Source organism: Pseudonocardia aurantiaca (assembly GCF_039526725.1).
Taxonomy (GTDB): domain Bacteria; phylum Actinomycetota; class Actinomycetes; order Mycobacteriales; family Pseudonocardiaceae; genus Pseudonocardia; species Pseudonocardia aurantiaca.
The window spans coordinates 399,572-447,411 of the sequence record NZ_BAAAJG010000008.1 but is presented as its reverse complement, the minus strand read 5'-3'; the positions used below and the strand labels follow the sequence as shown (position 1 = coordinate 447,411).

49 protein-coding genes and 1 pseudogene (1 of these 50 cut by a window edge) are annotated in these 47,840 nt (G+C 73.6%); 31 read left to right on the top strand and 19 right to left on the bottom strand.

The features are described from left to right. Nucleotides 1-588, top strand: a pseudogene (locus ABD143_RS12020) (hypothetical protein); the annotation flags it as partial. A 113-nt stretch (nt 589-701) separates the two neighbouring features. Here the strand turns inward: ABD143_RS12020 and ABD143_RS12015 are convergent. The 3 genes from ABD143_RS12015 to ABD143_RS12005 are packed head-to-tail and all read right to left on the bottom strand — an operon-like array spanning nt 702 to nt 3,401. Then, complete coding sequence (locus ABD143_RS12015; protein ID WP_343975800.1) at nt 702-1,289, bottom strand: SDR family NAD(P)-dependent oxidoreductase; 588 nt, start codon at nt 1,287-1,289, stop codon at nt 702-704. Nucleotides 1,290-1,300: 11 nt separating this feature from the next. Then, complete coding sequence (locus ABD143_RS12010; RefSeq protein ID WP_343977332.1) at nt 1,301-2,797, bottom strand: amidase; 1,497 nt, start codon at nt 2,795-2,797, stop codon at nt 1,301-1,303. A gap of 10 nt (nt 2,798-2,807) precedes the next feature. Beyond that, nucleotides 2,808-3,401, bottom strand: a complete 594-nt coding sequence (locus ABD143_RS12005; protein ID WP_343975797.1) for a Tn3 family transposase — start codon at nt 3,399-3,401, stop codon at nt 2,808-2,810. 59 nt (nt 3,402-3,460) lie between these two features. Between ABD143_RS12005 and ABD143_RS12000 the strand changes: the two genes are divergently transcribed. The 5 genes from ABD143_RS12000 (at nt 3,461) to ABD143_RS11980 (ending at nt 9,297) form a co-directional block, all read left to right on the top strand. Beyond that, entirely contained in the window at nt 3,461-4,759 is a 1,299-nt protein-coding gene (locus tag ABD143_RS12000; protein WP_343975794.1) for an MFS transporter, read from the top strand. Next, nucleotides 4,756-5,883 carry a M20/M25/M40 family metallo-hydrolase gene (locus ABD143_RS11995; protein ID WP_343975791.1) on the top strand — a complete coding sequence of 376 codons (1,128 nt, stop codon included), beginning with the start codon at nt 4,756-4,758 and terminating at the stop codon, nt 5,881-5,883. The genes ABD143_RS12000 and ABD143_RS11995 overlap by 4 nt, the downstream gene beginning before the upstream one ends. 123 nt (nt 5,884-6,006) lie before the next feature. Then, nucleotides 6,007-7,482, top strand: coding sequence for an alpha/beta hydrolase (locus tag ABD143_RS11990; RefSeq protein WP_343975788.1), 1,476 nt, complete (start codon nt 6,007-6,009; stop codon nt 7,480-7,482). A gap of 28 nt (nt 7,483-7,510) precedes the next feature. Continuing rightward, complete coding sequence (locus ABD143_RS11985; protein ID WP_343975785.1) at nt 7,511-8,638, top strand: sensor histidine kinase; 1,128 nt, start codon at nt 7,511-7,513, stop codon at nt 8,636-8,638. Further along, nucleotides 8,635-9,297, top strand: coding sequence for a response regulator (locus ABD143_RS11980; protein ID WP_343975782.1), 663 nt, complete (start codon nt 8,635-8,637; stop codon nt 9,295-9,297). The genes ABD143_RS11985 and ABD143_RS11980 overlap by 4 nt, the downstream gene beginning before the upstream one ends. Nucleotides 9,298-9,304: 7 nt before the next feature. Here the strand turns inward: ABD143_RS11980 and ABD143_RS11975 are convergent, their stop codons facing one another. Then, nucleotides 9,305-10,114 carry a hypothetical protein gene (locus ABD143_RS11975; RefSeq protein ID WP_343975779.1) on the bottom strand — a complete coding sequence of 270 codons (810 nt, stop codon included), beginning with the start codon at nt 10,112-10,114 and terminating at the stop codon, nt 9,305-9,307. Nucleotides 10,115-10,275: 161 nt separating this feature from the next. Here ABD143_RS11975 and ABD143_RS11970 point away from each other — a divergent pair, with 161 nt between their 5' ends. The 3 genes from ABD143_RS11970 (at nt 10,276) to ABD143_RS11960 (ending at nt 13,058) form a co-directional block, all read left to right on the top strand. Then, nucleotides 10,276-11,088 carry a DUF3097 domain-containing protein gene (locus ABD143_RS11970; RefSeq protein WP_379659730.1) on the top strand — a complete coding sequence of 271 codons (813 nt, stop codon included), beginning with the start codon at nt 10,276-10,278 and terminating at the stop codon, nt 11,086-11,088. A 45-nt stretch (nt 11,089-11,133) separates the two neighbouring features. Further along, nucleotides 11,134-11,568, top strand: coding sequence for an NfeD family protein (locus ABD143_RS11965; protein ID WP_343975776.1), 435 nt, complete (start codon nt 11,134-11,136; stop codon nt 11,566-11,568). Nucleotides 11,569-11,702: 134 nt separating this feature from the next. Further along, a complete protein-coding gene (locus tag ABD143_RS11960; protein ID WP_343977328.1) occupies nt 11,703-13,058 on the top strand; it encodes an SPFH domain-containing protein in 1,356 nt (451 codons plus the stop codon). Between the two features lie 40 nt (nt 13,059-13,098). Here the strand turns inward: ABD143_RS11960 and ABD143_RS11955 are convergent, their stop codons facing one another. From ABD143_RS11955 to ABD143_RS11935, 5 genes are all read right to left on the bottom strand, one after another. Next, nucleotides 13,099-13,890 (bottom strand): energy-coupling factor ABC transporter ATP-binding protein, encoded by a 792-nt coding sequence (locus ABD143_RS11955; protein WP_343975773.1) that lies wholly within the window; start codon nt 13,888-13,890, stop codon nt 13,099-13,101. Further along, a complete protein-coding gene (gene cbiQ, locus ABD143_RS11950) occupies nt 13,887-14,657 on the bottom strand; it encodes a cobalt ECF transporter T component CbiQ (RefSeq protein ID WP_343975770.1) in 771 nt (256 codons plus the stop codon). Before cbiQ ends, ABD143_RS11955 begins: the two co-directional genes overlap by 4 nt. Next, the gene (locus tag ABD143_RS11945; protein ID WP_343975767.1) at nt 14,658-15,086 is read right to left on the bottom strand and encodes a PDGLE domain-containing protein; all 429 of its coding nucleotides are present in this window, start codon (nt 15,084-15,086) and stop codon (nt 14,658-14,660) included. Next, nucleotides 15,083-15,784: an energy-coupling factor ABC transporter permease gene (locus ABD143_RS11940; protein WP_343975764.1), complete on the bottom strand. Its 702-nt coding sequence runs from the start codon at nt 15,782-15,784 to the stop codon at nt 15,083-15,085. The genes ABD143_RS11945 and ABD143_RS11940 overlap by 4 nt, the downstream gene beginning before the upstream one ends. A 137-nt stretch (nt 15,785-15,921) precedes the next feature. Then, nucleotides 15,922-16,779, bottom strand: a complete 858-nt coding sequence (locus tag ABD143_RS11935) for a glycosyltransferase family 2 protein (protein ID WP_343975761.1) — start codon at nt 16,777-16,779, stop codon at nt 15,922-15,924. Nucleotides 16,780-17,163: 384 nt separating this feature from the next. Between ABD143_RS11935 and ABD143_RS11930 the strand changes: the two genes are divergently transcribed. The 5 genes from ABD143_RS11930 to ABD143_RS11910 all read left to right on the top strand — a co-directional run bounded on the left by ABD143_RS11930 (nt 17,164) and on the right by ABD143_RS11910 (nt 22,704). Then, on the top strand, nt 17,164-18,267 hold the full coding sequence (locus tag ABD143_RS11930) for a glycosyltransferase family 2 protein (RefSeq protein ID WP_343975758.1): 1,104 nt from the start codon (nt 17,164-17,166) through the stop codon (nt 18,265-18,267). A gap of 119 nt (nt 18,268-18,386) precedes the next feature. Continuing rightward, a complete protein-coding gene (locus tag ABD143_RS11925; RefSeq protein WP_343975755.1) occupies nt 18,387-18,764 on the top strand; it encodes a hypothetical protein in 378 nt (125 codons plus the stop codon). Nucleotides 18,765-18,804: 40 nt separating this feature from the next. After that, on the top strand, nt 18,805-20,289 hold the full coding sequence (locus ABD143_RS11920) for a lipopolysaccharide biosynthesis protein (protein ID WP_343975752.1): 1,485 nt from the start codon (nt 18,805-18,807) through the stop codon (nt 20,287-20,289). Beyond that, nucleotides 20,286-22,295 (top strand): hypothetical protein, encoded by a 2,010-nt coding sequence (locus ABD143_RS11915; RefSeq protein ID WP_343975749.1) that lies wholly within the window; start codon nt 20,286-20,288, stop codon nt 22,293-22,295. The genes ABD143_RS11920 and ABD143_RS11915 overlap by 4 nt, the downstream gene beginning before the upstream one ends. Nucleotide 22,296: 1 nt before the next feature. Then, nucleotides 22,297-22,704: a hypothetical protein gene (locus ABD143_RS11910; RefSeq protein ID WP_343975746.1), complete on the top strand. Its 408-nt coding sequence runs from the start codon at nt 22,297-22,299 to the stop codon at nt 22,702-22,704. A gap of 12 nt (nt 22,705-22,716) precedes the next feature. Here ABD143_RS11910 and ABD143_RS11905 read toward each other — a convergent pair whose 3' ends face one another. Then, nucleotides 22,717-24,186 carry an NAD-dependent succinate-semialdehyde dehydrogenase gene (locus tag ABD143_RS11905; protein WP_343975743.1) on the bottom strand — a complete coding sequence of 490 codons (1,470 nt, stop codon included), beginning with the start codon at nt 24,184-24,186 and terminating at the stop codon, nt 22,717-22,719. Nucleotides 24,187-24,246: 60 nt separating this feature from the next. On the opposite strand from ABD143_RS11905, the gene ABD143_RS11900 reads away from it, so the two are divergent. Genes ABD143_RS11900 through ABD143_RS11890 form a run of 3 tightly spaced genes read left to right on the top strand, consistent with a single transcriptional unit; the run spans nt 24,247 to nt 28,021 of the window. Beyond that, on the top strand, nt 24,247-25,425 hold the full coding sequence (locus ABD143_RS11900; protein WP_343975740.1) for an acyl-CoA dehydrogenase family protein: 1,179 nt from the start codon (nt 24,247-24,249) through the stop codon (nt 25,423-25,425). Between the two features lie 11 nt (nt 25,426-25,436). After that, entirely contained in the window at nt 25,437-26,453 is a 1,017-nt protein-coding gene (locus tag ABD143_RS11895; protein WP_343975737.1) for an acyl-CoA dehydrogenase family protein, read from the top strand. A gap of 29 nt (nt 26,454-26,482) precedes the next feature. Continuing rightward, nucleotides 26,483-28,021: a protein kinase domain-containing protein gene (locus ABD143_RS11890; protein WP_343975734.1), complete on the top strand. Its 1,539-nt coding sequence runs from the start codon at nt 26,483-26,485 to the stop codon at nt 28,019-28,021. A 4-nt stretch (nt 28,022-28,025) separates the two neighbouring features. Here the strand turns inward: ABD143_RS11890 and ABD143_RS11885 are convergent, their stop codons facing one another. Next, nucleotides 28,026-28,484, bottom strand: coding sequence for a pyridoxamine 5'-phosphate oxidase family protein (locus ABD143_RS11885; protein WP_343975731.1), 459 nt, complete (start codon nt 28,482-28,484; stop codon nt 28,026-28,028). An 86-nt stretch (nt 28,485-28,570) separates the two neighbouring features. Here ABD143_RS11885 and ABD143_RS11880 point away from each other — a divergent pair, with 86 nt between their 5' ends. The 4 genes from ABD143_RS11880 to ABD143_RS11865 all read left to right on the top strand — a co-directional run bounded on the left by ABD143_RS11880 (nt 28,571) and on the right by ABD143_RS11865 (nt 32,341). Next, nucleotides 28,571-29,701, top strand: coding sequence for an NAD(P)/FAD-dependent oxidoreductase (locus ABD143_RS11880; protein ID WP_343975728.1), 1,131 nt, complete (start codon nt 28,571-28,573; stop codon nt 29,699-29,701). An 88-nt stretch (nt 29,702-29,789) separates the two neighbouring features. Further along, on the top strand, nt 29,790-30,125 hold the full coding sequence (locus ABD143_RS11875) for a YciI family protein (RefSeq protein ID WP_343975725.1): 336 nt from the start codon (nt 29,790-29,792) through the stop codon (nt 30,123-30,125). A gap of 2 nt (nt 30,126-30,127) precedes the next feature. Beyond that, nucleotides 30,128-31,366 carry an RNA polymerase sigma factor gene (locus ABD143_RS11870; RefSeq protein WP_343975723.1) on the top strand — a complete coding sequence of 413 codons (1,239 nt, stop codon included), beginning with the start codon at nt 30,128-30,130 and terminating at the stop codon, nt 31,364-31,366. A 129-nt stretch (nt 31,367-31,495) separates the two neighbouring features. Further along, complete coding sequence (locus ABD143_RS11865) at nt 31,496-32,341, top strand: SGNH/GDSL hydrolase family protein (RefSeq protein ID WP_343975720.1); 846 nt, start codon at nt 31,496-31,498, stop codon at nt 32,339-32,341. A gap of 5 nt (nt 32,342-32,346) precedes the next feature. On the opposite strand, the gene ABD143_RS11860 is transcribed toward ABD143_RS11865, so the two are convergent. From ABD143_RS11860 to ABD143_RS11850, 3 genes are all read right to left on the bottom strand, one after another. Beyond that, nucleotides 32,347-33,504: an FAD-dependent monooxygenase gene (locus ABD143_RS11860; RefSeq protein WP_343975717.1), complete on the bottom strand. Its 1,158-nt coding sequence runs from the start codon at nt 33,502-33,504 to the stop codon at nt 32,347-32,349. A 116-nt stretch (nt 33,505-33,620) separates the two neighbouring features. Further along, nucleotides 33,621-34,055, bottom strand: a complete 435-nt coding sequence (locus ABD143_RS11855; RefSeq protein WP_343975714.1) for an SRPBCC family protein — start codon at nt 34,053-34,055, stop codon at nt 33,621-33,623. Continuing rightward, complete coding sequence (locus ABD143_RS11850) at nt 34,052-34,381, bottom strand: ArsR/SmtB family transcription factor (protein WP_343975711.1); 330 nt, start codon at nt 34,379-34,381, stop codon at nt 34,052-34,054. The genes ABD143_RS11855 and ABD143_RS11850 overlap by 4 nt, the downstream gene beginning before the upstream one ends. Before the next feature lie 117 nt (nt 34,382-34,498). Here ABD143_RS11850 and ABD143_RS11845 point away from each other — a divergent pair, with 117 nt between their 5' ends. Genes ABD143_RS11845 through ABD143_RS11830 form a run of 4 tightly spaced genes read left to right on the top strand, consistent with a single transcriptional unit; the run spans nt 34,499 to nt 36,421 of the window. Continuing rightward, nucleotides 34,499-34,834, top strand: a complete 336-nt coding sequence (locus ABD143_RS11845) for an ArsR/SmtB family transcription factor (RefSeq protein ID WP_343975708.1) — start codon at nt 34,499-34,501, stop codon at nt 34,832-34,834. After that, nucleotides 34,831-35,313: an SRPBCC family protein gene (locus ABD143_RS11840; RefSeq protein ID WP_343975705.1), complete on the top strand. Its 483-nt coding sequence runs from the start codon at nt 34,831-34,833 to the stop codon at nt 35,311-35,313. The genes ABD143_RS11845 and ABD143_RS11840 overlap by 4 nt, the downstream gene beginning before the upstream one ends. Then, the gene (locus ABD143_RS11835; protein ID WP_343975703.1) at nt 35,310-35,993 is read left to right on the top strand and encodes a DUF899 family protein; all 684 of its coding nucleotides are present in this window, start codon (nt 35,310-35,312) and stop codon (nt 35,991-35,993) included. Before ABD143_RS11840 ends, ABD143_RS11835 begins: the two co-directional genes overlap by 4 nt. Further along, nucleotides 35,993-36,421, top strand: a complete 429-nt coding sequence (locus ABD143_RS11830) for a hypothetical protein (protein ID WP_343975700.1) — start codon at nt 35,993-35,995, stop codon at nt 36,419-36,421. The genes ABD143_RS11835 and ABD143_RS11830 overlap by 1 nt, the downstream gene beginning before the upstream one ends. A gap of 16 nt (nt 36,422-36,437) precedes the next feature. Here ABD143_RS11830 and ABD143_RS11825 read toward each other — a convergent pair whose 3' ends face one another. Together ABD143_RS11825 and ABD143_RS11820 are read right to left on the bottom strand one after the other, a co-directional pair. Continuing rightward, nucleotides 36,438-38,027: a bifunctional 3'-5' exonuclease/DNA polymerase gene (locus ABD143_RS11825; protein ID WP_379660073.1), complete on the bottom strand. Its 1,590-nt coding sequence runs from the start codon at nt 38,025-38,027 to the stop codon at nt 36,438-36,440. Nucleotides 38,028-38,113: 86 nt separating this feature from the next. Then, on the bottom strand, nt 38,114-39,658 hold the full coding sequence (locus ABD143_RS11820) for an FAD-dependent oxidoreductase (protein WP_343975694.1): 1,545 nt from the start codon (nt 39,656-39,658) through the stop codon (nt 38,114-38,116). 105 nt (nt 39,659-39,763) lie between these two features. On the opposite strand from ABD143_RS11820, the gene ABD143_RS11815 reads away from it, so the two are divergent. Both ABD143_RS11815 and ABD143_RS11810 read left to right on the top strand, forming a co-directional pair. Then, nucleotides 39,764-40,597 carry an LLM class F420-dependent oxidoreductase gene (locus ABD143_RS11815; protein WP_343975691.1) on the top strand — a complete coding sequence of 278 codons (834 nt, stop codon included), beginning with the start codon at nt 39,764-39,766 and terminating at the stop codon, nt 40,595-40,597. Nucleotides 40,598-40,646: 49 nt separating this feature from the next. Next, complete coding sequence (locus ABD143_RS11810; RefSeq protein WP_343975688.1) at nt 40,647-41,891, top strand: MFS transporter; 1,245 nt, start codon at nt 40,647-40,649, stop codon at nt 41,889-41,891. Between the two features lie 3 nt (nt 41,892-41,894). Here ABD143_RS11810 and ABD143_RS11805 read toward each other — a convergent pair whose 3' ends face one another. Beyond that, nucleotides 41,895-43,391 (bottom strand): MFS transporter, encoded by a 1,497-nt coding sequence (locus ABD143_RS11805; protein ID WP_343975684.1) that lies wholly within the window; start codon nt 43,389-43,391, stop codon nt 41,895-41,897. A gap of 165 nt (nt 43,392-43,556) precedes the next feature. On the opposite strand from ABD143_RS11805, the gene ABD143_RS11800 reads away from it, so the two are divergent. The 4 genes from ABD143_RS11800 (at nt 43,557) to ABD143_RS11785 (ending at nt 45,944) form a co-directional block, all read left to right on the top strand. Continuing rightward, a complete protein-coding gene (locus ABD143_RS11800) occupies nt 43,557-43,778 on the top strand; it encodes a hypothetical protein (RefSeq protein ID WP_343975681.1) in 222 nt (73 codons plus the stop codon). A 114-nt stretch (nt 43,779-43,892) separates the two neighbouring features. After that, entirely contained in the window at nt 43,893-44,636 is a 744-nt protein-coding gene (locus ABD143_RS11795) for a L,D-transpeptidase (RefSeq protein ID WP_343975678.1), read from the top strand. 42 nt (nt 44,637-44,678) lie between these two features. After that, entirely contained in the window at nt 44,679-45,020 is a 342-nt protein-coding gene (locus tag ABD143_RS11790) for a BlaI/MecI/CopY family transcriptional regulator (protein WP_343975675.1), read from the top strand. Nucleotides 45,021-45,041: 21 nt separating this feature from the next. Next, nucleotides 45,042-45,944, top strand: coding sequence for a M56 family metallopeptidase (locus tag ABD143_RS11785; RefSeq protein ID WP_343975672.1), 903 nt, complete (start codon nt 45,042-45,044; stop codon nt 45,942-45,944). Between the two features lie 18 nt (nt 45,945-45,962). Here ABD143_RS11785 and ABD143_RS11780 read toward each other — a convergent pair whose 3' ends face one another. Continuing rightward, entirely contained in the window at nt 45,963-46,880 is a 918-nt protein-coding gene (locus tag ABD143_RS11780; RefSeq protein WP_343975669.1) for a hypothetical protein, read from the bottom strand. A 59-nt stretch (nt 46,881-46,939) separates the two neighbouring features. Continuing rightward, nucleotides 46,940-47,840 carry the 3' portion of a fatty acid desaturase family protein gene (locus ABD143_RS11775; RefSeq protein ID WP_343975666.1) on the bottom strand. Its footprint extends 143 nt past the window's final position, so only the last 901 of its 1,044 coding nucleotides appear in the window; its start codon lies beyond the right edge, outside the window; it ends in the stop codon at nt 46,940-46,942.

The window sequence follows — 47,840 nt, the reverse complement described above, 5'->3', positions numbered from 1 at the left end:
CTTCTGGCGCGGGCCACGGCGGCGGCCCGGCAGGCGCTGGAGGCCACCGAGGCGCTCGGCGCCGCCCGGCAGCAGGCCGAGCAGGCGATCACCGCCGCCCAGGAGGCCAGGGAGCAGGCGGCAGCGGCGGGCCGGACGGCGCAGGAGGCGGCTGTGCTGGCCGGCCGCTCCGACGCCGAACGAGCAGCCGCCCATGCGCGCGCTGCGGAGTGGCGGGCGGAGAACGACCAGCTGCGTGCTGGGCTGGCGGGCCTGCGGGCGGAGCTGGCCGCGGCCACCGCCGCCCGCGACGACGCCCGCACGCAGGCCAGGGCCGATGCGGATGCCCTCGCAGGTGAGCGGGAGGCGCGGCTGCGTGCGGAGCACGCGCTGGCATCCGCTCGTGAGCGCGCCGACGCCGAGGCCGCGCTGCGCGTCCGGGCCGATGCGGAACGGGAGCGGCTGGCCGCGGAGGTCGCGCGGGCGCGCAGCGAGGTGGCGGAGCTGCGGGAGCGCGGGGTGGCGGAGCTGCGGGAGCTGGTGGCGGCGGCCGTGCGCCCACCCACGGACGCCGCTGCGCCGGACGACCGGCTACCTCCGCGGGAGTAGCAGGGATGTCGCCCCCACGTACGACGCGCCCCGCGGCCACCGGTGCCAGGGTGAACCGGTCCGTCACGACGGTGGAGCGGAAGGGGCTCCACCGTCGGCGCGGACCCCGGGGCCTACCAGGGAACGGGGCGGCCGTCGCGGGTGAAGGTGCTGGTGGGCCCGTCGTCGGGGAGGTCGACGGCGTACATGATGCTCGCCGCCCCGGCGTTAACCGGACGCCCGCCCGGACCGCCCATGTCGGTGGCCACCCAGCCGGGGCAGACCGCGTTCACGAGGATGCCGTCGCGGCGCAGGTCGCCGGCCATCGTCCTGGTCAGAGCGTTCAGCGCGGCCTTGCTGACGTGGTAGGCGGGCGCGCCACCACCACCCATGGACGCGAGCGAGCCGCCCTCGCTGCTCACCATCACGATCCGCGGGTGCGCGCTGCGGCGCAGCAGCGGCAGGAGCGCGAGGACGGTCTGCCAGGCGCCGAGCACGTTGGTCTCGAGCGCTTCGCGGACGACGCGGAGGTCCGCGGCGGCCGAGTCCTGCCAGGTGTCGTAGTGGATGGCGGCGTTGTTCACCAGAACGTCGACGTGCCCTTCGATGGCCTCGACGTCGGCGGCGAGCGCCGCGAGCCCGTCGGCGTCCGTGACGTCGAGCGGTACGGCCCGGATCAGGCCGGGAACCTCGGGCTGCAGGGGCGACCGGCTGCGCTCCAATCCCTATGCCCTTAACGCCCGTCCCTGCCGTGTCCCGGCCAGCTGGCCAGTGCGCCTTCCTTCGGGGCCTGGAAGCCGCCGGTCTTGTGCTCGAGCAGTTCGGCCAGCCGCAGCGGGGTGCGGTCCTCGAACATCGGACCGATGAGCTGCACTCCGACCGGCAGGCCCTCGGGGGACCGGCCCGCGGGTATAGCGGTGGCGGGTAGGCCGGGCATGGTGGCCAGGCCGGCCCAGACGAGCTGGTCGAAGTACGGGTACTCGACGCCGTCGATGTCGATGCGCCGTTCCAACGGATTGGGGTTGTGGTCGTGCGGGAACGCGGGCGTCGGCGTGATCGGACACACCACGGCGTCGAACTCGGCGAACAGCTGCCGCCAGCCGTGGCGGTGGAGTTCGCGACGGTTGTTCGCCTCAATCCAGTCGCGGTGGCTGAACACCATGGCGCGCAGCCGCGCCGCGTCAAGACTCTGGTCGTCCGCGCTCAGTCCGGCGGCGCGGGTCCGCAGCTGCTCGTGCGATTCGATGGGAAAACGCGCGACAGAGCCCGAAACCAGCAACTGCATGTAGAGGCGCGCGGCCTCGGCCAGGTCGGGCAGCAGCCGACTGTGCCGTTCGACTCGGGCTCCGCCGCCGGCAAGAGCCTCGGCCACCCGGTTCACGCCCGCCCGCACGGCGGAGCCGGTCGGAATGAGCGGATGCTCGTCGAGGACCAAGACCCGGAAGTCGCGGAGCCGCTCGTGGCGCGCGGCCGGCAGCGTCAAGTCGTACGCGACGCCGAGCGTCAGCGGATCCGGTCCGGCCATGACGTCGAGCAGGAGTGTGAGGTCGCGGGCGGTGCGAGCCATCGGACCGACGACGGCGAGGTCGAGGTCGGCCGGCAATGCCGGCGCCGGCGGCGGGACCATGCCGCGGTTGGCCGCCAGCCCGAGTGTCGGCTTGTGCGCGTAGACGCCGCAGAAATGCGCGGGGGTGCGCAGCGAGCCGGCGATGTCGGAGCCGATGGACAGCGCGCCAAACCCGGACGCCAAGGCAGCCGCTGACCCGCCGGAGGACCCGCCCGGCGTGCGACTGTGCTCCCACGGGTTGTTGGTGGTGCCGTAGATCTCGTTGAAGCTCTGTATATCTTGCAGCCCCAACGGCACATTGGTCTTGCCGAGCACCACCGCGCCCGCGGCCTTGAGTCGCGACACCTGTACCGCGTCCTCGGCCGGCATATAGTTCCGGTGCGGCGGCATGCCCCAGGTCGTGGGCAGCCCGGCGATGTTGTACGACTCCTTGACCGTCACCGGAATGCCGAGCAGCGGCCGGTCTTCGCCGCGGGCGCGTGCCTGGTCGGCACGGTGTGCAGCGGCCCGCGCACGGTCGAAGTCCGGCACGCAGATCGCGTTGATCACCTCGTCGTCGCGCTCGATACGGGCGATCGCCTCGTCGGTCAGTTCCACCGATGTCACCGCGCCGGCGCGCAACGCGGTAACGAGCTCTTCGGCCGTCTGAAAGCTCCACTCCATGAATCCGAAGCTATCGGCCAGCCACCGAGGACACGAAATTCCGGTTCGCGCAACAGGGAGGCGCGAGCGGGCCACCTTCACCGGCGAAGTCGCGCACTCGTTCTACCACCGAAGGTGGCCCACCGCAGGTCACAGCGCCGACAGTGGGCCAACTCCACCGGCGCAGGCCATGAAATGCCGCGTCGTGCAACAGGATGGATGTCTCAATTCTTGTCCGCTGACCGTTGATGTTCCCGATCGCCCATTGGGCCTTGCCCAACACATCGTTTGTCGACGGGCAATTGTCGTCATGTTTCTCAACGTCCGCTCTTGCCGCTGGGCGGTCGTTCGCGAGTGCGGCTACGCGGCCCTCACATCGAGGCCCAGGCGTTACCCGGACGATGGCCCGACGCAGGTTGTCACGGGTGACGTGGGAGGCGCGGGCGCGGCGCAGCGCGCCCTCGTCCTCCTCGTGCTCCTCGGTGGCGGCCATCTGCCGGATGCCCATGTTCGTGCCCAGCGCGAACAGGCACAGCAGCAGGCGGCGGCGCAGCACCCAAGCCGGGCGCATCACGCTGGGAGTCGCAGCTCGCTGCCGATCTTCCCCGTCACAGGTGTCGATCATCGGCCAGGTGGCCTAACCTCTGCTGATCTTCCGTCACCTCTGTCACCCCGGGGAGCGCCATGTCCGAACCGTCCGTGACGTCAGCAGAGCCCACTGAACGGCACCGGCTCCCCGTCCGGACCCTGGTCGCGGCGTCGATCGGCAACGCGATCGAGTGGTACGACTGGACGATCTACGCGACGTTCAGCATCTTCTTCGCCACCCAGATCTTCTCGGCAGAGAACGAGACGCTGGCGCTGATCAGCACGCTGGCGACGTACGCGGTCGCGTTCTTCTTCCGGCCTCTTGGCGGGTGGCTGCTGGGCCGCTTCGCCGATCTGCACGGCAGGCGGACGGCCATGCTCGTGACGATCCTGCTGATGGCGGGCGGGTCATTCGTGATCGGGATCCTGCCGACCTTCTCGATGGTCGGCTGGCTGGCGCCGATCCTGCTGCTGCTCGCGCGGATCGCGCAGGGGATGTCGCTCGGCGGGGAGGTCTCCAACGCCTCGGCGTACCTGGCCGAGATCGCCCCCGCCGACCGGCGCGGCCGCTACTCCTCGTTCTTCTACATCTCGACGGGCGCCGCGGTGCTCATCGCCTCGCTGCTGGGCGCGCTGCTCACCGCGGTCCTCACCAAGGACCAGCTGGCCGCCTTCGGCTGGCGCATCCCGTTCCTGCTCGGCGGCGTCCTCGGCCTCGTCGGGCTGTGGCTGCGGCGGGCGATGCCCGAGACCGACCAGTTCGAGCAGAACAAGGCCAAGGCCCAGGAGCTGCGCCACCCGCTGCTCACAACGGTGCGCGAGCACCCGAAGGCCGTCGGGCAGCTGATCGGGTTCACGCTGCTCTCCACGCTCTGCTACTACACGTTCTTCTCCGCGCTCACCCCGTTCGCCACCCGGACGCGCGGCGTCGACCCCAACGAGGTGTTCGTCGCGCTGTCCGTCGGCACCGCGCTGTTCGTGGCGCTGCAGTACCCGATGGGCGCCCTGTCGGACCGGTACGGGCGCAAGCCGCAGCTCCTGGTGTGGGCGGCCGCGATCGCAGTGCTCATCGTCCCGCTGTCGACGCTGATCCGGCCCGGGCTCGGTAACCTTCTCGTGGTGTTCTGCGTCGGGCTCGGGCTCTACACGCTGATGACCTCGATCGCGCCGGCGATCATGAGCGAGCTGTTCCCCACGGAGCTGCGCGGGCTGGGGATCGGCGCCTGGTACAACCTCACGGTCGCGACGTTCGGCGGCACCGCTCCGCTGGTGATCCAGGCGCTCGGCGAGGCAGGGCTGGGTGAGGCGTTCTTCTGGTACGTAGCCGCAGGCGCTGCCGTCGCGTTTCTGGTGATCCTCACGCTGCCTGAGACGAAGGGCACGGTGCTGCGTTGACCGCGAGGTCCCTCGACGTCCTGACCGACCTGGTCCGGCTGCGGACGGTGGGCGGTGGGGAGGGCACCGCCGCCCGGCACTGCGCTGCCCTCCTGGAGGAGGCGGGGCTGGGCACCCGGCTGCTCGACTGGTCGCCGGGGCGCGAGCAGCTCGTGGCCCGCGCCGGGGACGGCGAGGGGCCGCCGCTGACGTTCACCGGGCACCTCGACACGGTTCCGGTCGACGCGGACGCCTGGTCGGCCGACCCTTACGGGGCGGAACGCGACGGCGACAAGATGGTCGGGCGCGGCACGAGCGACATGAAGTCGGGCGTGGCCGCCGCGGTCGTCGCGACGGTGGAGCACATGGCCCGCCCGCACACCTGCCGGGGAGTGCAGGTCGTGCTCACCGCGGGTGAGGAGACCGGGTGCACCGGCCTGCTCGGGCTCGACGCCGCCGCCCGCGCCGCGCTCGCCACCGGCGGCCCGCTCGTCGTCGCCGAACCGACCGCGAACGAGCTGCTGCTCGGGCACAAGGGCGCCCACTGGATGCGGCTGACCGCCACCGGCCGCGCCGCTCACGGTTCGGCGCCCGAGCTGGGCGACAACGCCGCCGTCCGGCTGGCCCGCGCCGCGGTCGCGCTGCACGACCACCAGGGCTGGCCGCGCCACGACCGGTTCGGGCCGGTCACGGCGAACGTCGGCGTGCTGCGCGGTGGCGTGGCGCCCAACGTCGTGCCGGACACCGCCGAGCTGCTGCTCGACGTGCGCACGGTGCCGGGGGTGGCGGGGGCACAGCTGCGCGCGCAGGTGGGTGTGCTCGCGGGCGAGGGGGTGGAGGTGGCCGACCACGTCGTGCTGCCGCCGCTCGACACCTCCGCCGTCGACCCGTTCGTCGGGCTCGTGCGGTCGGCGCTGGCCGCCAGTGGCCTCGACGACCGGGCCGGGCCGCCCGCCCGGTTCTTCACCGACGCGTCGGTGCTCGCGGGCCTGCTGGGTGAGGGCCGCACCGCGGCTCCGTCAGTCGTCCTCGGACCCGGCGAGCCCGCGCAGTGTCACGTCGTGGACGAGTACTGCCTCGCGGGACGCGTGGAGCAGGCCACGGCTGTGTACCGGGAGCTGCTGGAACAGTGGTGCGCCGCTTAGTGTCCCGAGTCGAAAAGTCCGCCGAGATACGCACCGAACCTCCGACTCGGGACACTGGCAGGACGAGGAAACATCTGCCGGAAGGCAGACGACTCCGAACGCAGGCGCGGCCAGCCTGGGCGGGTGCAGAAGAGGAAGATCACGAGACGGGCGCGCGCCGTCGGTGTGCTGCTCGCCGGGCTCGCTGCGGCGAGCGCCTGTGCCGGCCCCCCGGACTCCCCGTCCTCCGTCACGGCCGCGGCGGTGACCGCGCAGGCGGTCGCCTGGCAGCCCTGCTTCGACGGGCTGGAATGCGGGTCGGTGACGGTCCCCGCGGACTGGCGCCGCCCCGACGACGCGGAGCGGATCACGATCGGTCTGGGCCGGCTCCCGGCGCAGGACCGGGCCCGGCGGATCGGGACGCTGCTGGTGAACCCCGGTGGCCCGAACCCGGTCCTTTTCGGGCTGCCGCGGCTGGCGGTCCAGCTCGCCGAGTTGCGGCAGTGGTTCGACGTCGTGGTGTTCGACCCGCGCGGGATGGGGGAGAGCAGCGGGGTCACCTGCTCCACGGACCCGCCCGGGCCGCTGGTGGCAGCGCCGCCGGACCGCGCTGCATTCGCGCAGTACGTCGCGGCGCAGCAGCGGTTCGCGCGGGACTGCGCCCTGGCACTCGGCGCCCTGGCGGGAACGCTCGACGCGTGGCAGGTGGCCCACGACATGGACGCCGTCCGCGCCGCCATGGGCGAGGAGCGGCTCGACTACTTCGGCAACTCCTACGGCACGGTGTACGGGCAGGCCTACGCCGAGCTGTTCCCGGGAAACGTCAGGCGGATGTACCTCGACAGCGTCGCCGACCACACCACGGCCGACCTTTACGAGATGGTGGCGCCGAAGGCCGAGGCGCTCGAGGCGAACCTGCACGGCTTCGCGGGCTGGTGCGGGCGGGAGCCGAGCTGCGCGCTGCACGGGCAGGACGCGCTGGCGGTGTGGGACCGGGTCGTCGCCGCTGCGGAGCGGGCACCGATCCCGGCGCCCGGGGCTGGCACGAGCGTGGACGCACCGGGGCTCCTCGGGTCGGTGGCGGCGAGGGTGCGCCGGGAGAGGGCGTGGCCGGAGCTGGCCACGGCACTCGCGGCGGCAGACCGGGGCGACGCCACCGCGTTCGCACCGACCCCGCCGCCCTCGACGCCCGACGTACCCGGCGGGGCGTTGATGGGCCTCGCGACCTGCGCCGATCTGCTCGAGTCGATCGACCACGACCGCGTGGAGCGGCTCGCGGAGCAGTTGCGGGCGGTCGCCCCGCGCCTGGGCTGGACGGAACCGTGGAACTTCCAGGCGCGGTGCGCAGGTCTGCCCACTGGGACGTTCCCGCCGCGCCCGATCAGCGCGCCGGGCCTCCCGCCGGTGCTGGTCGTGAACGGCGACGACGACTCCGCCACCCCGCCGGAGTTCGGGCGCCGGCTCGTCGACCAACTCCCCGGTGCCCGCTACCTCGATGCCGACGGCGGGCACGCGGTGTACCTGACCGGGAACCCGTGCGTCCGCGAGCACGCGCACCACTACCTCGTCACGGGCGAGCTGCCACCGCCGGAGGTGACCTGCGCGGCGTCGGGGTCGTGACGGTCGCCGGGTCGGGTAGGAACGAGGCGTGATCCGCACGCCCGGCCCGGTCAGCGCGTGGCTGCGGCTGGCGCCGCTCGCGCGGGACGCGGTGCTCGCCGTCGCCACCTCAGCGGCCCTGGTGGCCGCTGCCCTGCTGGAGGGTGCCTCCGCATCGACGGCCCTGCTCGCGCTGCTCAGCGCCGGCGCGGCGGCGCCGCTGGTGCTCGTCCGGCGGTTCCCCTTCCCGGCCGCCCTCGCGTCGGCTGCCGTCGTGCTCTGCGGGGCGGGCATCCCGGAGTGGTCGGGCCGCCTCGTCGCGATGGCGGCCTTCTGCGCCGCCGCATACCGGGTGGCCCGCCCGCTGCTGATGCTGGCGGCGTCGATCGGATGGCTGCTGGTGCTCCTGTTCGTGGCCACCCACCCCGACGGCGTGGCCGCGTTCGGCGAGGCCGTCGTCACCGGGATCGCGCCGGTGGCGGTGGGGACCGCCCTGCGCGTGAGCCGCGAACACGCCCGCCAGTCGGTCCGGCTGCAGCAGGTGGAGGCGGCCCGGGAGATCGCCGAGGAACACGCCCGGGTGGCCCGGGAGGTGCACGACGCCGTCGGCCACCACCTCACCGCGATCCGGATGCAGGCGGGCGCCGCGCGGCACGTGCTGCGAGCCGAGGACGTGCCGCCGGTCGCCGGCGCCGCCCTCGCCACCATCGACGGCCTCGCCGCCAGCGCGCTCGCGGACGTCCGGTCGCTGCTGGACGAGCTGCGCGAGGGGAGGGGGCCGACCCTGGCCGACCGCGCAGGCGTCCGCGCGCTGGTGCAGCGGCTCGGCACTGGCGCGTGCCCCGTCGCGCTCACCGACAACGACACGGATGTCCCGCTGCCGGCCGCCGTCGGGCGCGGGGGCTACCGCGTTCTCCAGGAGGCCGTCACCAACGCTGTCCGGCACGCCGGTGCCACCGAGGTCCGCGTGCGGATCGGGCGGGCGCCGTCGGCCCTGGCGATCGCTGTGGAGGACGACGGGCGCTCCTGCTCGCCGGACGCCGCGGCCGAGGGGCACGGGATCCGCGGCATGCGCGAGCGCGCGCACGCGCTCGGTGGCACCCTGCAGCTCACCGCGCGGGAACCGCACGGTTGGACGGTCGAGGCCGTCCTTCCGACCGGGTCGGCCGTCCCGTGACCGTCCGCGTGCTCGTGGTCGACGACCAGGCCGCGGTGCGGTCGGCGCTGCGGCTCGTCCTCGATGCCGAGCCAGGCTTCGAGGTGGTGGGCGAAGCAGCGAACGGAGCTGACGCCGTGCACGCGGCCCGCCTGCAGCGCCCGGACATCGTCGTCATCGACATCCGGATGCCCCGGAAGGACGGGATCGCCGCCATCCGAGAGCTCACTGACCCCGCGGCGCCGCACCGGCCCACCGTCGTCGCGATGACGACATTCGACCTGGACGAGTACGTGTTCGGGGCGCTGCAGGCCGGTGCGGTCGGGTTCGTGCTGAAGGACGCCGAGCCGCGGCTGCTCGTGGAAGCGGTGCGGGCGGCGGCGTCGGGCCACGGCGTCATCGACCCGAAGGTGGCGCCCCGGCTCGCGCGGCGGTTCGCGGCGCTCAGCCCCCGACCGGCCGGACCGGCGCTGGCCCGGCTCACGGCCCGCGAGCGCGAGGTCCTCACCGAGATCGCCAGGGGCCGCAGCAACGCCGAGATCGCCGAGGCGCTCTGGATCGAGGAGGGCACGGCCAAGACGCACGTGGCGCGGATCCTGGCCAAGCTCGGGCTGCGCACCCGTGTGCACGCTGTCATCTACGCCTACGAGCACGGGCTCGCGCCGCGCGAGGGCGGATGAGCCCCGGTCAGACCAGGGGGCTGCTCGCCAGTACCCGCACCGCCTCGGCCACCGCCGCGCGGCGCGCCACCCGGACGGCGGTCTCGATCGGGCGCAGGGCCTCGTGGCGCGCTGTGGCGGCCGACGCGGAGAGCGCGCCCCCAGGCTCGTCGACGCGGGCGGCGGCGAGGATGGCCTCGACCTCGTCGGCCTGCTGGAGCACGCGCAGCGCCTGCGGCGGCATCCCGTCGGGCCACAGCGACCGCGGGCGGGCGCGCAGCGCCGCCGCGATCTCCTCGCGCACACCGGGACGGTGCCGCGCGACCCCGAGCGAGGTGAGCACCGAGGTGGCCTGCCGCACCTGGTCGCGCAGGTCGCGCTCGGCCTGGCCGAGCGCCACGAACTCCGGCGGCGGGCCGGGGTCGGGCACGCGGTGCACGGTCCAGCGCAGGACGCCGTCGGCCACCTCTGAGGGGACGATGCCGAGTCCCGCGTCGGCGACGAGCACACCCTCGCCCGCGGTCATGGCCGCTCGGCTGAACGGCCCGGGCCCGGGTAGCCCGCGGACGTCGCCCGGCGCGGGTAGCACCAGCCGCGCGGGCGTCGCTTCCCCGCGCGCACCCGCGGCCCGGCGCAGGGCGGCGAGCAGGAAGGTCAGCGACGACACCGGAGCGCCCGGCGGGGGCAGGGTGGTCTGCCGGGCGGTGTCCGCGTCGGCCGCCTGGACGTCGTGCGCGTCGGCCCACGGGGCGAGGGCGTCGAGCACGTCGTCGGGCGCCGCCGCGCCCACGAGCCAGGCCGATGACCACACGGTGAAGGTGGCGGAGGGGCAGGGCACGCGGCCAGGCTAGCCACGTCCGGGGACGAGAGCACTGCCGCGTGGGGGTGAAACCGCATACGGTGCGTCGCGGCTGGTCGACGCTATGTCCTTCGCCGGGGCGGGAGCCGCACGGCGTGTCGCTCCCGAGCCCGCCTCCCGGGCCCGGGTAGAACGGCGGCGTGACGCGCGCGCACGACTACCGAGGAGCTTTCGGTGCCGACGGCACCCGCCACCGGGTGCACAAGCAGGTGCCGGAGGTGGCGGCCGAGCCCGGGCTGGTCGTGGAGGACCCCGCGAGCGGGTTCTGCGGGGCCGTGGTGGCGGTCGACAACCGCGCCGTGACCCTGGAGGACCGGCACGGGGCCCAGCGGGTCTTCCCGCTGCTGCCCGCGGCGTTCCTGTTCGAGGGCGCGCCCGCCACCCTGGTGGTCCCGACGCGCGCGCCGGCAGGCCCCGCGCGGTCGGCGTCGGGGTCGGTGCGGGTGCAGGGCCACACGGCCCGCACGGCACGGGCCGCGCGGATCTGGGTGGAGGGCCTGCACGACGCTGAGCTCGTCGAACGGGTGTGGGGCCACGACCTGCGGGTCGAGGGGGTCGTGGTCGAGCCGATGCACGGGATGGACGACTTGGTGGCCGCGGTCGCCGAGTTCGGCCCTGGCCCCCAGCGGCGGCTGGGTGTGCTCGTCGACCACCTCGTGGAGGGCACGAAGGAGACCCGCGCCGCCACGGCGGTGGCCGGGCCGCACGTGTGCGTCACCGGACACCCCTTCGTCGACGTGTGGCAGGCGGTCAAGCCGTCCGTCGTGGGCATCCGCGCCTGGCCGGAGGTGCCGCGCGGCACCGACTGGAAGACCGGTGTGTGCCGCGCGCTCGGCTGGGGGGAGCCTGCCGACGGCGCCCGTCGAGTGCTCGGGGCGGTGCGCAGTTTCCGGGATCTGGAGAGCCCGCTCATCGGGGCGGTCGAGGAGCTCATCGATTTCGTGACGACCTGATCTCCGTCCGATCCCGATGCGCGTGTTCGTGGCAGGATTCCACGTATGTCGGCCGCTGTGATCTGGCTCATTGCGGGCCTCGTCCTGATCGCCGCGGAGGTGCTCTCCGGCGAGTTCGTCCTGTTGATGCTCGGCGGGGGTGCGCTTGCCGCCGGCGTGGCGTCCTTCCTCGTCGGAGGGCCGATCGTCGGTGCCGTGGTGTTCGCGATCGCGTCGGTGCTCCTGCTGTTCGCCGTGCGGCCCGCGCTCCGCAGGCGGCTGGACCGGGGGATCGACCACTCCGTCATGCACCACAACGCGCTCGTCGGCACCACGGCGGTCGTCATCGCCCGGGTCGACGGTCGCGGTGGCCGGGTGAAGATCGGCGGCGACCTGTGGTCGGCCCGTTCGTCCGACGGTCACGAGGTGATCGAGGAGGGCAAGCGGGTCACGGTCCTGGCGATCTCCGGGGCAACGGCGCTCGTCGTGGCCCAGGAGTAGTCCCAGGAGTAGACCGGAGCCAGGCGCATCGGCCCGGTACCGCACGACGGCCACCCGAGGTGGTGCGCCATGATCCGCGCCGCTGGAACCTGGCGGTCGGGAACGAGGAGGGGATTGCGGTGGCCGAGAGCACGGTGCTGCTAGTCATCGTGGCGCTACTGGTGCTGCTGGTCGTGGTATCGCTGGTCAAGGCGGTGCAGGTCGTCCCGCAGGCCACGGCCGCGGTGATCGAGCGGCTGGGGCGGTTCAAGGGCACGGCGGACCCGGGACTGGTGTTCCTGGTGCCGTTCATCGACAAGGTGCGCGAGCGGATCGACCTGCGCGAGCAGGTGGTCTCGTTCCCGCCGCAGCCGGTGATCACGCAGGACAACCTGACGGTGAACATCGACACCGTCGTCTACTACCAGGTCACCGACCCGAAGGCGGCGGTCTACGAGATCTCCGACTACATCGTCGGTGTCGAGCAGATCACCACGACGACGCTCCGCAACGTGGTCGGCGGGATGAGCCTCGAGGGCACGTTGACCTCGCGCGATGAGATCAACACGGTGCTGCGCGGCGAGCTGGACGAGGCGACCGGCCGCTGGGGCATCCGGGTCGCCCGCGTGGAGATCAAGGCGATCGACCCGCCCGCCTCCATCCAGGAGTCCATGGAGCGGCAGATGAAGGCCGACCGGGAGAAGCGGGCCACGATCCTCACGGCCGAGGGCCAGCGGGAGTCGGCCATCCGCAGCGCTGAGGGCCAGAAGCAGGCGCAGATCCTCACGGCGGAGGGCGCCAAGCAGGCCGCCATCCTCACGGCGGAGGCCGAACGGCAGTCCCGCATCCTGCGTGCCCAGGGCGAGCGGGCGGCCAAGTACCTGCAGGCGCAGGGCCAGGCCAAGGCGATCGAGAAGGTGTTCGCGGCGATCAAGGCGGGTCGGCCAACGCCGGAGCTGCTGGCCTACCAGTACCTCCAGACGCTGCCGCAGATGGCGCAGGGCGAGGCCAACAAGGTCTGGATCGTGCCGAGCGACTTCGGCAAGGCGCTGGAGGGCTTCACGCGCATGCTGGGCGCGCCGGGCGAGGACGGCGTGTTCCGGTTCGAGCCTTCCCCCGTGGAGGAGGTCGTGGCCAAGCCGGAGGACGACGACGAGTCGATCAAGGGCTGGTTCGACACCGCAGGCGACCCGGAGATCGCGAAGGTCGTCGCCGACGCCGAGGCGCAGGCCCGTAAGGAGGTGCCCGCTCTCGGCGCCCCCTCCGTGGAGCCGGTGGCCCTGCCGCCGAGCCCGCACCCGGCACCGCAGCGACCGCAGCCACCGCTGCAGGACAACGGCGCCCCGGCGGCCCCGCCGCGCGCCTCGAACGGCCCGGCGTACCCGCCCGCACCGCAGGTGCGTCCGCAGCCGGAGAGCGCCATGCCCACGCCGCCGCGCGGTTTCCCGCAGGTCACGGGCGACCGACAGGACCCGCCGCGCCCCGGCTACCCGTCCCCGCCGCAGCAGTAGGCGTCCGGCACCCACTCGCCGCCTTGCGGGTGGGTGCCGCTCAGGGCGAGAGGCTGAACCCGTACGGCAGCTCCAGGCGGTGCCGGCCCAGCAGCTCGGGGTCGGACAGGAGCTCGCGGGTGGGCCCGTCGGCCACCACCACGCCGTCGTCGAGCACCACGCTGCGCGGGCACAGCTGCAGGGCGTAGGGCAGGTCGTGGGTGACCATCAGCATCGTGGTGTCCAGCCCGAGCAGCACCTCGGCGAGCTCGCGCCGCGCCACCGGATCGAGGTTGGACGACGGCTCGTCCAGCACGAGGATCTCCGGCTCGCACGCCAGCACGGTCGCGAGCGCCACCCGCCTGCGCTGCCCGCCGGACAGGTGCAGGGGGGAGCGGTCGCCGTGCTCGGCCATGCCGACGGCGGCCAGCGCCGCGTGCACGCGGGCCTGCAGCGCCTCCCCCGCGACGCCGAAGTTGGCGGGCCCGAAGGCGACGTCCTCGGCCACCGTGGGCAGGAAGAGCTGGTCGTCCGGGTCCTGGAAGACGATCCCGACCCGCCGCCGGATCTCCCGGAGGTGCCGGCCCGCGACGGGGAGACCGCCCACGACCACCGTGCCGTGGCCGGGCGTGAGGATCCCGTTGAGGTGCAGCACCAGGGTGGTCTTGCCGGCGCCGTTCGGGCCGAGCAGGGCCACCCGCTCGCCGCGCTCGATCCTGAGGTCGATCCCGTAGAGCGCCTGGTGGCCGTCCGGGTAGGCGAAGGCGAGCCCGCGGACATCGAGCGACGGCGGGGGTGCGGCGGGGCCTGCCCCCGACACCGGCACCGGCACCGGCTCCGGCGCGGCACTCATGTGATCACCCAGCCGGTCACGGCGAGCGCCGCCGCGACGGCGACGGGGGAGAGGCCGGTGAGCCAGTGGCGCCGGGTGGTCACGGCGTCGGAGAGGCGTGGCATCCGGCCGGTGAAGCCGCGCGACAGCATCGCCAGGTGCACCCGCTCGCCGCGCTCGTAGGAACGGACGAAGAGCGACCCCACGCCCTTCGCGGTGGCCCCTGCCTGCCACAGGAAGCGCGGGTCGTGCCCCCGGGAGATGCGCGCCAGGCGCATGCGCCGCGCCTCGGCGGCGATCACGTCGACATAACGGAGCATGAGGGTGGCGATCGTGACGACGATCGCCGGGGCGTGGAGCCGCTGCAGGCCCAGCAGCAGGTCGCGCAGCGGCGTGGTGGCGGCGAGCGTGAGCGAGGTGAGCACCCCGAGGGTGCCCTTGACGAGGATGTTCCAGGCGCCCAGCAGGCCGGGCTCGGACAGGGTCAGGCCCAGCCAGTCGAGCTCGACGTACGGCGCGCCGCCGGTGACGGGCAGCAGCACCGCGAGCACGACGAACGGCGCCTCGATCACCGACCGGCGCAGGATCCATCCCGGGGGGATGCGGGCCACCGCCCACACCGCGGCGAGCAGGAGCAGATAACCCCCGAACACCGGGAACGCCTCGCGGGGCGTGGCCACGACGCACAGCACGCCGAGGAAGGCCGCGACGATCTTGACCTCCGCCGGGAGGCGGTGGACCGGCGAGGCGCCCGGCAGGTGGAGCGGATGCGAGTGGCCCGCTCCCACCTACTGCTCGCCTCCCCGGGCGTCGCCGGTGATCTCTCCAGTGCCGCGTTCTCCGGTGCCGCCGTCGCCGCCGTCGCCGGTGCCGCCGCGGCGGCGCAGCAGCCAGAACAGCCCGCCCGCGACCGCGAGCGTGACGATGACCCCGATCACCCCGGCCGCCCCCACGCTGTTCGGCCCGCCACCCACCGTGTAGTCGGCGAAGGGGCTCCCGGCGAGCGCGTGGTCACCGGCGTTCTGCGCGATGCAGGTGCCGTCGAGGTGCTCACGCGCGTCGGTCCTGACGACGTCGCAGCCGTGCAAGGTGACGGTGTCCAGTCCGTCGGGGGCCGAGCTGGCGAAGTAGGACAGGCCGCCTGCGACGAGCAGGGCGACGGCGAGGAAACCGAGGAAGAACACGGCGGTACGCCTACTCCGGACCGGGGCGTTCACGCCGCGCTCCCGCGGGCTGTGCGGATCTCCAACGGCGCCGCCGTGCCGCGCAGGAGGTACACGAGGTCGGGTCGCACCGCGGCGACCGCGCCGACGGTGGCGGCTGTGATGACCCCCTCGCCGATCCCGATCAGCACGTGCAGCCCGAGCATCAGCGTGAACACCGTGGCGAGCGAGGCGCCGCCGGTGCCGCCGACCGCGTACTCGAGCACGAACGCCAGCGAGGCGACCACCGTGTTGACGAACGCGGCGACGAACGCGGTGACGAGCAGCCCGGTGCGACCGCGGCGCGCCAGCGGGCGCAACGACAGCGCCACCGTCCAGCCGACCAGGACCCCGACGATCGCCATGTTGACGATGTTCGTTCCGAGGGCCGTGAGGCCGCCGTCGGCGAAGAGCAGCGCCTGCACCGCGAGCACGATGGCGATGCACAGCGAGCCGACCCACGGTCCGACGAGGATCGCCACGAGCGCCCCACCCAGCAGGTGCCCGCTCGCGCCCGGCAGGATCGGAAAGTTGATCATCTGCACGGCGAAGACGAACGCCGTGACGAGCCCGGCCATCGGCGCCGTGCGGTCGTCGAGGTCGGCGCGGGCGCGGCTGACGGCGATGGCCAGCCCCACCGCGGCGACCAGCCCGAACCCCAGCGCCGTCGGCGTGTTCACCAGCCCGTCGCTCATGTGCATGGCGAGGACCATGCGGCCTCCCTCGCGAAACCGTCTCCGCCACTCCGGCGGGTGGCGGGATCAAGGCTAGTCGCGGGGAAGCGGCAATCGCAAAAGATGTGCGACAGGCCTTCGCTGAACGGCGCGGGGTGCCCCGTCCGGCGGCGGGTTCAGGCGACGCTGTCGGACTTCCCGGCTGACATTTTGGAGACCGCGAACAGCGCGCGCCGGCGGGCGCGCCCGGCCGGGGCGAAGAGCTTGCCGACGGTCAGGTCGACACCGCGCACCTGGAAGTACGGCGAGTCGCCGAGCTCCTCGATGAGCGTCCGCTGCTGCTCGTAGATCGCCGCGGAGTTGTCCGACGAGACCGTGCCCCGACCGATCCGGAACGCCGCGAGGGTTTCAGGCAGCCCCAGGAAGTCTCCGAGCTGCAGCAGGCGCAGCCACAGGTCGAGGTCCATGACATAGGTGCGGTCGCCGCGCCAGCCGCCGACCGTGAAGAAGTCCTCACGCCGGAACAGCACGTTGTTCGACTCGCCGATCGGGTTGGAGCCGTTGCGCACGACCCGGCGCGCCACTTCCACGCCGGTGCGCACGCCCGTCAGCCCGGCGAGGCCGCGGCGCGGCGCGATCACGCGGCTCTGCTCGTCGATCATGTGCCTGCGGGACGCGACGAGCGCGAGCCCGGGATCGGCATCCATGGGAGCGACCTGGTATTCGAGGCAGCGCGGGTGCAGCAGGTCGTCGGCGCACACCACCTTCACGAGGGGTGCGCGGCTGAGTTCGACCACCCGGTTCCAGTTGTCCGGCTGGGACAGGGTGACCGGGTTGCGCTCCACGCGCACGCGCGCGTCGCGCTCGGCGAAGGAGTGGGCGATGTTGCCGCTCTCGTCGGGGCTCGCGTTGTCCAGGACCACAAGCTCGAAGTCGCGGTAAGTCTGGTCGAGGACGCTGCGGATCGTCTCGGCGAGAAACTTCTCGCCCTTGTAGACGGGGATGCAGACGGAGACGCTGGGAATCGGCAGCACCTCGGGGGCCTCCTCGTTCGGCCTGGTTCGTCGGCCCGGCACCGCGATCGGTTCCGCGCTGTGTACGTGCCGACCGTACCGACACCCGGCCTTGTTACTCGCGCCTGCCTCCGTCACTAGGTCCGGTGGCACCCGATGGGGTTCCCCCGTGCGCGGGCGTGACGGGTGATCCGTAGAGTGCGTCCACGGACGCAGGGCCGCTGCGGCCGAGTGCAATAACCACGCTGCTCCGGACGGACTCACCCGTCGCAAGATTGTAACGTAACGCGATGGCGTCTCACGGAGATATGCCCAGTGTTGATGGTTGCGTTGGGCACCGACTACGGGCAGCGACGGGCCCGACGGCGCGAACACACCGCTGACGCGGTGGGGGGGAGAACGGCGATGCAGCGGAACGGCAACCCGCGGGTGTCCGTGGTGGTGCCGACCCGGAACGAGGCGCGCAATCTGGAGGTGGTGCTGCCGGCAATCGCCGCGGTGCGACCGGCGGTCCACGAGATCATCGTCGTCGACGGCAACTCGGTCGACGGTACGGTCGAGACTGCGCAGCGCGTTCTTCCCTGGGTCCGGGTCATCAATCAGACGCGCAAGGGCAAGGGCAACGCGATGGCGTGCGGCTTCGAGGCCGCCACTGGGGACGTCATCGTGATGTTCGACGCCGACGGCTCGGCCGACCCGGCCGAGATCCCGGCCTTCGTGCGAGCGCTGATCGAGGGCGCCGACTTCGCCAAGGGCAGCCGCTTCGTCCGGGGCGGCGGCAGCGACGACATCACGCTGCTGCGCAAGTCCGGCAACGCCGGCCTCAACGGGGTCGCGAACGCGCTGTTCGGCACCTCGTACACCGACCTCTGCTACGGCTACAACGCCTTCTGGGCCGACATCCTCCCGGTGCTCGACCTGCCGGCGACCAACCTCCCCGCCCCGGCGGAGGGGATGATCTGGGGCGACGGCTTCGAGATCGAGACCGTGCTGAACTGCCGTGTCGCGGCGGCCGGGCTCAAGATCACCGAGGTCCCGTCGATGGAGCGCGAGCGGATCTTCGGCCAGTCCAACCTCCGCACGTTCGCCGACGGCACCCGAGTGCTGCGCACCCTGGCCGCCGAGCGGCGCAGGGCGCAGCGCCACCGCGCCGAGCGCGTGCAGGTCGAGGAGTCGGCGCGGGCTCTCACGCCCGCCGGTGGCATCCCGATCGTCCCGCCCGCGCCGGAGCCCGGCCCCGGAGCTTCGCTCCCCGCGCCCGGCTCGCACGGTGCGCCGGTCGCCAACGGTGCTGCCGTCACCAACGGTTCCCCGCTCACCAACGGCGCTCCGGTCACCAACGGTGCCGGCCCGCACGGTGCTGTCGTCACCAACGGCTCGCCCGCCCCGAACGGCGCCCACGCGTCCGAGGTGGCGCGGCGGCCGGTGCCGCAGCCTCGCGTCGTCGGCCCGGAGCAGCCTCGCCGCGAGGGCCCGAGGCGCCTCGCGCTGGAGGAGGAAGCGTCCTGACTCAGGACGCCCCCTACACTTCGACGCCGATCGGGTACGCCGGGGTGCCCCGGTGAACCACTTGCGAGTGACGGCGGGCTGCATCAGGCCCGCTGTCCGGTGACGAACGGAGTACGACGGTGAGCATGCCCTCGAACGCGGTTTTGACGAGGGCGCGGGTCGCGCGGCGAGCGGTTGCTTTGCTGCTGGTCGTGGCCGGGCTCGGGGCGTGCGCACTCAGCGTCATGAACGTCACCGGCGAGGTGGTCGGTGAGGTCCGGTTCGTCGTCACCACCGCCTTCCTCATCCTGGGTCCGGGGTGGGCTGCCGCGGGATTCCTGCGCCGGGCTCCCGCTGCCCACGTCTGGCTGTTGACGATCGGTGTCGGGGTGTCCACCACGCTGCTCGTCGGGCAGATCATGGTGAGCGCCCAGTACTGGCGACCTGCCCTCGCGCTATATGCGATCACCGTCGTGAGCATCCCGTTCCTGCTCCGCCACGCGGTGGTCGCGCAGTGATTCGCTCGGAGACCACCAGCGTCCGCACGGTCACGGTGGCATGACGCACCGGCACCCGATCCCGCTCCCGGCGATCGTGCGGCCGGACCACCGCGGGCGGACCCACCCGGACCCGAGAGCCGACCCACCGACCCAGGCGTTCGACCCGGCCAACGCGCGGACCGTGCGGATCCCGGTCGTCGTGCCCGACACCGTCCGCATCGCCACGGTGCACAACGGCGGGCGGATCGCCGCAGCCGAGGGTTCCGGGCCTCCCGGGCCCGACACGGGGCTGCACGACGGGCTCGCGCTCTCGGTCAGCTCCTTGATCGGCTCCGCTGCCGGGTTCATCAGCTGGCTCATCGCCGCGCGCATCATGCCCACCGCCGACGTCGGCAACGCCCAGCTCGTGGTGTCGGCGTTCATGCTGGTCGGCGGGGTGTCCCAGCTCAACCTCGGCGTCGGGCTGATGCGATGGGTCCCGAACGCCGGCCAGGGCACGTCGCGGCTCGTCCGGCGCTCGCTGCTGCTGATGATGCCGCTCTCCGGGGCGATCGGCCTGGTCTACGCGCTGATCACCCCGCGACTGGCCGCAATAGCGGCTGGGCCGGACGGGCCCTTCGCGCTGGGCCTGCTCGTGTTCGGGCTCGCGTGCACCGGATGGGTCGTCTTCATCGTCCATGACTTCCTGCTGGTCGCGCTCGGCAAGCCGTGGTGGACGGCCTGGCGCAACGGGCTATTCGCCGTGGTCCGCCTCGGGCTGCTCCTCGCGCTCGGCGGGGTGCTCACGCTCGGCGAGTTCGGCGTGGTGCTGTCGTGGGTCGCCCCGATCGTCGTGTGGATCGCCCTCGGCACCGTGGTGATCGGCGTGCTGTCCCGCCGGGCCACCGCCCGCGCCACCACGGACAGGACGCCGTGCCGGGCCGACATCATCGGGTTCCTGGCTCCCACCGCGGTGTCGCAGGCGGCGATCTCGCTGCTCTACAACCAGATCCCGGTGCTGGTGAACGTCCGGTTCGGGCCCGAGGTCGGCATCGTCTTCTTCATCGCGTGGCAGGCGGTCATGGTGATCGACCTCGCCGCCGTCTACTTCATGGACTCGATGTCGGTCAGCGTGGGGCGGGAGCCGCACCGGATCAACGAACTGGCAGCGGCCGCCCGCCGCCGCCTCATGATCATCTTTTTGCCGGCGCTCGCACTCGGGGCCGCTCTCGCCAGACCGCTGCTGATGATCTTCGGTGCCGAGTACGCCGCGGCCGAGAACGTGCTGCGCCTGCTGCTTCTCGGCCTGGCGTTCCGGCTGGTCGTCGCGCACGAGCTCGGGGTGCGGCAGGCCATCGGCTGGGGCATCGGCTTCGCCCGGCTGCAGCTCACCAGCTCGGTGCTGGTCCTGCTGGTCGCCATCGTCGTCCCGGTGACCGGCGGGGGGGTCTCCGCGCTCATGCCAGTCGCCATCGGGTACGTCGCTGCCCAGGTGATCTCCGCGGCGGCCGTTCTGCTCTTCCCGGCCCGGCGCCGGGCCGACCTGGAGGTGCGCTCGCCGTGACTTCTACCGACGGGCGCTCCGCCGGCTCCGCCCGTTATCCGGGTGCCCCGCAGCCCCCGCCCGCACGCCCGGCCCCGCCGCCCGCACGCCCGCCTGTTCGGCCGGGTCCGCGCGCCGCCGAAGCACGGGTCGAGGGCGCCACCACCGCGCTCCCTACGCAACGGCCCCGTCCACGCCCCCGACAAGCACCTCCTCCGGCGCCGCCCGCTGAGCCGTCGGTCGGGATCTTCCGCTGGCTCTCGCCCCTGCTCGCGCTCGCGGCCGTCGCGTTGCTGCCGGTGGCTGCGGCCACCACGGACCTGGCGGCCCTGGACGGCTGGGGGCTCGCGCGGGTGCTCGGGCCCGCGGGCTGGGCGTCGCTGCTGTGCGCTGTCGGGGCCTGTGCCGTCGAGCTGTGGTCGCCGCGCCCGCGCATCCCGATGCTCGGCGCCGCGACCGCGGTGCTGATCCTGTGCTCGTTCGGGATGCCGTCGGTGGTGGAGCCGGCCGCCAGGTTCACCACGGCCTGGCTGATCTCCGGGTTCGTCGACTCGGTCGCAGGCGACGGAACGCTCCCGCAGGGCGTCGACGCCCGGTTCTACAACCCCGCGTTCTTCGCCCAGTGGGCGTTCTTCCGCGACGCGGGCGGCGTGACCCAGCTCGACTCGGTGCTGCGCTGGTTCCCGCCGGTGATCGCCGGCGTATGGGGGATCGGCGTGTACGCGCTGGCCCGTTCGATGCTCGGGGGCACGCGGGCGCCGTGGGTGGCGGCGTGGTTGTTCCTCGGCCTGAACTGGATCGAGCAGGACTACTTCTCCCCGCAGGCCATCGGCATCGTGCTGATGCTGACGGTCCTGACGTTCGCGCTCGGCCCGCTGGCCACGCGGCGCACGGACGCAGCAGGCGTACCCGGCTGGCCCGCCCCGCATACCGGTGCCAAGCGGCTACCGCTGTGGCGGCGCTGGATCGTGGCGGCGAAGACGCCGCCGAACCGGCCGAGCCTGCCACCCCGTCAGCTGCTGCTCATCTACTTCTGCGCCGCGCTGTGCCTCATCGCCGTCGCACCCGAGCACCAGCTCACCCCGTTTGCGATCATTGGCCAGCTGGTCCTGCTCGCGATCGTGGGGCGGTTCCGGGGCCGTGGCCTAGTCATGATCGCGATCCTCGCCGTCGTCGTCTGGCTCCTGATCGCCTCGCGCGAGTTCTGGATCAACCAGCTGAGCCTCATCACGGGCTCGTCCGACTCGGGCAGCGCGATCCAGGCCGGCGTCGCCGATCGCCTGGCCGGTGACACCGGCCAGGTCGCGGTGAAGTACCTGCGGATCCTCGTGCCCGGCTGCACGTGGTTGCTGGCCATCTTCGGCGCGTGGGTCTACTGGCGCCGACGGCGGGACCTCGTCCCGATCGCGCTCGCCGCGGTGCCCATGGGCATGGCGGCCGTGCAGAGCTACGGCGGTGAGCTGTTCATCCGCATTGTGCTGTACGGACTTCCGATCCTCGCCATCCTCGGTGCCGACGCCCTGCGTGCGCTCGTGCGTTGGCGACGCGGGATGGAGTACGTGCTCGCCGTGGGGATGGCGCTGCTGTTCGGGTCGATCATCCTGATCCGCGGAGGCAACGAGGCCTACATGATCGTCTACCCCGACGAGGTGGCCATGGTGCGCGAGGTCTACGCCACCACACCCCCGGGTTCCTCGGTCATCCCGCTGATCAACGTAGGCCCGTACGCCCTCGAGGGTGTCGGCACCTTCAGCGGCGGGAAGAACATCGAGGGCTGCGCCCAGCTCGCCGACGACCCGATCCGCTGCGTGACCGAGGAGGACCCGGACGTCCTGCTCACGTTCGACTCGGTGGAGGCGTCAGGCCGTTTCCTCGGCACTGGCGAGCACAAGACCCTGCAGCCGCCTGGCTGGTCGCTGCAGGTCGTGCAAGAGCTGGTGGCGTCCGGCAAGTACGTGATCACCTACCAGAACGGGTACGACGTCGTGCTCCGCAAGACCCCTACCGCACCGCCCCCGGGAGGCTGAGATGATTGATCCGGCCCTGGATATCTGGGTCTGGGTGAGCTGCCTCGTGCTGCTCGCCCTGCTGGGCGCGCGGGCCTGGGTCGTGGAGACCGGGCGGGGGAGGCTCGGCCGCACCCCGGTACGGGTGCGGGTGCTCTCGGGCGGGGTCGTCCTCGCGGTGATCGGGCTCTTCGGCATGCTCGCGATGCAGGGCGGGGTGCTGCTGTTCGACTCGATCGTCAACGGCACCGACCCGGCGGCGGTCTACTACGGCAACAATGACGCCGGGGCGAACGCACCGGCTCCGGACCCGGCCGCGCCGGCCGACCCCGGCGCCCAACCCCCGGCCGGACCGGCGCCGGCCGGTGCACCCCCGGCCGGGGCGCCACCCGCCGGTGGGGCGGCCGCGCCCGCGGCGCCGAGCGGATGACCGACGACCCGGCTAGCCGCCGAAGCCGATCGCCACGTACTTCGTCTCGAGGAACTCCTCGATCCCGACGCTGCCGCCCTCGCGGCCGAGCCCGGACTGCTTGATCCCGCCGAACGGGGCGGCCGGGTTCGACACGAGGCCGGTGTTGAGCCCGACCATGCCGGACTCCAGCCGCTCCGACACCCGCAGCGCCCGCGTGATGTTCTCCGTGAACAGGTAGCTGACCAGGCCGAACTCCGTGTTGTTGGCCGCCGCGACCGCCTCGTCCTCGTCGTCGAACTCGGTGATCGCCGCGACCGGGCCGAAGATCTCCTCCGCGCTGAGCCGGGCTGCCAGCGGCACCTCGGAGAGCACGGTCGGCGGGTAGAAGTAGCCAGGCCCGTCCACGGGGTCGGCGCCGACGTGCACGCGGGCTCCGCGGTCGAGGGCGTCGCGGACGAGATCGTTGACCTTGTCGCGGCCCTTCGCGTCCACGAGTGGGCCGACCTGCACACCCTCCTCGGTGCCGCGGCCCACCTTGAGCGCGCCCATCCGCTCCGCGATCCGTTCCGCGAACGCCGACGACAACGAGCGGTGCACGAGGAAGCGGTTGGCGGCCGTGCACGCCTCACCCATGTTGCGCATCTTGGCGAGCATCGCTCCGTCGACGGCCTTGTCCAGGTCGGCGTCCTCGAACACCAGGAAGGGCGCGTTGCCGCCCAGCTCCATGGACGTGCGCAGCACCTTCTCCGAGGCCTGCTCGAGCAGTAGCTTTCCGACCGCGGTCGAGCCGGTGAAGGAGAGCTTGCGCGCGCGCCCGTCGCGGATCAGCGGCTCCATGACGCCGCCGGCGTCAGAGGTCGTGACGAGGTTCAGCACACCGGGCGGCAGCCCCGCCTCGGCCAGGATCGCGGCGAGCGCGTGCATCGACAGCGGCGTCTGGGCGGCGGGCTTGAGGACCATCGCGCACCCCGCCGCAACGGCCGGGCCGATCTTGCGGGTGCCCATGGCGGCCGGGAAGTTCCACGGCGTGATCAGCAGCGACACACCCACCGGCTGCTTCTGCACGAGGAACCGGCTCGCCCCGTTGGGCGCCACGGCGTAGCCACCGTCGATCCGCACGGCCTCCTCCGCGAACCAGCGGAAGAACTCGGCGGCGTAGGTGATCTCGCCCTTGCTCTCGGCGATGGGCTTGCCCATCTCCAGCGTCATGAGCAGCGCGAGGTCGTCGATGCGCGCCATCATCAGCTCGTAGGCGCGGCGCAGGATCTCCCCACGCTCCCGGGGCGCCATCGCGGCGAACTGCTGCTGGGCGGCGGAGGCCGCGGCGAGCGCATCCATCCCGTCGGCGGGTGATGCGTCGGCCACCTCGCACAAGGTCTTCCCCGTGGCGGGGTCGTCGACCGCCAAGGTGGCGCCGGCCGCGGCCGGCCGCCACTCACCACCGATGAACAGTCCGGTCGGCACCGAATCGACAACCCTGGCCTCGTCGGAGTTCGTCATGCGGGCGATGCTGCCATCGCGGGCCGCCGAACGCAGGGAACGTGTGAGGGGGGAGGCAAGATGGGGCCGGTGACGTCGACGTTGCCCCGGCTGCCGGCCCTCGTGCCACCCCCCGCCGACCTCCCGCCCCGAGCCGCCGCGTTGCGCGCCGACGTGCGGGCGTTCCTGGCCGAGGAGCGGGCCGCCGGGCTCTGGACGCCCCGCGCGGACGTCTGGCTCTCCGGCTGGGACGAGCGGTTCACCCGCGAGCTGGCCCGCCGCGGCTGGCTCGGCATGACGATCCCCCAGACGTACGGCGGGCACGGTGCCTCCCCGCTCGACCGGTACGTCGTCACCGAGGAGCTGCTCGCCGCCGGCGCACCCGTCGCGGCGCACTGGGTGGCCGACCGGCAGATCGGGCCGACCCTCATGCGCTTCGGCACCGATGCGCAGCGGCGGCGCTTCCTGCCCGGCATCGCGGCGGGCGAGGTGTACTTCGGGATCGGCATGAGCGAGCCCGACGCCGGCTCCGACCTCGCGGCCGTCCGCACCCGCGCAGTGCAGGTGGACGGCGGCTGGGAGCTGACCGGCACCAAGGTCTGGACGTCCGGAGCCCACCGCGCGCACGCGTTCTTCGCGCTCGCCCGCTCCGGCCCACGCGACGAGCAGAACCGGCACGCCGGGCTCTCGCAGTTCATCGTCCTGCTCGACGCCCCGGGTGTGCAGATCCGCCCCATCCCGCTGCTCACCGGCGCCCACCACTTCAACGAGGTGGTGTTCGACCGGGTGTTCGTGCCCGACGACATGGTGCTCGGGGAGATCGGCGCGGGCTGGCGGCAGGTCACCGGCGAGCTGGCGTTCGAGCGCAGCGGGCCCGAGCGGTTCCTGTCGACGTTCCCGCTGCTCACGGCGCTCGTGGGCGAGCTCGCCGGAACGAAGGGGAGCGAGCGGGAGATCGGTGGCCTCGTCGCCAGGCTCTGGACGCTGCGGCGGATGTCGCTGGCGGTGGCGGCCTCATTGGAGTCGGGAGAGGCACCCGAACTGGCCGCCGCCGTCGTCAAGGACCTGGGCACGCGCTACGAGAACGAGGTGATCGACGTCGCCCGGCTGCTGGTCACCATCCCGCCCGACCCGGGCGCCGAGGGTGGCTACGCCCGGCTGCTGGCCGACGCGGTGCTGCACGCGCCCGGGTTCACCCTGCGCGGCGGCACCAACGAGGTGCTGCGCGGGATCGTCGCGCGCGGGATGGGGCTGCGATGAGTAGCGAGAGCATGACCACCGAGAACGCCGAGCTGGCCGCGCTCGCCGAGTCCGTGTTCGCCGACGCCCGCGCCGAGGGCACCGGTTTCGACGCCGGGCTCTGGTCGACGCTGGAGGAGACGGGGCTCGCCCGGCTGACCCTCCCGTCCGACGCCGGTGGCAGCGAGGGCACCCTCGCTGACGCCGCCGTGGTGCTCGCGGCAGCGGGCGCGCACGCGGCGCGGGTGCCGCTGGTGGAGACCGACCTGCTGGCCGGCTGGCTGCTGCACACGTCGGGGATCGAGCTTCCGGCGGGCCCGCTCACGGCCGTGCGCGGCGAGCTGGACGTCGACGGCGACCGGGTGCGGGGACGGCTCGCCCGGGTGCCCTGGGCGCGCGCGGCCGCGAGCGTGGCCGTCCTGACACCTGCGCGGGTCGTGCTGCTCGGCCCGGACGCGCTCACCGTCACCGACGGGACGAACGTGGCGGAGGAGCCCCGGGACCTCGTGCAGGTCGCCGGTCCGGCCCTGGCCGTAGCACCGGCCCCCGGCGAGGTGGCCGAGGAGCTCCGGCTGCGTGCCGCGCTGGGCCGTGCCCTGCTGCTCGCCGGGGCCGCGCGGGGCGCGCTCGCGGCATCCGTCGGGTACGCAGGGGAGCGGGAGCAGTTCGGCCGCCCGATCGGCCGCTTCCAGGCCGTGCAGCAGCAGCTCGCGCTGGCTGCGGCCGAGGTCGCGGCGGCGTCGGCGGCCGCGTCCGCCGCTGCCGCGACCGCTATGGCCGGGGGCATCCGCTCCGACGCCGGCCGGTTCGCGATCGCCGCGGCCAAGGCCCGCACGTCCGAGGCGGCCGGGGCCGTCGCCCGGATCGCCCACCAGGTCCACGGCGCGATCGGATTCACCCGCGAGCACGACCTGCGGCTCCTCACGACCCGCCTGTGGGCCTGGCGCGACGAGGACGGATCGGATGCCGAGTGGAACGCACACCTCGGCGCAGCCGTGCTCGCGGCCGGCGCGGAAGGGCTCTGGCCTCAAATCACAGGGGAGCCGTGACGTTCCGAAACCGGTAGCGTCCACGCGCGATGGACCAGGAGCATGCCGGGACCGAACCGGCCACGGTGGGTCGCTATCGAGTGACGGGCGAGCTCGGCGTCGGGCCGATGGGCCGCGTGCTGATCGGAGTGGACGAGGCCGGCCGGCAGGCCGCGGTCCGGGTGGTGCATCCGCAGCTGGCCGCCGAGCCGGGGTTCCGCGACCGGTTCCGCCACGAGGTGCAGGTGGCAGCCACAGCGCCGGCGTGGTTCGTCGCCCCCGTGCTCGACGCCGACCCGGACGCCGATCCGCCGTGGCTCGCCATCGCCTACGTCGAGGGCCCGCCGCTGCATGTGTTCGTGGCCCAGCACGGGCCGCTCGGGCGCCAGGGCACGGTCGCGCTCGCCGTCCGGCTGGCCGAGGGGCTCGCGGCACTGCACGGCGCCGGGCTCGTGCACCGCGACCTGAAACCGTCCAACGTGGTGCTCGCCGCTGACGGGCCCCGACTCGTGGACTTCGGGATCGCGCGTGCCGGCGACGGCACGCCGTTCGCACGCGGGCCCGTGATGGGCGCCCCGGCGTTCCTGTCGCCGGAGCTGGTGGCGGGGGTCCGGGACGTGGGCCCGGCGAGCGACATCTTCTCCTTCGGCTCGGTGATCGGGTTCGCCGCGGCAGGCCGGTCGCCGTTCGCTGACTCGTCGCCTGCCGCGGAGGCGCACCGCGTGGCTGCCGCACCGGCCGACCTCGGCCCGATCGACGCGGGCCTGCGCGACCTCGTGCTGGCGTGCCTGGCCAAGGACCCCGCGGCCCGGCCCACCGCGGCGCAGGTGCGCGACTGGCTCCGGACCATCGACGATCCGAACGCCGTCGGCGCGCCGACGGTCGCCGCGCCCGCCATGGCCGCCCCCACGGTCGTCGCCCCTGCGGTCGTCGCCCCCACGGTCGTCCAACCTCATGCCGGCTCAACCCACTACGGGCCCCCGCACCAGGTTCAGCCGCCATTGCCCCCGTACGGAGGAGGGCCGCGCAGGCGCCGGGGAATGCTCGCCGCCGTCGTCGCGGCTGTCGTCGCGGTCGCCGCCATCGCGGTCGTCGCTGTGGTGCTGCTCAACCGCGGGGGCGGCGCCCCCCCGCCCACCGCCGCTCCGCAGGCCACCGGTGGACCGCAGGCCCCGCCCGCCGCGCCGAGCGCCGCGGCCGACGGCGTCCAGGTGTTCGACGTCGCCACCGACAACCGGTTCGGCTCGGGCAGCGCGCGCTTCGCCACTCCCAGCGGCAACATCGCCTGCGCCCTCGCGACCGGCGAAGCCCGCTGCGACGTCCGCGAACGGAGCTGGCAGATCCCCGCGACCCCCGCCGGCTGCGACCTCGCCTACGGAACCGGCGCCGTTCTCACCGCCGGTCAGAAGGGGAAGCTGTCCTGCGTCGGCGACACACTGTCGGACCCATCGCTGCAGGTGCTCGCCTACGGGCAGGCCGTTCGCCTCGGCGACGTCGTGTGCACGAGCCGGGAGACCGGCGTCCGCTGCGAGGACGGGCGAAGCGGGCACGGGTTCGCGGTCGCTCGCGCGTCGTACGAGCTGTACTAGGACACTAGCTGCGGGGGATCTTCCGGAAGTCCCAGCTCGTGATCTTCTCGGGGGTCAGGCGCAGCCAGGCGTGGCGGCCGTCGCGCCCGATCGTGCCGCCTGAGTAGCGGTCGGCGAACGCCTGCTCCGGGCCCTCCAGTTCGGCCACCGGCTCCCCGGTGCGCGGCACCTCGCCCACCACCTCGACGCGCCCGCGCAGCTCCACCCCACGCAGCTCGCCGTACTCCTCCCCGGCGTCGACGACAACCGCGACGCGGGGGTCGCGCATCAGGTCGGTCCACCGCTGGCTGCGTGCCAGCGACGTCAGCCACAAGGCGCCGCCGTGCCAGGCGAACCACAGCGGGGTGACGTGCGGGCCGTCGGCGCTGCTCGTGGCGACGCGGCAGGTCCGCTGCTCGGAGAGGAACGCGTCGACCTCCTCCTGGGTCATCGCGATCTTCCGGGCCCGCCGCTGTTCCTTCATGGTCAGGACGCTAACCCGTCGCATCCGTGAGCGACGCGCGTATCCCCGCGCAGGCCTGTGGCCCACCGGGAGGGTAGAACCGGGGCGTGGACGACCTGGTCGACATCGCGGTGGTGGGAGCGGGCCCGGCGGGCGCGGCCACTGCCCTGCGCGCCCTGCAGTTGCGGCCCGACGCGAGCGTGCTGCTGCTCGACGCCGCGGCCTTCCCGCGGGACAAAACCTGCGGCGACGGCGTCTCCGCGCACGCGATCGAGCTACTCGGCGCGCTGGGCGTGCCGAGTGTGGCCGGACTCGGCCGCGCGGTCCCGCGGCTGCTGCTGCACAGCCCTGGCGGGCATGTCGTGGATCGCACCTGTGCCCGGCCCAACCGGGTGATCCCCCGCGCCGTGTTCGATGCCGAGCTGGTGTCGGCCGCCGTCGTGCGCGGCGCCCAGCTGCGCAGGCACCGCGTACGCAGCGCGGAGATACTGCCCGACCGCGTCGTCCTGGACGGCCGGATCGCCGCGCGGGTGGTGGTCGGGGCGGACGGGGCGAACTCGACCGTCCGGCGGTTGCTCGACCCGCCCCCCGCGCCGCCGTCGGCCGTGGCCGTCGCGATCCGCGGGTACGCGCCGTCCCCGAAGGACCCGGACGCGCTCGTGATCGAGTTCGCCCACGGGCGCCACCTGGCGTACGCCTGGTCGTTCCCGCTGGCCGGTGGCGGGGCGAACGTCGGGTACGGGGTGTTCGACCGCAGGGGGACCGGTACCAGGGCGGATCTCCTCGCGGCCCTGCGCGAGCTGCTCCCCGGCCAGGAGCCCGAGCCGGAGACGATCCGCGCACACCACCTGCCGCTGTCCACCGCGCCGCGCCACCAACCGGACGGGCGGGTGCTGCTCGCCGGGGACGCGGCGTCGCTGGTCAACCCGCTGACCGGCGAAGGGATCTTCGACGCGGTGGCTTCCGGGGCCCTGGCCGGGCGGGCGGCGCTGCTCGGCTCGGCGGCGGGCGCCGCGCACCGCGGCGCGATGCGGCGGACGTTCGGGCGGCACCACGCGCACACGGGTCTGCTCGCCCGGCTGGTGCCGCAGGGCCGGTTCCTCGACGCGGCCGTGACGGCGGCGGCCCGCCACCAGTCCGTCTTCGACACCGCGGTCGAGCTGGGTCTCGGCCGCGGCACGGCGTCGCTCGGGGCCCTGGCAAGGATCGCCGCGAGCTACGCGACGATCGGCCGCTGACCGCTCGCCCGTGTCGAGAGCGGGTGCTCGGCTACGACGTCCTCGTGGGAGGTGCGGAGCGACCGCGCCGGGCGGGAGGGGAGCACCCGTGAAGTACCTGTTGCTGATGTACAGCGGACCGGTCGGCCGCGCCGACGACCTGACGCGGGAGGTCGCGCTGCTGGAGGTCGCCGAGTCGGGGGAATGGCTCGACGGGGGCCCGATCGCTGACGCGGGGCTCACCCGCACGGTGCGCGTGCGCGACGGCGTGGCCGCCTCTTCACCCGGCCCGTTCCGGACGGGCCCCGCGCAGCTCGCCGGGTACTGGGTGGTGGACTGCGAGGACGTGGAGCGGGCCGTCGAGCTCGCGGCGCGGCTACCCGAGGCGGCCACCGCCGCCGTCGAGGTCCGGCCGCTGATGGGTCCGTCCGGGATGGAGATGTGACGGTGGGGCAGCTCGACAGCGCAGGCGTCGCCGACCTGCTGCGCCCGCTCGCGCCGCAGGTGCTGGCAGTGCTGGTGCGCAGGCACGGCCAGTTCGACGCTTGCGAGGACGCCGTGCAGGAGGCGCTGCTGGCCGCCGCGATGCAGTGGCCTACCGAGGGCGTGCCGGCCAACCCGCGTGGCTGGCTCCTCAGCGTCGCCGGGCGGCGCCTGGCCGACCAGTGGCGCAGCGAGAACGCGCGCAGGCGGCGCGAGACGACCGCCGCGGCCCTCGACGGATTCGACGGGGCCGCCCCCGCCGCCGACGACGACCGGCTCGTCGCCGCGGACGACACCCTCACCCTGCTGTTCCTGTGCTGCCACCCCGCGCTCTCGCCCGCGTCGCAGGTGGCGCTGACGCTGCGGGCCGTCGGCGGCCTGACGACCGCGCAGATCGCGAGCGCGTTCCTGGTGCCGGAGACGACGATGGCGCAGCGAATCAGCCGGGCCAAACGCTCGGTCGCCGGGGCCGCGTTCGAGATGCCGGCCCCCGCGGAGCGGGCGGGGCGCCTCGGCGCGGTGCTGCACGTGCTCTACCTGGTGTTCAACGAGGGCTACGCGGCCACGTCCGGCCCGGACCTGCAGCGTCCCGACCTCACCCGGGAGGCCGTGCGACTGGTCCGGCAGGTGCACAGGCTGCTGCCCGACGACGGGGAGGTCGCCGGGCTGCTCGCGCTGATGCTGATCACCGAGGCCAGGCGCCCCGCCCGCACCCGGCCCGACGGGGCACTTGTCCCGCTCGCCGAGCAGGACCGCTCCCGCTGGGACCGCGGCCCGCTCGAGGAGGGAATCGCGCTGATCTCGGCCACCATGGCCACCTCCCCGGTCGGGCCGTACCAGCTCCAGGCGGCGATCGCGGCGGTGCACGGGGAGGCGGATCGTGCTGAGGGCACCGACTGGGCGCAGGTGGCCGAGCTCTACCGGGTCCTGGCGGTGGTGGCGCCGGGGCCGGTGGTCACGCTCAACCGGGCCGTCGCTGTCGGTATGACGGACGGACCGCGGGCCGGACTCGACCTGCTGGCAACCCTCGACGACGACGCCCGCCTCGCGGCGGGCCACCGGCTGCTGGCCGTGCGCGCGCACCTGCTGGAGATGGCGGGGGACCTGGGGCGGGCGCGAGAGGCGTACGCCGAGGCGGCCCGCCGCACCACCAGTACCCCGGAGCAGCGATACCTGGAGGCGCGGGCTGCGTCACTGAGCTGAATTGCGGCGCGTCCTGGCGCGTACCGGCAGTAACGCCAGCCGCGCTCGGTCGTTCAATATCATGTGCGCCGCCGCCGGGCCCTCTGGGCCGCCCCGGTCCTGATCTCGACTGCACTGACCGCCGCCGTCGTGTTCCCCGCGAGCGCCGCGGCCGGGGCCGCCGAGCAGGCGCCGGCCCGCAGTTACGTCGCGCTCGGCGACTCCTACGCCGCAGGCCCGCTCATCCCGTTGCAGACCGGGATCCCCGCCGGGTGCCTGCGGTCGACCCGCAACTACCCGTCGGTCGTCGCGCAGAGCCTGGGCGTCCCCGACTTCCGCGACGTGAGCTGCAGCGCTGCCACCACCGAGCACCTCAGCGGCCCGCAGTCGGTGCCGCTCGGCGTAAGCCCCCCGCAGTTCGAGGCCCTCGCGTCCGACACGGAGCTCGTGACCCTGACGATCGGCGGCAACGACATCGGGTTCGGCGAGATCATCAACGAGTGCGCGACGCGCTCGCCGCTCCAGCCGACGGGCGCCGCGTGCCGCGACTTCTACCACCCCGGCGGCCGCGACGAACTCGCCGAAAGGATCGCTGCCGCCGCCCCGGACATCGACGCCGCGCTCGCCACGATCCGCGACCGCGCCCCGGCCGCGCACGTGCTGCTCGTCGGCTACCCGGCGATCCTCCCCGACACCGGGCCCGGCTGCTTCCCGGTGGTCCCGTTCAGCCCGGGCGACGTGGCCTACCTGCGCGGCGTGGAGAAGCAGCTCAACGCGATGCTCGCAGACCGGGCCGCCGCGGCGGGCATGGACTACGTCGACACCTACACCCCCACGGTTGGCCACGACGTCTGCCAGCTCCCAGGCGTCAAGTGGATCGAGGGCCTGGTGCCCACCGCCCCCGCGTATCCGGTGCACCCGAACGCGCTCGGCATGGCCGCGATGGCTGCGGCCGTGGTCGACGCCGTCGAGCACGACACCGCGATGGCCGGCTGAGCCTTCTATCGGACGAAAGAGTCGCTCGTGCCGGCGGCGTCGAACCGGAACTGCGCGATCAGCGCCTTCGTGGCCACCGCTGTGGGCACTCGCCGGAACACCGCGTCGCGCAGCCGCGCCGCCGGGCCGGTCATCCCCAGCAGCCGGTTCATGCGCCTGGCCTGCCGCTGAAAATCGGCCGTGCGAGGACACCGCAGGGCGGAGTACCGGGCGAGCGCCGCCGGGACGTCCTTGACGGTGGCGCCGGTGAGTGCGGCGCCGAGGACGGCGGCGTCCTCAAAGGCCTGGCAGGCGCCCTGCCCCAGGTCCGGGGTCATGGCGTGGGCGGCGTCGCCGAGCAGCGCCACCCGGCCGCAGACGAACGTCGGCAGCGGTGGGTGCAACTGCTCGGTCTCGGTGACGTGCACGGTCTCGGGCGGCGTGGCGCTGATCAGCGCTATGACGCTCGGATGCCAGTCGGCGCGCCGCGCCAGCAGCCAGCGCTGCCATGCGCCGGGCTCGTCGGGCGGGGCGCCGGTGCGGGCCGTGCGCCAGGTCGAGTACCAGTACACCCCGCCCTTGGCCATCGGCAGGCAGCCGAACCGCTCGCCGCTGCGGTGGTCCGCCAACTCACCGGGGACCAGGTCCAGCGCGTGCCGATCGACCGGTGCGATCGCCCGCACCGCGTGCTCACCGGATCCCACGAGGCCCGGATGCTGCGGGAACAGCGCGGCGCGCAACCGGCTGCGCGCCCCGTCGGCGGCGACGACGAGGTCGGCGCCTGCGAGCGCCTCGTCATCGGGGCCGTCGACCGTGACGTCGGTCAGCACGGTGCCGGCGGGGAGTGCCGACGCGAGCACCCCGTGCAGCCACGACCGCGGTGCGACCACGAAGGGGGCGCCCGCCGCACGCTCCAGCGCCTGCTGATCGCTGACCAGCAGCGGGCGGCCGAGCCGATCGCGCAACCCGGCCCCGGTGCGCAGCGGGTCGGCGAGCGCGCGGATCTGGCCGCCCAGACCGAGCGCACCGAGGGCGAGGACGCCGTTGGGCGGCAGCCCGATCCCGGCCCCGACCTCGCTCACCTCCGGCCGCCGCTCCAGCACCGCGACCCCGTGGCCTGCACGATGCAGCGCGAGTGCCGCCGCGAGTCCCCCGAGTCCGCCGCCGACCACCACTGTGCGCATGACAGCCCCCCAACGCTTGTTGAGACCATAGCGCTCGAGGCTCTACGGAAGGTAGAAGTTTGAGCGAGCGCCGTACCGAGATCTCGACCGGGTGCTCCTGGCGCAACCAGGCGTGGTCACACCCCCTTCTCCAGCCGGTTGAGCAGCTCCTCCCAGCCCTGGCCGGTGGCCTCGTAGTCCGACGGCCCGCACTCCGGGCCCGTCCAGCTGTTGGTGAGTACGACCTCGGTCCGCCCCGGCTCGACCTCGCGGAACTCGACGGTGACGGTCTCGTCGCTGATCCGGTCGGCGGGCGTCTGGGCGTGGTGGGTGAAGGTGAACGACACGCGCGTCGGTCGTTCGAGTGCCAGGTACTCGCCGGTGAACCCGTTGACGACGCCGTCCTCCTCGTGCATCTCGATGTGGTACCGGCCGCCGACCCGCACGTCGGCGTCGACGACCGTGGCGTACCAGCGGCGCATCTGGTCGGGCTCGGTCCACGCGGCGTACAGGGCCTCTGGCGTGGCCGAGACGACGCGCCGGACGGTGACGGTGTGCGGGACGACGGTCATGGGCTCTCCTCCGGTGGTGGGCTGACGAATGCTTCGAGGGCGTCGAGGCGGTCGTTCCAGAACCGCTCGTAGAAGCGCAGGTGGTCAGTGGCTGCGGCGAGCGGACGTGGCTCGAGCCGGCAGACGTGCCGCCGCCCATGGACTGTGCGGTGCACGAGCCCGGCCCGCTCCAGCACCTTGACGTGCTTGGACGCCGCTGCGAGGGAGATCGGGTGCGGGGCCGCGAGCTCGCCGACCGTCTGCTCCCCGGAGGCGAGAGTGCGGACCATTGCCCGGCGGGTGGGATCGGAGAGGGCGTGGAAAACGGCGTCCAGTTGCTCAACCACTCGGTTGAAGGTACGGGACAGGATCACCAACCGTCAACCGATCGGTTGAGGATCCACCTCTTGACTTCGGCGCTATTGTGAACCACATCGTTAATTAACCGACTGGTTTGGTAGGTCATGGCAGACGACGCGCTCAGCACCACCTTCGCCGCGCTCGCCGATCCCACGCGCCGGGCGATCCTCGCCCGCCTCGCCGGAGGGGAGGCCACGGTCACCGAGCTGGCGGAGCCGTTCGCGGTGAGCCTCCCGGCCATCTCGAAGCACCTGAAGGTGCTCGAGAAGGCGGGCCTGATCACCCGGGGCCGCACGGCGCAGTGGCGACCGTGCCGGCTGGAGGCCCGCCCGCTCGGCGAGGTCGCCGACTGGGTGGAGGAGTACCGGCGGTTCTGGGACGGCAGCTTCGACCGCCTCGCCGAGCACCTGCGCGCGGTCCAGGAGGGAGAGGCGCGATGACCGATCGCCCGCGCACCCCATCCCAGCAGCGGCAGTTCACGATCACCCGAGTCCTCGAGGCCCCGCGGGAGCTCGTGTTCCGCGCCTGGACCGAACCGGCGCGGATGGCCGCGTGGTTCGGCCCGCGCGGCTGTACCACCCCGCTGTCCACGATCGCGACCGACGTCCGCCCGGGTGGCACGTGGCGAGCGACCATGATCCGCGACGACAACGGCGCCGAGTACCCCACCGGCGGCTTCTACATCGAGGTCAGCGAGCCCGAGCGCCTCGTCTTCACCTGGCGCGAGCCAGGGTCGGGCGAGGAGTCGGTGGTGACCGTCGAGCTCGCCGACCTCGGCGGACGTACCGAGATGACGTTCCACCAGGCCGGATTCAGCAGCGGCGAGACCCGCAGCGGCGTCCACGAGGGCTGGGCGAGCTCGTTCGAGCGCCTCGCTGACCTGTTCCCACCCGAGACCACCCCGAGGAGTACGCCATGAGCACCCGGACGATCACCCTGCCGCCCGTCGTGTCCGCCGAGGAATGGGCCGCGGCGAGCGCGGAACTGCGTGCCGCAGAGAAGGAGGCCACGCGCGCCCGTGACGCGCTGGCGGCCCGCCGGAGGCGCCTGCCGATGGTCGAGTTCGGCGCATATACCTCCGAGGGCATTGGCACGTTCGAGGGCGTCGTCGGTCAGGCTTCTTTGGTGGACCTGTTCGAGGGTCGCCGCCAGCTCATCGTCTACCAGTTCATGGGCGGGCCACGCTGGTGTGAGGGCTGCTGCATATTCACCGACCAGATCAGCCGACTCGAGCACCTGCACGCTCGCGACACGACGTTCGCCGTCGTCTCGACGGCCCCCTACACCGAGATCGCGCAACTGCGGGAGCGCATGGGGTGGCGGGTGCCGTTCTACTCCAGCGCGGGCAACGACTTCGCCGCCGACTGCGGCGCCGGAGAGGGCTTCGGGCTGAGCGTCTTCCTCCGCGACGGCGACCGCGTCTACCGCACCTACTTCACGACGGGCAGGGGCGTCGAGCAGCTCGGCAGCGTCTGGAGCTTCCTCGACCTGACGCCGCTCGGACGCCAGGAAGAGTGGGAGGACACCCCGGATGGCCGCCCGCAGACCCCGCCTTACCAGTGGTGGCGGCTGCACGACCAGTACGGGGACGAGTCCTGATGGGTCTGACCACGGAGGCGCTCGAGCCGATCGTCGGCGCGTGGGCGTCACGTGGCCGGACGGTGGCCCGTCGTGGCGAACCGTCGATCACGATCGAGGGCACCGATGTCTACGAGTGGCTCGACGGCGGGCTTTTCCTCCTGCACTACGCGGACGTGCGGGTGGCGGGGGAGCAGGTGAGCGCCCTCGAGGTGATCGGCGAACCGGACGGCGACGGGTTGCTCATGCGCTCGTTCGACAATGGCGGGAGGACGGGCACCATGCGCGCCACCGTCGACGACCGCGGGGTGTGGACCTTCGCCGGCGAGACCGAGCGCGCCCGCCTGACCGTCGCCCCCGACGGGCGCACGATGGCGGCGACATGGGAACGCCGGGTGGGCGATGGGTGGGGGCACTGGATGGACATGGAGTTCACGCGAGCCCGCTGAGACCACCTCTGGCCGCTCAGCGCTCGTCGTAGCCCTCGACGATCCGCGGCTGCATCGGGAAGCGCACCGGCGTGTCGCCGAACAGCCGCCGTCCCGCCGTGACAGCGGCGGTACGGACGGCCTCGGCGGCAGCTTCGGCCTCCTCGGCCGGAGCGTGCAGCAGCACCTCGTCGTGCTGGAAGAACACCAGCACCGCCCGGCTTCCCGCGGAGCGCAGCAGCATCCGCAGCTCAGCGAGGAGCACGAGCGCCCACTCGGCGGCCGTCGCCTGCACGACGAAGTTGCGTGTGAACCGGCCGCGGGCCCGCGCGGCGGCGGGCTGCTCGTGCCCCGGCCGGGCAGGTGGGCAGGTGCGGCCGAGGTGGGAGCGCACCAGGCGGCCCTCCTCACCCGCGCGGGCCGCATCCTCCACGTAGGCCATCGCGGCCGGGAACCGCTTGCGCAGCGTGGCCAGCAGCACGCCCGCCCCGCCGGAGGTCTGCCCGTACATCGCCGACAGCAGGGCGAGCTTGGCCTTGGCGCGGTCGCCGGCGAACTCGCGGGCGGCGAGCGCCGTGTAGAGGTCCTCGTCGCCGGGGGCGAGCGAGTGGTCGCCGGAGAGCGCTGCGAGCATCCGCGGTTCGAGCTGGGCGGCGTCGGCGGCGACGAGCTTCCAGCCGGGGTCGGCGCGTACGGCAGCCCGGACGGCCTTCGGGATCTGCAGCGCCCCGCCTCCGCGGGTGGCCCACCGGCCGGAGACGACCCCGCCCACCACGTACTCCGGCCGGAACCGCCCGTCGGCCACCCACGTGCGCAGCCACGACCAGCCGTGCGCGGCGTGCAGCCGGGCGAGCTCCTTGTAGGCGAGCAGGGGTTCGACGGCCGGGTGGTCGATCCGCTTCAGCTCCCAGGAGCGAGTGGTCTCCAGCTCGTGGCCTGCGCGGGCGAAGGCGCGCAGCACCTCGGCGGGCGAGTCGGGGTTGAGCGGGCGTCCGAAGGCCTCGTTCACTGCGTCGGCGAGCGCAGCGAGCTTCGGCGGGCGGCCACCGAGCAGTGGCTTCGGGCCGAGGAGGTCGACGAGCAGCCGGTCGTGGACGTCGATGCGCCAGGGCAGCCCGGCCGCGGTCATCTCCTGCGCGACGAGCATCCCGGCCGACTCCGCCGCGGCGAGCAGCCGCATCCCGGGAGTGGCGGCGGAGAGCCTACGTTGCTGCGCCGCGTGCACGGCCACGATGTCGGCGAGCTCGTCGGTCGAGGGGCCCGCGTCGAACAGCGCGGGCGGGCCGTCGTCCCCGGCCGGCGGGTCGGGGACGGGGGTGCGGCCCTCCAGCCGGGCGACGGCGGCGGCGAGCCCGTGCGGCTGCCCGAACTGCCCGTCGGCGGCTACGAGCAGGCCTTCCACCAGCTCGATGTCGTGAGCGCGGGCCACGTCGACACCTCCGGCGAGGAGCCGCCGGTAGCCGCGCGCCCTGGCGAACACCCAGCGCGGCGCGTGCTCACGCTCCACGCAGGCGACGGCGGCGAGGTCGGACAGCGTCTCGGGCGGACCGAGCGGGCTGCCGTCCTCGGCGAGCCGCTGAACGCGAGCGGGCCCATCAAGCGGCCCAGGATCGAGTGCGACCCGCACGGTCTTGGCCGACGGCACACGCCCAGCCGCTACGGCAGACACCGCCGGTGTGTGCGGTGCCCGGACGGTGTGTGCGGTCGAAGGGTTCACCGGCGGCGCGGCAGGAGGCCTGCCAGCAGGCCGCGCTGCGGGCCCCCGCGGATCTCCTCCGGGCCCGCGCCCACCTCCGCGAGCACGTCGTTGGCCGCCAGTACCCCGGACACCGCCGCGCGTTCCATGAGGCCGGTGAGGAACGGGGTGTCGACGTGGTCGCCCGCGACCCGGACGCCGCGGCCCTCACCGGTCACGGCGAGCCGTGAGCCCGCGCCGCCGGGCGGGAACGTGGGTGCCGTGGCCTCCAGGCGTTGCTGCAGGTGCACGACCTCGGCCTGGGCGGTCTCGGGCCACAACGCGGCCAGCTCGGCCCGCATCCGGGTGGTGGCCGTGTCGGCGTCGGGTGCAGTGCACGCGTAGGAGTGCAGCTCCACCACCGAACCGCCGGTGCGCGCCGCCCACTCGGCGGACGGGCGTTCCAGCCGCGAGTAGACCGTGACCGAGTCGAGTGTGGGCTCCCGGCTCACCGCGTTGAACGTGGCGCGCTCCGGGGCGACGTCGCGGCCGAGCCAGAGCCGGGTGACGGCGAACGGCGGGGCCACCGCCAGCGCCGCAGCCTTCGCCGCAAGCCGGGGCGCGACCTCGGCGACCTGCGGCGACGCGGCCAGCAGGGCCCGCAGCGCAGGCGGCTCGGTGGCGAGCACCAGGTGGCGGGTGGTGACTGACCCGCCGTCGACCTCGACCCGCCAGCCGTGCGCTGCGGCGGGGGCGAGCGCTCGGGCGGGGGTGCCCCTGCGGATCTCCGCGCCGTGCTTCTCCAGGTACGCGGCGAACGGCTGCCAGATCGCGGTGAGGTAGTCGGCGGCGGGGGCGTCGAAGCCGATGCCGTCGGGGTTGCCGAGGAAGTAGTAGTGGAACATCGCGATCAGCTCGGCGGCCGAGAGCACCCCCGGGTCGGCGAAGAACGACCGGGCAAACGCCTCGAACAGCATCGCCTGCGCGCGATCGGACATGCCGAGCGCGGCGAGGAACCGTGCGGCGGGCACCTCGTCGAAGATCGCGGTGGTGCGCGTGCGGTCGTAGGCGAGCAGTTCGGCGGCCAGTGCCTGATCGGACCGGAGCAGGTCGCGCAGCCCGAGGCTGGGGGAGCGGGCGAAGAGCGCCAGCAGGTTGAGCGGCGGGGCGGTGGGCAGGCCGGTCAGGTCCTCAGCGGGCCACTGCCGGGAGATGACCGGGTATCCGCCGACCGGGCGCAGGAAGCCGAGCTCGGGATCGATGCGGCGCAGCAGCGCACGCCAGGTGTGGTAATGCCGGAAGAACGCGTGGAAGCCGTGCTCGACCACCTGCTCGGCGCCGTCGGGCAGCGTGTGCGGCCACGCACCGAGACGGCCGCCGAGCGTCGGCGCCGCTTCCAGCAACGTGACGGCCACGCCGCGCTCCGCGAGCACCACCGCGGCGCTGACCCCGGCGATCCCCCCGCCCACGACCACGGCCTCCGTGCCGGCGGGCGCCTCGCGGGGGAGGCGGGGATCGGCCGGCACCATCGCACGGGGGCGCATCCGCAGCGGCGCCGCCCGCGCGGTGAGGTCGGGAGTCACGGCCATGACCTTATGTCCGGGGTCCGACACCCGCGCGGAGCGCGGCGGCACCCGGATCACCCTCCTAGAGAGGAATCGGTCCGGCGGCGGGGACGTTGCCCCATCATGACTGTGGAACTGGGCCGGTACGGGATCTGGCGAGGCGCGCGCGACCTGAACCCCGAGCTCGCCGCGCAGGTCGAGGAACTCGGCTTCGGCGCCATCTGGATCGGTGGCTCTCCCGGCGGTGACCTGCAGCTCGCGGAGTCGCTGCTCGCCGCGACGGACCGGATCGCGGTCGCCACGGGCATCGTCAACATGTGGAAGACCCCTGCCGATGAGGTGGCCGCCTCCTACCATCGGATCGAGGGGAAGTATCCGGGGAGGTTCCTGCTCGGTGTCGGGATCGGGCACCCGGAGGCCACGAGCGAGTACCGCTCGCCCTACGCGACGATGGTCGAGTACCTCGATCGGCTCGACGAGGCGGACGTGCCCGTCGAGGGCCGGGCGCTCGCGGCGCTCGGGCCGCGGGCGCTGCGCCTGGCCGCTGACCGCACCGCGGGCGCCCACCCGTACCTGACGCCGCCGCAGCACACCCGTGAGGCACGTGAGGTGATGGGCGCGGGCCCGCTGCTGGCTCCCGAGCAGAAGGTCGTGCTCGACACCGACCCGGAGCGGGCCCACTTCGTCGCGCGGCCGGCCGTGAAACCGTATCTCTCCCTGACGAACTACCGGTCGAACCTGCTGCGGCTCGGCTGGACCGAGCAGGACCTGGCCGGCGAGGGCAGCGACCGGTTGATCGACGCGCTCGTGGCCCACGGCGACGCGGCGACCGTCGCCGACCGGCTCACCGCGCACCTCGACGCCGGCGCCGACCACGTCTGCGCGCAAGTACTGCCCGCGGCGGCCGACCCGGTACCCACGCTCAGCGAGCTGGCCGCGGCGCTGCAGCTGCGCTGATCACCCGCGCCGGATCGTCCTTGCCAGGGCACGATCTACAGTGCGCCGCGTGAGCGTCCCGGAACCGCCGCCGGCCTCCGCCGATCTCACTCCGCTGCGGAGGAACAGCAGCTTCCAGCTGCTCTGGGCCGGGGGCGCGGTCTCGCAGCTCGGCTCCGAACTCACCCGACTCGCGATGCCGCTGCTGGTGCTGGGGCTCACGGGCTCACCTGCGTGGGCAGGGGTCGTGACCGGCGCAGGCGTGGCGGCGGCCGTGCTCACCCAGGTTCCCGCCGGGGTGTGGGTGGATCGGTGGGACCGGCGCCGCACGCTCGTCACGGGTTCCGCCCTGCGGGCCGCCAACTCGGCAGGCCTGGCGGTGCTGGTGACCGCCGGCGGGGTGCAGGTCTGGCACCTCGTGCTCTTCGGCGTGGTCGACGGGATGTGCGGCGCGTTCGTCGACCCGGCGACCTGGACGGCGATCCGCGGGGTGGTGCCGGTGCCGCACCTGCCCGCCGCCTATGCACAGGAGGAGTCGCGGCGGCACGCGGCGAGCCTGCTCGGCCCGCCGCTCGGCGGCCTCCTCTACGGGTTCGGCCGGGCGGTCCCGTTCGTCGCCGATGCGGTCACCTTCCTCGTTGCGGCGCTGTGCGCCGTCCTCGCGAAGGTGCCGCGGCGGCCCGCAGGCGGTCGGGAACGGGTGCGTCGCGGCATGCACCGGGAGGCGGGTGAGGCCGTCGGCTGGCTGTGGCGGCACCGCGGGCTGCGCTCGGTCTATGGCGTGGCGATGGCGATGAACCTGCTCGGCGGGGCCATGCTGTTGCCGCTGATCGTGCTGGTCGGCGAACGCGGCGGCGGTGCTCTCGACACGGGCGCGGTGCTGGCCACTGCAGGGCTCGGCGGGCTGGTGGGCGCGCTGCTGTCCCGCCGGACCGGGCAGCTGCTCCCGCCGGGGCAGCTGTTCCTCGCCGTCGTCGCGCTCTTCGGGATCGCGCTCTCGGCGATGGCCCTCCCGCTCGGGTGGTGGTGGCCGATGGTCCCGCTGGTGCTCATCGCGCTCTCGACGCCCGCGATCAACGTCGTGATGAACGTGGTGCTCGCGCGGTTGACGCCGGACGACATGCTCGGCCGGATGGACGCGGTGCTCACGGTCGGGTCGCGGGGGCTCGCGCCGCTCGGCCCGGTACTGGGCGGTGCGCTCGCGACTGCGCTGGGCGGCGCGGCGTCCCTCGTCCTGCTCGGTGCGCTGCTCCTCCTGACGGCGGCGGTCGCCGCGACCAGCCGCGACCTGCGCGGGTTCACCGGCGCGGCGTGATCGTCAACGGGGCAGGTCAGCCGGTTGCACCGGCGGGCCGCCGATACCGCAGTTCGGGCATTCCTCGATCCGCACCCGCCCGCCCGGCCCTGCGGGCTCGGCCGCCGCAAATGGCCGGCGGATCATCGTGAACGACAGACCAGCGGCGACCACGAGCAGCCCGGCCGAGATCACTATGGCCCGGCGGAAGCCCGCGTTCAGCAACGCCGGGTCGGTGTACGCCGCCCCCGTGATCCCGACGATCCCCGGCACGACCGCCACGGCGAGCAGGCCCGCAGCCCTGGCCACCGCGTTGTTGACGCCGGACGCCGCGCCGGCGAACCGGTCCGGGGCGGCGTCGAGAACCGTGGCCGTGAGCGGCGCGACCGTGAGCGCGAGGCCTGCTCCGAACACGAGCATCGCGGGCAGCACGTCGGCGAGCCACGTGGCGTTGGCGTCGATGCGGAGCAGGAGCACTAGTCCACCCGCGCTGATCAGCGGGCCGATCGTCATCGGCAGCCGCGGTCCGATCCGCCCCGCGAGGGCGCCCGCCCGCGCGGAGAACAGCAGCATCACAAGCGTGACGGGCAGCAGGGAGGTCCCCGCCGCGAGGGGGCTGAACCCGGCGACGGTCTGCAGCTCCAGCACCAGGAGCAGGAACACCACGCCGAGGGCGCCGTAGATCAGCACGGTGGCGAGGTTCGCGGCGGTGAACGTCGGGTTCCGGAAGAGCTCCGGTGGCACGAGCGGATGCGGCGACCGGCGCTCCACCAGCACGAAGACCACCAGCGCCACCAGGCCGACGGCGATGCTGGTGAGCAGCACCGGATCCGGGCCGCGTTCGCCGAGACCGGTGAGCCCGTAGGTGAGCGCACCGAGGCCGCCGGCGGCGAGCACGGTGCCGCTGATGTCGAGCCCGGGTGCCGACTCCTCGTCGCGGGTCTCCGGCACGTGCCACAGCGCGACGGCGACGATCAGCGCGGCGAGCGGCAGGTTGATCAGGAAAACCAGCCGCCAGTTCCACTCCACCAGCCAGCCGCCGAGGAACGGCCCCACCGCACCCGCGATCCCGCCGAGCCCGGACCATGCCCCGACCGCGGCCGCGCGGTCCGGACCGTGGAACGACGCCGAGATGATCGCGAGGCTGCCCGGAGTGAGCAGCGCCCCGCCGACGCCCTGTGCCGCCCGCGCGGCGATGAGCAGTTCGATGTTCGGGGCGAGGCCGCAGGCGAGCGAGGCCAGCGCGAACCAGACCACGCCGATGATGAAGACGCGCCGACGTCCGAAATGGTCGCCCAGCGACCCACCGAGCAGGATGAGCGAAGCGAGCGTGAGCGTGTAGGCGTTGACGGTCCACTGCAGGTCGGTGAAGGTGGCGTGCAGGTCCCGGCCGATGCTCTCGAGGGCCACGTTCACGACCGTGCCGTCGATCATGACCAGGCCGGAGCCGAGCACCGTCGTGGCGAGCACCCACCGGCCGGCCGCCGTGCCCATCCGCAGCTCGCCCGCGTCCGCCGCCATGGGCGTCACCCTAAGCCGTGCCAGACTCCCGGAGTGAGGCTCGCCACCGTGCGCCGCGCGGCGCCGCTAGCTGTCGCTCTGGCCGCCGCAGCTCTCGCAGGCTGCGCCCCGGCATCCGCGCCTCCCCAGGCCGCCTCACCCACGTCACGGCCCGCGCCTGACCCCGTGGCTGTCTGCATCAACCAGCTCACGCATTGGGCCGCGGAGGACCTGCGCGGGACCGACACGCAGGGCTACGACTACCAGCACCGGGGGCTCACGGCCCAGCAGGCCGACGCGCTGCGCGGCATCGTCGCGGAGGCTCAGGGTCTCGGCCGGGACCAGGCCGCGCAGGTCGTGCCGGAGCGCATCCGAGCCGCGTGCACGGCGATCGCAGGTCCCGCCTGACCAGTCGAACAGGGGCCGCTGGCCATGACATACGACACGCTGTGAACGCTGGGTGACTTGTCGTCACCTCTTTGGGTTGCCGTCGTTGACCGAGCAGGATTCGGGGAGGCGACGATGGGGACACACGGACGGGCGGGAGTTCGCCGTGCGTCGGCGGCCCGGGTGGCGATCGCGGGAGCGCTCATCGTGGCGGCAGCGACGGTCATGGGCGGCATAGAGGCTGCGCACGCGGCGCGGGAGGCGATCGCCGCGCCCGCGGCCGCCGGGGTAGCCGCCCAGACGGTGCCCGCGCAGGCCGGTCCCGCCCCCGCCGCACCCGGAACGGGCGCCGGCGCCCCGGGAACGGGCGCCGGCGCCCCGGCAGCGGCGCCCCCGTCCACAGCTCCGGGGGGTCGGCCCCTATCCGGCCCGAGCACCACGGCGGCCCGGGTCCCCACCCCGGTGCGGGCGGCGACGTCCGCAAGCTCCGGCTCCGCTCCCATCGTCCAGCCCGGCCCGGAACGGGTCAGCGGCACGCCGTGCACGCGGACGGCGCGGGCCTGCGTCGATCTCCACGGCCGGGTGGCGTGGCTGATCGACAACGGACGTGCGGTGCGCGGGCCGGTGCGCATCCAGACCGGCGACCGCGACACCCCCACCCCGCTGGGCACCTTCGCGGTGCAGTGGAAGGCCGAGCAGTACACGAGCCGCGAGTACCTGACGCAGATGCCGTACGCGGTGTTCTTCGCCGACGGCGGTATCGCCTTCCACGAGGGGCGGCAGGACACGTCGTCGGGCGGCTGCGTGAAGCTCGTGCACGAGGACGCCGTGGCCTGGTTCAACTTCCTGCAGGTCGGCAACGAGGTACAGATCCACTGATGGGTGAACCACAACCCCTTCTACCGTGAGTAGAATGGGCTGGTGCTGACTTTGGGCGAGCTCGAACGCGCCGTGATGGAGATTCTGTGGTCGGCAGGCGCGCCCGTCACGGCACGTGACGTCCAAGATGCGCTCGCCCATCGCCAGCTGGCCACCACCACGGTGCTGACCGTGCTTGGGCGCTTGGAGCGCAAGGGACTCGTCACGCGGGAGCGGGCGGGCCGGGCTCACCATTACCGCACCGTGGCGAGCCGCGAGGACCACGTCGCCGAGCTGATGCGCGACGCGCTGGACGCCGCTCCGGACCGCGGCGCCGCGCTCGCCCGGTTCCTGGGCTCGATCCCCGAGGACGAACGGGCGGCTCTGCGCAACCTGCTCGACTGACGTCTGCCATCCTGGCTCACCATGGAGAGCACGGCGCTGGGGCTGCTGCTGCTTGGTGTGTTGCTCGCTGAACCGGTGAGCCGGGCGCTGGCCGCCGCCCAATGGCCCGCGCGCGACCCCGTAGGCGGGCTGCTCGTGTGGCAGGCCGTCGGGTTGGCGGGCGGACTGTCGCTGCTCGGGTCCGGGGTCGTCTTCGGATTGGCGCCGCTCGGACCGTCGCTACCCGCCGCCGTGAGCGCCGCGATCGACACGCTGGCCGCCGGGCAGCTGCCAGAGTTCGAGATCGTGCACGTCATCGCGCTGCTGGCGGCGCTCGCACTGGCGCTGCGGCTCGTCTCGGTGCTCGTGGCGGTCACGGTGCGCACGCTGCGGGCCCGCCAGCGCCATCGTGACCTGCTCGACCTCCTCGGCACGCCGTGGCCTGCAGTGCCCGGCGCTCGCGTGCTCGACCACCCCGTGCCCGTGGCCTATTGCCTTCCGGGGCTGCGGTCGCGGCTCGTGCTCTCGGCAGGTGTGCTCGACGCGCTCGACCCGCCCGCGGTGCGGGCGGTGCTCGCGCACGAGCAGGCCCACCTGCGCGAGCGCCACGACCTCGTCGTGCTCCCGTTCGTCGCGTGGGGGGCGACCGCGCCGTTCGTGCGTGGGATGGTCTGCGCCCAGGTCGCCGTCGCCGCCCTGATCGAGATGCGCGCCGACGATGTCGCCTCCTCCGCCGTCACAGCCGGGCAGCTCACCGGCGCGCTCCGCACGATGGGCGGAGCGGCGCCCGCGGCGGCGCTGAGCTCGTTCACCGACGCGCTGGACCGCAGGCTGCTCCGGATCACCGAGCCGCCGCGGCCGCTGTCGGTGACGGTGCGGGTGCTCGTGCGACTGGGGGCCATCGGCCTGGTCGGCGTCCCGACAGCACTTCTGCTGCTCTCGTAGTCGCAGGATCACCGGGGTTCACAGCAGGCCGTTCGCCTGCAGCACCTGCAACGCCCGGACCGTCGCGTGGCCGCGCCACTCCAGGGCGCCCGCCGGGGAGAACTCGGCGTACTCGACGCGCCAGCCGCCGTCAGGCTGCTGGCCGGCGGCGAGCCTGCGCAGTTCGGCGTCTATCGAGTCCCACGAGAAGAGGGCGCGCACCGGGCGGCCCGGCTCCGGCGCGATGTCGAGGGGGCGGATCGCCTCGTCCTGGGTGCCGCCCTGCACGGGGATCACGCCGTCGGCGGGCACGAACCGACGCAGGCCCTCGATGATTCCGGCGGCCTTCGGCACGGTGTCGTGCACGGCGTCGAGGAACCTCAGGGCGAACGCCAGCACAAGCGCCTGCGGGGGCTCGACGGCTTCGGTGGCGTCCCCGGCGGCGCCGAGGCAGTAGGCGGTGGCGCGGGCGAGCCAGGGGTGCGCGGCGACCGCCGGATCGTGCCGGGCGGTGCGGTGGGCCACCGCCGCCACGATCGCGGTGATCTGCAGCGAGGAGACGTCCTGAGGGGCGCCTGCCCACCAGGCGGCGGTGCCCGCCGGGTCGGGCACCGGCAGGGCGAAGGGGACCCCGCCGTCGGGCAGCGAGACGGAGTCGAGCCAGTCGCACAGGGCCGCCGCGGCCGGGTCGGTGGCCGGGGCGATGTCCCCGAACACCTCGAACGCGTGCAGCGCCGCCCCCGGCTGGCTCGAGGCCGAACGCAGGTCGGGTTCCAGCCCCCAGCCGTAGCCGCCGTCCGGGTTGCGGTACGCCGCGAGCGCGGCGAGCGCCGCCTCCGGCGAGCCGCTGCCGAGCAGCACCCCGACACGGCGCCGATCCAGCAGGCGGGCGTGGCGGGCCATGAAGTCCACAGCTGCGGGGAGGTCGATCACAGCACCGGTTCGAGTGGTGGTCATGGCCAGAGCCTCCCGCGCGCCTCGCGGAGGTGTCGTGAACGTTCCGGCCACGACGGCGGTCAGCGAAGCGGGCCGCCCGCCCGGCGCAGCTGGCCCAGCGCCTCCGCCCACGACCGCCCCAGGCTTGTCTCGTGGTACGGCACGCCGATCTCCGCGCAGAACTCCCGCACCACCGGGCGCGCCTCGCGCAGGTTCGGCGTCGGCATGCTCGGGAAGAGGTGATGCTCGATCTGGTGGTTGAGGCCGCCGAGCGCCACGTGCAGCAGGCCGTCGGTGAATGCGCCGCCCCGCACGTTGCGCGCGGTGATCACCTGCTTGCGCAGGAAGTCGAGGCGCTCGGTCGGCATCGCCATGCCTTTGTGGTTCGGCGCGAAGATCGAACCCAGGTAGAGCCCGAACAGTCCCTGGTGCACGGCGAAGAACGCGAGCGCGAGCCCGGGCGGAAGCACGAGGGACAGCGCCGTCACGTACGCGATCGCGTGCACCGCGAGCAGGGCCAGTTCCAGCCACCGCAGCGGCACCGTCGCCCCACGCTGCCCCAGCAGCCCGCGCACGCTGCTCCGCCGCAGGTCGATGCCGGCGAGCGTCAGGATGGGGAAGAAGAGCGCGGCCTGGTGGCGATGCACGAACCGCCCGAACCGGCCGCTCTCGGTGCTGAGCGCCTGCTCCCCGGTCCACACCAGCGCGCCCGGCTCGACGTCCGGGTCGAGGCCCTCGTGGTTGGGGTTGGCGTGGTGGCGGGTGTGCTTCTCCATCCACCAGCCGTAGGACATGCCGATCCCGAGATTGCCGAGGATGCGGCCGGTGATCGCCGCGGGGCGGCGGGTGCGGAACACCTGCCGGTGTGCCACGTCGTGGGCCAGCAGCGCGACCTGCCCGTACACGACCGCGGCGAGGGCGGCCAGGAGCAGCTGCCACGGGGAGTCGCCCAACAGGAAGAACCCGACGACGGTTGCGGCC

Coding starts and splice junctions, on each gene's coding strand:
- ABD143_RS11885 (WP_343975731.1), bottom strand. CDS start 28,484: ATGAAGGAACAGCGGCGGGCCCGGAAGATCGCGATGACCCAGGAGGAG.
- ABD143_RS12005 (WP_343975797.1), bottom strand. CDS start 3,401: ATGATCGACACCTGTGACGGGGAAGATCGGCAGCGAGCTGCGACTCCC.
- ABD143_RS11795 (WP_343975678.1), top strand. CDS start 43,893: ATGGGGACACACGGACGGGCGGGAGTTCGCCGTGCGTCGGCGGCCCGG.
- ABD143_RS11830 (WP_343975700.1), top strand. CDS start 35,993: ATGGGTCTGACCACGGAGGCGCTCGAGCCGATCGTCGGCGCGTGGGCG.
- ABD143_RS11805 (WP_343975684.1), bottom strand. CDS start 43,391: ATGGCGGCGGACGCGGGCGAGCTGCGGATGGGCACGGCGGCCGGCCGG.
- ABD143_RS11785 (WP_343975672.1), top strand. CDS start 45,042: ATGGAGAGCACGGCGCTGGGGCTGCTGCTGCTTGGTGTGTTGCTCGCT.
- ABD143_RS11860 (WP_343975717.1), bottom strand. CDS start 33,504: ATGCGCACAGTGGTGGTCGGCGGCGGACTCGGGGGACTCGCGGCGGCA.
- ABD143_RS11835 (WP_343975703.1), top strand. CDS start 35,310: ATGAGCACCCGGACGATCACCCTGCCGCCCGTCGTGTCCGCCGAGGAA.
- ABD143_RS11920 (WP_343975752.1), top strand. CDS start 18,805: ATGACGCACCGGCACCCGATCCCGCTCCCGGCGATCGTGCGGCCGGAC.
- ABD143_RS11930 (WP_343975758.1), top strand. CDS start 17,164: ATGCAGCGGAACGGCAACCCGCGGGTGTCCGTGGTGGTGCCGACCCGG.
- ABD143_RS11940 (WP_343975764.1), bottom strand. CDS start 15,784: ATGGTCCTCGCCATGCACATGAGCGACGGGCTGGTGAACACGCCGACG.
- ABD143_RS11895 (WP_343975737.1), top strand. CDS start 25,437: ATGACCACCGAGAACGCCGAGCTGGCCGCGCTCGCCGAGTCCGTGTTC.
- ABD143_RS11965 (WP_343975776.1), top strand. CDS start 11,134: ATGTCGGCCGCTGTGATCTGGCTCATTGCGGGCCTCGTCCTGATCGCC.
- ABD143_RS11905 (WP_343975743.1), bottom strand. CDS start 24,186: ATGACGAACTCCGACGAGGCCAGGGTTGTCGATTCGGTGCCGACCGGA.
- ABD143_RS11890 (WP_343975734.1), top strand. CDS start 26,483: ATGGACCAGGAGCATGCCGGGACCGAACCGGCCACGGTGGGTCGCTAT.
- ABD143_RS11840 (WP_343975705.1), top strand. CDS start 34,831: ATGACCGATCGCCCGCGCACCCCATCCCAGCAGCGGCAGTTCACGATC.
- ABD143_RS11900 (WP_343975740.1), top strand. CDS start 24,247: ATGGGGCCGGTGACGTCGACGTTGCCCCGGCTGCCGGCCCTCGTGCCA.
- ABD143_RS11815 (WP_343975691.1), top strand. CDS start 39,764: ATGACTGTGGAACTGGGCCGGTACGGGATCTGGCGAGGCGCGCGCGAC.
- ABD143_RS11780 (WP_343975669.1), bottom strand. CDS start 46,880: ATGACCACCACTCGAACCGGTGCTGTGATCGACCTCCCCGCAGCTGTG.
- ABD143_RS12000 (WP_343975794.1), top strand. CDS start 3,461: ATGTCCGAACCGTCCGTGACGTCAGCAGAGCCCACTGAACGGCACCGG.
- ABD143_RS12010 (WP_343977332.1), bottom strand. CDS start 2,797: ATGGAGTGGAGCTTTCAGACGGCCGAAGAGCTCGTTACCGCGTTGCGC.
- ABD143_RS11845 (WP_343975708.1), top strand. CDS start 34,499: ATGGCAGACGACGCGCTCAGCACCACCTTCGCCGCGCTCGCCGATCCC.
- ABD143_RS11910 (WP_343975746.1), top strand. CDS start 22,297: ATGATTGATCCGGCCCTGGATATCTGGGTCTGGGTGAGCTGCCTCGTG.
- ABD143_RS11955 (WP_343975773.1), bottom strand. CDS start 13,890: ATGAGTGCCGCGCCGGAGCCGGTGCCGGTGCCGGTGTCGGGGGCAGGC.
- ABD143_RS11855 (WP_343975714.1), bottom strand. CDS start 34,055: ATGACCGTCGTCCCGCACACCGTCACCGTCCGGCGCGTCGTCTCGGCC.